General features: G+C 72.6%; 54 protein-coding genes and 2 pseudogenes (1 of these 56 cut by a window edge). 35 read left to right on the forward strand and 21 right to left on the reverse strand.

The features are described from left to right. Nucleotides 1-173, reverse strand: a pseudogene (locus K4B79_RS07155) (L-rhamnose isomerase); the annotation flags it as partial. A 237-nt stretch (nt 174-410) separates the two neighbouring features. Here K4B79_RS07155 and K4B79_RS07160 point away from each other — a divergent pair. The 11 genes from K4B79_RS07160 (at nt 411) to K4B79_RS07210 (ending at nt 11633) form a co-directional block, all read left to right on the forward strand. Continuing rightward, on the forward strand, nt 411-1928 hold the full coding sequence (locus tag K4B79_RS07160; protein ID WP_232025447.1) for a sugar ABC transporter ATP-binding protein: 1518 nt from the start codon (nt 411-413) through the stop codon (nt 1926-1928). Further along, entirely contained in the window at nt 1925-2965 is a 1041-nt protein-coding gene (locus tag K4B79_RS07165) for an ABC transporter permease (RefSeq protein ID WP_232025448.1), read from the forward strand. Before K4B79_RS07160 ends, K4B79_RS07165 begins: the two co-directional genes overlap by 4 nt. Continuing rightward, nucleotides 2958-3965 (forward strand): ABC transporter permease, encoded by a 1008-nt coding sequence (locus K4B79_RS07170; protein ID WP_232025449.1) that lies wholly within the window; start codon nt 2958-2960, stop codon nt 3963-3965. The genes K4B79_RS07165 and K4B79_RS07170 overlap by 8 nt, the downstream gene beginning before the upstream one ends. 13 nt (nt 3966-3978) lie before the next feature. Then, nucleotides 3979-5061: a rhamnose ABC transporter substrate-binding protein gene (rhaS, locus tag K4B79_RS07175; protein ID WP_232025450.1), complete on the forward strand. Its 1083-nt coding sequence runs from the start codon at nt 3979-3981 to the stop codon at nt 5059-5061. A gap of 37 nt (nt 5062-5098) precedes the next feature. Next, nucleotides 5099-5419 (forward strand): L-rhamnose mutarotase, encoded by a 321-nt coding sequence (locus K4B79_RS07180; protein ID WP_232025451.1) that lies wholly within the window; start codon nt 5099-5101, stop codon nt 5417-5419. A 65-nt stretch (nt 5420-5484) separates the two neighbouring features. Then, nucleotides 5485-6909 (forward strand): BNR repeat-containing protein, encoded by a 1425-nt coding sequence (locus K4B79_RS07185; RefSeq protein ID WP_232025452.1) that lies wholly within the window; start codon nt 5485-5487, stop codon nt 6907-6909. Nucleotides 6910-6988: 79 nt separating this feature from the next. Then, nucleotides 6989-8014: a LacI family DNA-binding transcriptional regulator gene (locus K4B79_RS07190; protein ID WP_232025453.1), complete on the forward strand. Its 1026-nt coding sequence runs from the start codon at nt 6989-6991 to the stop codon at nt 8012-8014. Nucleotides 8015-8115: 101 nt separating this feature from the next. Continuing rightward, on the forward strand, nt 8116-9417 hold the full coding sequence (locus K4B79_RS07195) for an alpha/beta fold hydrolase (protein WP_232025454.1): 1302 nt from the start codon (nt 8116-8118) through the stop codon (nt 9415-9417). Between the two features lie 41 nt (nt 9418-9458). Then, nucleotides 9459-10202 (forward strand): PIG-L deacetylase family protein, encoded by a 744-nt coding sequence (locus K4B79_RS07200; RefSeq protein WP_232025455.1) that lies wholly within the window; start codon nt 9459-9461, stop codon nt 10200-10202. A 29-nt stretch (nt 10203-10231) separates the two neighbouring features. Further along, a complete protein-coding gene (gene sigJ / locus K4B79_RS07205; RefSeq protein WP_232025456.1) occupies nt 10232-11122 on the forward strand; it encodes an RNA polymerase sigma factor SigJ in 891 nt (296 codons plus the stop codon). Between the two features lie 10 nt (nt 11123-11132). Continuing rightward, a complete protein-coding gene (locus K4B79_RS07210; protein ID WP_232025457.1) occupies nt 11133-11633 on the forward strand; it encodes a GNAT family N-acetyltransferase in 501 nt (166 codons plus the stop codon). A gap of 13 nt (nt 11634-11646) precedes the next feature. Here K4B79_RS07210 and K4B79_RS07215 read toward each other — a convergent pair whose 3' ends face one another. Further along, complete coding sequence (locus K4B79_RS07215; RefSeq protein WP_232025458.1) at nt 11647-11847, reverse strand: DUF5999 family protein; 201 nt, start codon at nt 11845-11847, stop codon at nt 11647-11649. A 179-nt stretch (nt 11848-12026) separates the two neighbouring features. Here K4B79_RS07215 and K4B79_RS07220 point away from each other — a divergent pair, with 179 nt between their 5' ends. Further along, the gene (locus K4B79_RS07220) at nt 12027-12857 is read left to right on the forward strand and encodes a pentapeptide repeat-containing protein (protein WP_232025459.1); all 831 of its coding nucleotides are present in this window, start codon (nt 12027-12029) and stop codon (nt 12855-12857) included. Here the strand turns inward: K4B79_RS07220 and K4B79_RS07225 are convergent. After that, entirely contained in the window at nt 12819-14336 is a 1518-nt protein-coding gene (locus K4B79_RS07225) for a cytochrome P450 (RefSeq protein ID WP_232025460.1), read from the reverse strand. The genes K4B79_RS07220 and K4B79_RS07225 overlap by 39 nt on opposite strands. A 106-nt stretch (nt 14337-14442) precedes the next feature. On the opposite strand from K4B79_RS07225, the gene K4B79_RS07230 reads away from it, so the two are divergent. Next, nucleotides 14443-15051: a TetR/AcrR family transcriptional regulator gene (locus K4B79_RS07230; protein ID WP_232025461.1), complete on the forward strand. Its 609-nt coding sequence runs from the start codon at nt 14443-14445 to the stop codon at nt 15049-15051. Between the two features lie 150 nt (nt 15052-15201). Beyond that, nucleotides 15202-15930, forward strand: a complete 729-nt coding sequence (locus K4B79_RS07235) for a DUF2470 domain-containing protein (protein ID WP_232025462.1) — start codon at nt 15202-15204, stop codon at nt 15928-15930. Here the strand turns inward: K4B79_RS07235 and K4B79_RS07240 are convergent. The 3 genes from K4B79_RS07240 to K4B79_RS07250 all read right to left on the reverse strand — a co-directional run bounded on the left by K4B79_RS07240 (nt 15898) and on the right by K4B79_RS07250 (nt 19574). Then, nucleotides 15898-17124: a lactonase family protein gene (locus K4B79_RS07240; RefSeq protein WP_232026212.1), complete on the reverse strand. Its 1227-nt coding sequence runs from the start codon at nt 17122-17124 to the stop codon at nt 15898-15900. The genes K4B79_RS07235 and K4B79_RS07240 overlap by 33 nt on opposite strands. Before the next feature lie 110 nt (nt 17125-17234). Next, nucleotides 17235-18266 (reverse strand): hypothetical protein, encoded by a 1032-nt coding sequence (locus tag K4B79_RS07245; RefSeq protein ID WP_232025463.1) that lies wholly within the window; start codon nt 18264-18266, stop codon nt 17235-17237. 60 nt (nt 18267-18326) lie between these two features. Beyond that, entirely contained in the window at nt 18327-19574 is a 1248-nt protein-coding gene (locus tag K4B79_RS07250; RefSeq protein ID WP_232025464.1) for an aromatic acid exporter family protein, read from the reverse strand. A 175-nt stretch (nt 19575-19749) separates the two neighbouring features. On the opposite strand from K4B79_RS07250, the gene K4B79_RS07255 reads away from it, so the two are divergent. Beyond that, nucleotides 19750-21123: an erythromycin esterase family protein gene (locus K4B79_RS07255; protein ID WP_232025465.1), complete on the forward strand. Its 1374-nt coding sequence runs from the start codon at nt 19750-19752 to the stop codon at nt 21121-21123. Here K4B79_RS07255 and K4B79_RS07260 read toward each other — a convergent pair. After that, entirely contained in the window at nt 21120-24047 is a 2928-nt protein-coding gene (locus K4B79_RS07260; RefSeq protein ID WP_232025466.1) for an nSTAND1 domain-containing NTPase, read from the reverse strand. The two genes, K4B79_RS07255 and K4B79_RS07260, sit on opposite strands and share 4 nt — an antisense overlap. 156 nt (nt 24048-24203) lie before the next feature. Between K4B79_RS07260 and K4B79_RS07265 the strand changes: the two genes are divergently transcribed. Further along, nucleotides 24204-25232 carry a LysR family transcriptional regulator gene (locus K4B79_RS07265; protein ID WP_232025467.1) on the forward strand — a complete coding sequence of 343 codons (1029 nt, stop codon included), beginning with the start codon at nt 24204-24206 and terminating at the stop codon, nt 25230-25232. On the opposite strand, the gene K4B79_RS07270 is transcribed toward K4B79_RS07265, so the two are convergent. The 3 genes from K4B79_RS07270 to K4B79_RS07280 all read right to left on the reverse strand — a co-directional run bounded on the left by K4B79_RS07270 (nt 25233) and on the right by K4B79_RS07280 (nt 27660). Further along, nucleotides 25233-26687, reverse strand: coding sequence for a M1 family metallopeptidase (locus K4B79_RS07270; RefSeq protein WP_232025468.1), 1455 nt, complete (start codon nt 26685-26687; stop codon nt 25233-25235). It abuts the gene before it with no gap. A gap of 136 nt (nt 26688-26823) precedes the next feature. After that, nucleotides 26824-27033, reverse strand: a complete 210-nt coding sequence (locus K4B79_RS07275) for a hypothetical protein (protein ID WP_232025469.1) — start codon at nt 27031-27033, stop codon at nt 26824-26826. Nucleotides 27034-27162: 129 nt separating this feature from the next. Next, nucleotides 27163-27660: an FBP domain-containing protein gene (locus K4B79_RS07280; protein WP_232025470.1), complete on the reverse strand. Its 498-nt coding sequence runs from the start codon at nt 27658-27660 to the stop codon at nt 27163-27165. A 95-nt stretch (nt 27661-27755) separates the two neighbouring features. Between K4B79_RS07280 and K4B79_RS07285 the strand changes: the two genes are divergently transcribed. After that, on the forward strand, nt 27756-28718 hold the full coding sequence (locus tag K4B79_RS07285) for a DUF3626 domain-containing protein (RefSeq protein WP_232025471.1): 963 nt from the start codon (nt 27756-27758) through the stop codon (nt 28716-28718). Here the strand turns inward: K4B79_RS07285 and K4B79_RS07290 are convergent. Next, a pseudogene (locus K4B79_RS07290) lies at nt 28652-29244 on the reverse strand (PAS domain-containing protein). The gene K4B79_RS07285 and the pseudogene K4B79_RS07290 sit on opposite strands and share 67 nt — an antisense overlap. Before the next feature lie 188 nt (nt 29245-29432). Between K4B79_RS07290 and K4B79_RS07295 the strand changes: the two are divergent. From K4B79_RS07295 to K4B79_RS07310, 4 genes are all read left to right on the forward strand, one after another. After that, entirely contained in the window at nt 29433-32609 is a 3177-nt protein-coding gene (locus K4B79_RS07295; RefSeq protein ID WP_232025472.1) for a cytochrome P450, read from the forward strand. Nucleotides 32610-32686: 77 nt separating this feature from the next. Continuing rightward, complete coding sequence (locus tag K4B79_RS07300; RefSeq protein ID WP_232025473.1) at nt 32687-33685, forward strand: phosphotransferase family protein; 999 nt, start codon at nt 32687-32689, stop codon at nt 33683-33685. 54 nt (nt 33686-33739) lie between these two features. Next, nucleotides 33740-35089, forward strand: a complete 1350-nt coding sequence (locus K4B79_RS07305) for an ROK family protein (protein WP_232025474.1) — start codon at nt 33740-33742, stop codon at nt 35087-35089. Nucleotides 35090-35175: 86 nt separating this feature from the next. After that, nucleotides 35176-35472 carry a hypothetical protein gene (locus tag K4B79_RS07310; protein WP_232025475.1) on the forward strand — a complete coding sequence of 99 codons (297 nt, stop codon included), beginning with the start codon at nt 35176-35178 and terminating at the stop codon, nt 35470-35472. Between the two features lie 23 nt (nt 35473-35495). Here K4B79_RS07310 and K4B79_RS07315 read toward each other — a convergent pair whose 3' ends face one another. Next, a complete protein-coding gene (locus tag K4B79_RS07315; protein ID WP_232025476.1) occupies nt 35496-36524 on the reverse strand; it encodes an SDR family oxidoreductase in 1029 nt (342 codons plus the stop codon). 67 nt (nt 36525-36591) lie between these two features. Between K4B79_RS07315 and K4B79_RS07320 the strand changes: the two genes are divergently transcribed. Then, on the forward strand, nt 36592-37251 hold the full coding sequence (locus K4B79_RS07320; RefSeq protein ID WP_232025477.1) for a M15 family metallopeptidase: 660 nt from the start codon (nt 36592-36594) through the stop codon (nt 37249-37251). 53 nt (nt 37252-37304) lie between these two features. Here K4B79_RS07320 and K4B79_RS07325 read toward each other — a convergent pair whose 3' ends face one another. The 5 genes from K4B79_RS07325 to K4B79_RS07345 all read right to left on the reverse strand — a co-directional run bounded on the left by K4B79_RS07325 (nt 37305) and on the right by K4B79_RS07345 (nt 42354). Continuing rightward, nucleotides 37305-37994 carry a DUF6215 domain-containing protein gene (locus tag K4B79_RS07325; RefSeq protein ID WP_232025478.1) on the reverse strand — a complete coding sequence of 230 codons (690 nt, stop codon included), beginning with the start codon at nt 37992-37994 and terminating at the stop codon, nt 37305-37307. Nucleotides 37995-38080: 86 nt separating this feature from the next. After that, nucleotides 38081-39043 (reverse strand): SDR family NAD(P)-dependent oxidoreductase, encoded by a 963-nt coding sequence (locus tag K4B79_RS07330; protein ID WP_232025479.1) that lies wholly within the window; start codon nt 39041-39043, stop codon nt 38081-38083. A 296-nt stretch (nt 39044-39339) separates the two neighbouring features. Further along, on the reverse strand, nt 39340-40545 hold the full coding sequence (locus tag K4B79_RS07335) for an FUSC family protein (protein WP_232025480.1): 1206 nt from the start codon (nt 40543-40545) through the stop codon (nt 39340-39342). 59 nt (nt 40546-40604) lie between these two features. Then, on the reverse strand, nt 40605-41261 hold the full coding sequence (locus tag K4B79_RS07340) for an HAD family hydrolase (protein ID WP_232025481.1): 657 nt from the start codon (nt 41259-41261) through the stop codon (nt 40605-40607). Between the two features lie 55 nt (nt 41262-41316). Further along, nucleotides 41317-42354 carry a PHP domain-containing protein gene (locus K4B79_RS07345; protein ID WP_232025482.1) on the reverse strand — a complete coding sequence of 346 codons (1038 nt, stop codon included), beginning with the start codon at nt 42352-42354 and terminating at the stop codon, nt 41317-41319. A 126-nt stretch (nt 42355-42480) separates the two neighbouring features. On the opposite strand from K4B79_RS07345, the gene K4B79_RS07350 reads away from it, so the two are divergent. From K4B79_RS07350 to K4B79_RS07360, 3 genes are read left to right on the forward strand one after another with little or no spacing between them, the layout of a single operon-like run. Beyond that, on the forward strand, nt 42481-43290 hold the full coding sequence (locus tag K4B79_RS07350) for an SDR family oxidoreductase (RefSeq protein ID WP_232025483.1): 810 nt from the start codon (nt 42481-42483) through the stop codon (nt 43288-43290). Between the two features lie 38 nt (nt 43291-43328). Continuing rightward, nucleotides 43329-44345, forward strand: a complete 1017-nt coding sequence (locus K4B79_RS07355) for a DNA topoisomerase IB (RefSeq protein WP_232025484.1) — start codon at nt 43329-43331, stop codon at nt 44343-44345. A gap of 43 nt (nt 44346-44388) precedes the next feature. Then, a complete protein-coding gene (locus K4B79_RS07360) occupies nt 44389-44625 on the forward strand; it encodes a hypothetical protein (RefSeq protein ID WP_232025485.1) in 237 nt (78 codons plus the stop codon). Between the two features lie 110 nt (nt 44626-44735). Here K4B79_RS07360 and K4B79_RS07365 read toward each other — a convergent pair whose 3' ends face one another. Continuing rightward, the gene (locus K4B79_RS07365) at nt 44736-45410 is read right to left on the reverse strand and encodes a VanZ family protein (RefSeq protein WP_232025486.1); all 675 of its coding nucleotides are present in this window, start codon (nt 45408-45410) and stop codon (nt 44736-44738) included. Between the two features lie 223 nt (nt 45411-45633). Here K4B79_RS07365 and K4B79_RS07370 point away from each other — a divergent pair, with 223 nt between their 5' ends. From K4B79_RS07370 to K4B79_RS07395, 6 genes are read left to right on the forward strand one after another with little or no spacing between them, the layout of a single operon-like run. Next, a complete protein-coding gene (locus K4B79_RS07370; protein ID WP_232025487.1) occupies nt 45634-45828 on the forward strand; it encodes a hypothetical protein in 195 nt (64 codons plus the stop codon). Next, the gene (locus K4B79_RS07375; protein WP_232025488.1) at nt 45825-46277 is read left to right on the forward strand and encodes a monovalent cation/H+ antiporter complex subunit F; all 453 of its coding nucleotides are present in this window, start codon (nt 45825-45827) and stop codon (nt 46275-46277) included. Before K4B79_RS07370 ends, K4B79_RS07375 begins: the two co-directional genes overlap by 4 nt. Then, on the forward strand, nt 46270-46530 hold the full coding sequence (locus K4B79_RS07380; protein WP_232025489.1) for a hydrogenase subunit MbhD domain-containing protein: 261 nt from the start codon (nt 46270-46272) through the stop codon (nt 46528-46530). Before K4B79_RS07375 ends, K4B79_RS07380 begins: the two co-directional genes overlap by 8 nt. Next, complete coding sequence (gene mbhE, locus K4B79_RS07385; RefSeq protein WP_232025490.1) at nt 46527-47282, forward strand: hydrogen gas-evolving membrane-bound hydrogenase subunit E; 756 nt, start codon at nt 46527-46529, stop codon at nt 47280-47282. The genes K4B79_RS07380 and mbhE overlap by 4 nt, the downstream gene beginning before the upstream one ends. Next, a complete protein-coding gene (locus K4B79_RS07390; protein ID WP_232025491.1) occupies nt 47279-47638 on the forward strand; it encodes a sodium:proton antiporter in 360 nt (119 codons plus the stop codon). The genes mbhE and K4B79_RS07390 overlap by 4 nt, the downstream gene beginning before the upstream one ends. Further along, entirely contained in the window at nt 47638-49407 is a 1770-nt protein-coding gene (locus K4B79_RS07395) for a complex I subunit 5 family protein (RefSeq protein WP_232025492.1), read from the forward strand. Before K4B79_RS07390 ends, K4B79_RS07395 begins: the two co-directional genes overlap by 1 nt. On the opposite strand, the gene K4B79_RS07400 is transcribed toward K4B79_RS07395, so the two are convergent. After that, complete coding sequence (locus K4B79_RS07400) at nt 49408-50070, reverse strand: DUF4230 domain-containing protein (protein ID WP_232025493.1); 663 nt, start codon at nt 50068-50070, stop codon at nt 49408-49410. A gap of 144 nt (nt 50071-50214) precedes the next feature. Here K4B79_RS07400 and K4B79_RS07405 point away from each other — a divergent pair, with 144 nt between their 5' ends. The 3 genes from K4B79_RS07405 (at nt 50215) to tuf (ending at nt 53890) form a co-directional block, all read left to right on the forward strand. Beyond that, the gene (locus tag K4B79_RS07405) at nt 50215-51405 is read left to right on the forward strand and encodes a cytochrome P450 (protein ID WP_232025494.1); all 1191 of its coding nucleotides are present in this window, start codon (nt 50215-50217) and stop codon (nt 51403-51405) included. A gap of 282 nt (nt 51406-51687) precedes the next feature. Beyond that, nucleotides 51688-52641, forward strand: coding sequence for a ribose-phosphate diphosphokinase (locus K4B79_RS07410; protein WP_232025495.1), 954 nt, complete (start codon nt 51688-51690; stop codon nt 52639-52641). Nucleotides 52642-52696: 55 nt separating this feature from the next. Further along, entirely contained in the window at nt 52697-53890 is a 1194-nt protein-coding gene (gene tuf, locus K4B79_RS07415; RefSeq protein WP_232025496.1) for an elongation factor Tu, read from the forward strand. A gap of 29 nt (nt 53891-53919) precedes the next feature. Here the strand turns inward: tuf and K4B79_RS07420 are convergent, their stop codons facing one another. Together K4B79_RS07420 and K4B79_RS07425 are read right to left on the reverse strand one after the other, a co-directional pair. Then, nucleotides 53920-54300: an anti-sigma factor antagonist gene (locus tag K4B79_RS07420; RefSeq protein WP_232025497.1), complete on the reverse strand. Its 381-nt coding sequence runs from the start codon at nt 54298-54300 to the stop codon at nt 53920-53922. A gap of 211 nt (nt 54301-54511) precedes the next feature. Next, entirely contained in the window at nt 54512-54949 is a 438-nt protein-coding gene (locus tag K4B79_RS07425; RefSeq protein ID WP_232025498.1) for a MarR family winged helix-turn-helix transcriptional regulator, read from the reverse strand. 103 nt (nt 54950-55052) lie between these two features. On the opposite strand from K4B79_RS07425, the gene K4B79_RS07430 reads away from it, so the two are divergent. After that, on the forward strand, nt 55053-55738 hold the 5' end (the start) of the coding sequence (locus tag K4B79_RS07430; RefSeq protein WP_232025499.1) for an aldehyde dehydrogenase family protein. Its footprint extends 766 nt past the window's final position; the window shows 686 of its 1452 coding nt (coding positions 1-686); its start codon is at nt 55053-55055; its stop codon lies beyond the right edge, outside the window.

The following is a 55738-nucleotide window of genomic DNA, read 5'->3' on the forward strand; positions in this document are numbered from 1 at the left end:
ACGCCGGTGAACTCGTGCACTTTCGCCGCGTCGGCCAGTTTCTCCCAGGGATCGCGGGGGACACCCGCCTGGGCGAACACCTTGAACCGCGTGCCCGAGTTCCCGTACGCCCACGACGGCGTCTCGACTGCCTGGGTCCGGAGAGCGGCTTTCACCGCGATGAGCTCGGTCACGTGGGGCTCCTCTGTGTGAATCGATTCAGTGCGCGAAGGTATGGCTCCCCCGAAGGGGTGTCAAGGGGTACGGCAGGCCCCGCTTCCTGTGCTCTGACCGTGACCTTTGGCTATCGAAACTTTTTCGAGGAGACCCATTGACGTGACATGTCCGACGCGCCTAACGTCCCGGCAACCAAGTTGAAACCTTTCACGACGCCGTGACGGTCTCCCGCAGGCGTCGTCGAGGAGCCCCTCATGACCCACCCGTCCGACGCGGGTCCGGCCCCGGTGTTGTCGCTCAAGGACGTCTCGAAGTCCTTCGGAGCGGTGCGCGCCCTGCGGGACGTGTCCCTGGAGCTGTTCCCCGGCGAGGTCCACGCCCTCGCCGGTGAGAACGGCGCGGGCAAGTCCACGCTCATCAAGACCCTTGCAGGGGTGCACCGACCCGATGCCGGTCAGGTGCTGCTCGACGGCGCGCCGGTCCAGTTCCACGGCCCCGGCGACGCCCGCGACGCCGGCATCGCCGTGATCTACCAGGAGCCCACGCTCTTTCCCGACCTGTCGATCGCCGAGAACATCTTCATGGGCCGCCAGCCGCGCCGCGCCCTCGGCCGGATCGACCACAAGGCCACCCATGGCGCGACGCTGGCGCTGATGCAGCGGCTCGGTGTCGAACTCGACCCGGACCGTCCGGCCCGTGGTCTGTCCATCGCCGACCAGCAGATCGTGGAGATCGCCAAGGCGCTCTCCTTCGACGCCCGCGTCCTGATCATGGACGAGCCGACCGCCGCCCTCACGGGCAGTGAGGTCGCCCGGCTCTTCGGTGTCGTCCGCGCCCTGCGCGAGCAGGGCGCCGCCGTGCTGTTCATCTCGCACCGTCTGGAGGAGATCTTCCAGATCTGCCGGCGGGTCACCACCCTGCGCGACGGCGCCTGGATCGCCAGCGAGCTCCTGGACGGCATGACCGAGGACGACCTCGTCCGCCGCATGGTCGGCCGCGATCTGGAGGAGCTGTACCCGAAGCAGGACGTCAGGCCGGGGGAGGTCGCCCTCAGCGTGCGGCGGCTGACCCGGGAGGGTGTCTTCACCGACGTCTCCTTCGATGTGCGGCACGGCGAGATCGTGGGCCTCGCGGGGCTCGTCGGCGCCGGCCGCACCGAGGTCGCCCGGGCCGTCTTCGGCATCGACCGCTGGGACGCGGGTGAGGTCGAGGTGCAGGGCCGGAAGCTGACCAACGGCGCCCCGTCCACCGCGATGGCCGCCGGACTCGCCCTCGTACCGGAGGACCGGCGCGCACAGGGCCTGGTGATGGACATGTCCATCGAGCGCAACATCGGCCTCACCGGTCTGCGTACGACCGTGAAGGCGGGCCTGATGGACCGCGGCGCCGAGCGCAGCCGCTCCCTCGACTGGGCGGTCAGGCTCCAGGTGAAGTACGCCCGGATCGCCGACACCGTCAACACGCTCTCCGGCGGCAACCAGCAGAAGGTCGTCCTGGCCAAGTGGCTCGCCACCGGCCCCAAGGTGCTGATCGTCGACGAGCCGACCCGGGGCATCGACGTCGGCACGAAGGCCGAAGTGCACCGGCTGCTCAGCCAGTTGGCCGCCGACGGGGTGGCCGTCCTGATGATCTCCTCCGACCTGCCCGAGATCCTCGGCATGGCCGACCGCGTGCTGGTGATGCACGAGGGCCGCCTGACCGCCGAGATCCCGCGCTCCGACGCCACCGAGGAATCCGTGATGGCCGCAGCCACCGGGAGGGCCGCCGCATGACGGTCCTCACCCCGAACGAGACCCCCGTCGCCGAGGTGCCCAAGTCCAGCGGCACCCGGCTGGTCGACCGCGTCTTCAAGATGCGCGAACTGGCCATCCTGCTGGTCTTCCTGGTGATGATCGGCATCACCCAGGCGGGCAACAGCGAGTTCCTGTCCGAACAGGGCATCAAGGACCTGCTGCTGAACGCGACCATCCTGGTCCTGGTGGCCACCGGCCAGTCGCTGGTGGTGATCACGAGGAACGTCGACCTGTCGGTCGGCTCCACCCTCGGCATCAGCGCCTTCGCCGCCGGCGTCTACCTCCAGGGCGGCGGCAACCCAGTCGTGGCCGTGATCCTCGCGGTCCTGCTCGGCATCGGCTTCGGCCTGCTCAACGGACTCCTCGTCAGCCTCGGCCAGGTGCCGGCCCTGGTGGTCACGCTCGGCACGCTCTACATCATCCGCGGCATCGACTCCATCTGGGTCGGCTCCCGGCAGATCACCGCGGCCGATCTCCCCGGCGGATTCGTGGACTTCGGCTCCGGCGGCATCTCGGCCGTGCCGTACCTGGCGCTGATCGCCCTCGTCGTCCTGGTGGCGACCGCCTATTACCTCAAGCACTTCGGCAGCGGCCGCGAACTGTACGCCCTGGGCTCCAACCCCGAGGCCGCCCGGCTCGCCGGCATCCCGGTCCGCAAGCGGATCCTCGCCGCGTACACCTTCTGCGGAGCCCTCGCCGGCCTCGCGGGCGCCATGTACCTGGCCCGCTTCGGCAACGTCGACTCCAGCACCGGCAACGGCTACGAACTCACCGTCGTCAGCGCGGTCGTGGTCGGCGGCGTGGTCTTCACCGGCGGCTCCGGCAGCGTCTACGGCGCCGCCCTCGGCGCGCTGCTGCTGACCTCCATCAACAGCGTGCTGCCCGCCCTCGGCGTCAGCTCCGTGTGGGTGCTCGCCATCAACGGCATCCTGCTCATCCTCGCCATCGCCGTGGACCGTGTGGTCGCGCTGCGGGTGGCGTCGGCCCTGAAGAAGAGGAACGCTCGCCATGCCTGAGTCCCTCAGTCGCGCGATCCGCTGGGACACGGTCGTCGGCGCCCTCCTGATCGTCCTGCTGCTGTTCTCCTTCACCTTCGTGGACGGCTTCAGCAACTCCCTGAACCTGTCGTTCCTGATCGGCAGCACCCTGCCCATCGCGCTGATCGCGCTGCCGATGACCCTCCTGGTCGTCTCCGGCGAGATCGACCTGTCGGTGGCCTCCACGGCCGGACTGTCCGGCTCGGTGATGGGCTACCTGTGGAACCAGGGCATGTCGATCGAGACGATCATCCCGATCTGCCTGCTGCTCGGTGTGGTCTGCGGCCTGATCAACGGTCTGCTCGTCACCCGGCTCGGCCTGCCCTCCCTCGCCGTCACCATCGGCACCCTCGCCGCCTACCGGGGCATCGCGCAGATCGTGCTCGGCTCCGACGCGGTGACCGACTTCCCCACCCAGTACCTGGACTTCGCCTCCGGCCGCATCGGGGACACCTTCATCCCGCAGGCGTTCCTGCCCTTCCTGGTGCTGCTCGCGATCGCCGTGGTCGCCCTGCACGCCACGCCGTTCGGGCGGTCGCTGTTCGCGATAGGCGCCAGCGAGGAGGCCGCGCGCTTCGCCGGCATCCGCGTCAAGCGGCAGAAGCTCATCCTGTTCACGGTGACCGGCCTGATGGCCTCCCTCACCGGCATCTTCTGGGCACTGCACTTCGCCAGCGCCCGCTACGACAACGCCACCGGCCTCGAACTGTCCGTCGTGGCGGCGGTGTTGCTCGGCGGTATCGACTTCGACGGCGGCAAGGGCACGCTCGGCGGCGCGATCGCGGGAGTCTTCCTGCTCGGCGCGCTGCAGAACGTGATGAGCCTCCTGAACGTCTCCGCCCAGTCCCAGATCGTCGTCACCGGCGTTCTGCTCGTCGTCTCCGTGCTCGGCCCCCGGGTCGCACGGCAGATCTCCGTCGCGAGGGCGGGCCGCAGAGCCGCCTCGACTCCGACCTCGTCCCTCAGCTCACCCTCGTAAAGGAATCACCGTCATGCGCAAGTCGACCCTCCGCCGTACCTGTGTGGCGCTCGCCGCCGTCACCTCCCTCTCCCTGGCCGCCACCGCCTGCGGCGGCACCACCAAGAAGGACGTCGAGAACGAGAGCACCGGCTCCGCGGCCTCGGCCGGCAAGGCCGACCCGAACGCGGCCACCAAGAAGGGCCTGACCGTCGGCTTCCTGCCCAAGCAGGTCAACAACCCCTACTTCACCTCCGCCGACAAGGGCGGCGAGGCGGCCCTGAAGGAGCTGGGCTCGAAGTACAAGGAGGTCGGCCCCTCCAGCGCCACCGACACCTCCGGCCAGGTCTCCTACGTCAACACGCTCACCCAGCAGCAGGTCGACGCCATGGCCGTCTCCGCGCAGGACCCGGGCGCCCTGTGCACCGCGCTCAAGCAGGCCATGAAGAACGACATCAAGGTCGTCACCTACGACTCCGACACCAAGCCCGACTGCCGCAACGCCTTCGTCTCGCAGGCCTCCGCCGAGGACCTGGGCCGCACCGAGGTGCAGTTGCTCGCCGAGCAGATCGGCTACAAGGGCGAGATCGCGATCCTGTCCGCCGCGCAGACCGCGACGAACCAGAACGTCTGGATCGACTTCATGAAGGACGAGCTGAAGGACCCCAAGTACAAGGACATCAAGCTCGTCAAGGTCGCCTACGGCAACGACGACGCCCAGCAGTCCTTCCAGCAGACCCAGGGCCTGCTCCAGGAGTACCCGAACCTGAAGGGGATCATCTCCCCGACCACCGTCGGCATCAAGGCGGCCGCCCAGTACCTGTCGGGCTCCAAGTACAAGGGCAAGGTCAAGCTGACCGGCCTCGGCACCCCGAACGACATGCGCAAGTACGTCAAGAACGGCACGGTCGAGGCGTTCGAGCTGTGGGACCCGGCGAAGCTCGGCGCGCTGGCCGCGCAGGCCGCCGTGGCGCTGGTCTCGGGCCAGATCACCGGCAAGGAGGGCGAGACCTTCAAGGCCGGCGGCACCACGTACACCATCGGCAAGGACGGCGTGATCAGCCTCGGCAAGCCGACCGTGTTCGACGCGAAGAACATCGACCAGTTCAACTTCTGATCCCCCTTCTGATCCCCCAGTGAAGGAGCGGTACTTCATGCAGCGCGTCTGCTTCCTGCTCAAGGTCCGTCAGGACAAGCTCGCCGAGTACCGCGAACGCCACGCGGCCGTGTGGCCGGAGATGCTCGAAGCACTCTCGGCCACCGGCTGGCACAACTACTCGCTCTTCCTGCGCGACGACGGCCTGCTCGTCGGCTACCTGGAGACCGAGGACTTCGAGGCCGCCAAGGCCGGCATGGAAGCCACCGAGGTCAACGCCCGCTGGCAGAAGGAGATGGGCCCGTTCTTCGAGGCGCTGGACGGCGCCCGCCCCGACGAGGCCATGAAACCGCTCACCGAAGTGTTCCACCTCGCCTGACCGCCTCCCAGACCGCCTGACCGCCCCCGTCATCTCGCCTGACATCCCCATCAGGAGCCGCATCCATGAAAAGACGTACGCTGCTGGGCGCCGCCCTCGCCGGTGCCGTGGTGACCCCCGCCCTCGCCGCCGGGACCGCGCGGGCCGCCGATCCCGGACCCTCGGTCACCCGTACCGGCACCACCACGCTCGACAGCCAGGCGATCTTCTTCGTGTCCTACGACGGTCTGGTCAACAACAACTCGTTCCAGAAGAACGGCCTGCTGACCTACAAGGGCTATCAGTACGCCGCCTGGTACACCGCCGACCGCAACGCCGTCGTCGGCCGCCGCGTCCTCGGTGCGAGCACCTGGTCGACGGTCAAGGTCGGCCACACGCTGCGCTACAACGACTCCCACAACGTCATATCGATGGGCGTCTCCAAGGTGGACGGCCGCCTCCACCTCAACATGGACTCCCACAGCGACGGCTTCACCTACGTCAAGTCCGTCGCCGGGCTCATGGACAACCCCGCAGGCCTGAGCTGGACCACCAGCCGCTTCGGCGCACCCCAGTCCACCCTGGACGGACTCGCGCTCACCTCGCAGTTCACCTACCCGCAGTTCGTCTCCACCCCCGACGGCAGGCTCCAGCTCAGCTACCGCGTCGCCGTCTCCGGCAACGGCCGCAACGCGCTCGCCGAGTACGACGGCACGAAGTGGACCAACCTCGGCGAGTGGTCCAGCTCCACCGGCACCTACACCAGCGAGCACGGCTCCTCCACGGCCCGCAACATGTACCTGCACGGCATCGACTACGACGTCAACGGCCGCCTGCACTCCCTGTTCACCTGGCGCGAGCAGAACGGCGCCGTGATGTGCAACGGCGGCGGCATCTCCAACCACGACACCGGCTACGTCTACTCCGACGACCGCGGCCGCACCTGGCGCAACAACGTCGGCACCGTCGTCGGCACCACCGGCGCCTCCGACAAGGTGGCCGTCACCGACGGCGGCCTGGTCGTCGACCCGCTCAACGCCGACCACTCCCTGATGAACCAGGAGAGCCAGGCCACCGACTCCGCGGGGCGCCCGCACGCGATCATCAGCTATGTGCCCGGCCGCTTCGGTCAGTGCACCACCAACTACGTCGCCGACCGCACCGCCAACGGCCGCGCCTTCCACGTCCGCAAGAACGCCGCGGGCACCTGGCAGAAGACCGAGATCCCGGTCCCGCTCAACTCCAGCCAACGCACCAAGCTGGTCCTGGACAAGTACAACAACGCCTACGCGATCTTCCCCTTCGGCCGGATCGCCGGCGCCTCCGCGGCCTCCGGGTACACCGACTGGAAGATCCTCTTCGACGGCAGCGGCCTCAACGCCTTCGGCGAGGTCGTCATCGACGAGATGCGGGTCAGGGACGGCAACGTCCTGTCGTTCATGTACCAGGAGAAGTCCAGCGGTACGACCCCCTCAGCCCTCCATGTCGTCGACTTCGCCCTGCCCGCCTGACCGGTGCGGATACGCGACGGCATGACGGTAATGTGAAGGCCTTCCGGCTGCTTTCCGCCCTCCTGGAGGTCCCTGTCTGATGGCCCAGTCCGTGGGTATCAAGGACGTCGCCCGTGCCGCCGGGGTCTCCGTCGGCACGGTGTCGAACGTCATCAACCGCCCGGACACGGTCGCCACCGAGACCCGGGCGCGGGTGCTGTCCGCGATAGACCGGCTCGGCTACGTCCGCAGCGAGTCCGCGCGTCAGCTGCGCGCGGGCCGCAGCCGGATCATGGGGCTGCTCGTCCTCGACATGGGCAACCCCTTCTTCGTCGACGTCGCGCGCGGTGCCGAGCGGGCCGCGCGCGAGGCCGGACTCGGCGTGATGGTCTGCAACAGCGCCCAGAACCCGGGCGAGGAGGCCGACTACCTCTCGCTCTTCGCCGAGCAGCGGGTGCGCGGTGTGCTGCTGACCCCGGCCGACGCCACCGGACGCAACATCGACACGTTCCGGCGCCACGGCATCCCCTTCGTCCTCGTCGACCGGGTCGCCGAGGGCACCACCGAGTGCTCCGTCTCCGTCGACGACGTGGCCGGCGGCGCGCTCGCCGTGCGCCATCTCGTCGACGCCGGGCACCGCTCCATCGCCTACGTCAGCGGCCCGCCCGGACTCAACCAGGTCCGCGACCGCCGTACCGGCGCCCTGAACGCGCTCGCCGAGGCCGGGCTCGGCCCGGAGCACCTGCGCGAACTGCCCACCGAGCGGCTGGACGTGGCCGCGGGACGGGACGCCGGCGCCCGGCTGCTCGGCCTCGCCGACCGCCCGACCGCCGTGTTCTGCGCCAACGACCTGCTCGCCCTCGGTGTCCTCCAGGCCATGTACGCGGCCGGCGTCACGGTCCCCGACGACCTGGCGATCGTCGGCTACGACGACATCGAGTTCGCCGCCGCCGCGGCCGTCCCGCTCACCTCGGTCCGCCAGCCCGCCGTCACCATGGGCGCCCTGGCCGCGGAACTGCTCCTGGAGGAGACCGAGGCCGAGACGACCGGGCTCCGCCACGAGCACCGGCGGGTCGTGCTCCAGCCCGAACTGGTGGTGCGCCGCTCCAGCCTGTCGGCGCGCTGAGCGCCGGTTCAGCAGCGGCGCGTGATCCCCGGGCTCGGCCGGTGGCCGGGCATGTGGTCCACTGGGACGCGGCCAGCCGTCCGTCCGCACCGGGAGCCCCGTTGACCGTCAGCTACCGCCAGCCCGGCGTCGTCCTCACCGACCGCCGCTTCACCGTGCCGCTCGACCACGACGACCCGGCGGGGGAGTCGATCGAGCTCTACGCCCGCGAGGTCGTCGCGAGCGACACGGCGCACCAGGACCTGCCGTGGCTGCTGTACCTCCAGGGTGGGCCGGGCTTCGGGGCGAATCGTTTCGTCGGCCGGCAGGCCTGGCTCGACCGGGCCCTGAAGGAGTTCCGCGTCCTGCTCCTGGACCAGCGCGGCACCGGCCACTCCACGCCCGCCAACCGCCAGACGCTCCCGCTGCGCGGCGGCCCCGCCGCCCAGGCCGACTACCTCACCCGCTTCCGCGCCGACTCGATCGTCCGCGACTGCGAGGCGATCCGCCCGCAGGTCACCGGCGGCGCCCCCTGGACGGTCCTGGGCCAGAGCTTCGGCGGCTTCTGCGCGGTGCACTACCTGTCCACCGCCCCCGAAGGCCTGCGCGCCGCCCTGATCACCGGCGGTCTGCCCGCCCTCGACGCCCACGCCGACGACGTCTACCGGGCCGCCTTCCCCCGCATCGAGCGCAAGGTCGCCGCGCACTACGCCCGCTACCCGCAGGACGTCGAGCGTGCCCGGCGGATCGCCGAGCACCTGCTGCGGCACGAGCCCCTGCTGCCCAACGGCTACCGGCTCACCGCCGAGGCCTTCCAGTCCCTCGGCATCCTCCTCGGCGGCAGCGAGGGCAGCCACCGCCTGCACTTCCTCCTCGAACACGCCTTCGTCCGCACCCCGCAGGGCCCGGCCCTCGCCGACGCCTTCCAGGAAGAGGTGCAAGGCCTCCTGTCGTACGCGGGCCACCCGCTGTACGCCCTCGTCCACGAGGCGATCTACGGCCAGGACGCCCGCCCCACCGCCTGGTCGGCCGAACGCGTCCGCGCCGAGTTCCCGCGCTTCGACGCCGCCAAGGCCCTCGCGGGCGACGAACCGCTGCTGTTCACCGGCGAGTCGATCCACCCCTGGATGTTCGACTGCGACCCGGCACTGCGCCCGCTGCGCGAGACCGCCGACCTGCTCGCCGCCCGCACCGACTGGCGACCCCTGTACGACCGCGCCCGCCTCGCCGCCAACGAGGTCCCGGTGGCGGCGGCCGTCTACCACGACGACATGTACGTCGACGCGGGTCACTCCCTGGAGACCGCCCGCGCCATCCGCGGCCTGCGCACCTGGGTCACCGACGAGTTCGAGCACGACGGGGTCCGCGCGAGCGGCCCCCGGGTACTGGACCGGCTGCTGGCACTGACCCGCGACGAGGCATGAACCCACGGCGGACCGTCGAGGGGCCGGGCTAGTCTGCGGCCATGACCGAGCCGCGGACCACTTCCCTCGCACCCATGCCCGACGACTGGCGGCGCGCCCTGGCCGTCGTGGCCCACCCCGACGACCTCGAGTACGGCTGCTCGGCGGCGATCGCGGCCTGGACCGACGCCGGGCGCGAGGTCGCCTATGTGCTCGCCACCCGCGGCGAGGCCGGCATCGACACGCTGGCGCCGGACAAGTGCGGCCCGTTGCGCGAACGCGAGCAGCGGGCCAGTGCGGCGGTGGTCGGCGTGTCGGCCGTGGAGTTCCTCGACCACGGCGACGGCGTGATCGAGTACGGCACCGCGCTGCGCCGGGACATCGCCGCCGCGATCCGCCGCCACCGCCCCGAGCTGGTGATCACCCTCAACCACCGGGACACCTGGGGCGGCGTCGCCTGGAACACCCCCGACCACGTGGCGGTGGGGCGCGCCACCCTGGACGCCGCCGGGGACGCGGGCAACCGCTGGATCTTCCCCGACCTGGCCGAGCGGGGCCTGGAGCCCTGGGACGGTGTGCGCTGGGTCGCCGTCGCCGGCTCCAGCACACCCACCCATGCCGTGGACGCCCGCCCGGGCCTGGAGCGTGCGGTGCGGTCCCTGCTCGAACACCGCACGTACATCGAGGCGTTGACCGACGAGGACCCCGAGGCCTACGCACGGGGATTCCTGACGAGCACCGCGACCGCGACCGGGGAGCGGTTCGGCGGTACGCCGGCGGTCGCGTTCGAGGTCTTCGCCCGCTAGCATCCACACCTTTTCCGCAGGGGGACGGCATGAACGAGACAGACCTGCTCGCGCACCGCTTCGAGGAGCACCGCGGCCATCTGCGGGCGGTGGCGTACCGCATGCTCGGCTCGACCGCCGAGGCGGAGGACGCCGTCCAGGAAGCCTGGCTGAAGCTGAGCCGCACCGACGTGGCGGAGATCAGGAACCTGGGCGCCTGGCTGACCACCGTGACGGGCCGGCTCTGCCTGGACATGCTGCGCTCGCGCACCACCCGCCGTGAGGACCCCCTGGACGACACCTTCGTCCCGGACCCGGTGATCCGGCCCCTGACGTCGATCGACACGGAGGAGGAGGTCCTCCACGCCGACTCGGTGGGCCTCGCCCTGCTGGTGGTCCTGGAGACGCTGGAGCCCGCCGAGCGGCTCGCGTTCGTGCTGCACGACATGTTCGCGGTGCCGTTCGACGACCTCGCGCCGATCGTGGACCGCAGTGCGGCCGCGACCCGCCAACTGGCCAGCCGCGCCCGGCGCCGCGTCCAGGGAGCCACCCCGTCCTGCGAGCCCGACCCCGGCAGGCGGCGGGAGGTCCTCGACGCCTTCCTCGCCGCCAGCCGGGCGGGGGACTTCGAGGCGCTGGTCTCCGTGCTCCACCCGGACGTCGTGCTGCGCGCCGACTCCGGGAAGCTGGTGGGCGCCGCCGCGTCGAAGGGGCTGCGCGGCGCTCAGGCGGTCGCCGAACAGGCCATGCTGTTCCGGGAGTTCGCGCCGTACGCGCGGATGGTGCTCGTCAACGGCGAGCCCGGCTTCGTCAACGTCGTCGACGGGCGGATCCAGTCCGTCATGGGCGTCACCGTCGCCGACGGCAGGATCGCCGAGATGTACATCCTGGCCGACCCCGAGCGGCTCGCCGCCCTGGACCTGCCGGAGGGTGTCGGGTGATGCTGACCCCGTGACCGATCACCGCGTGTGCACCGTCGTCCGCCGCCCGGGCCGGGCCGCTGCCGCCCAGGCCGGAACGGCCGGGTTGCTGGCGGCCTACCATCTGCGGACCCAGGCGGAGAAGGGCGAGGCCGTCGCCGGTGTGGACGAGCTGCCCGACCGCTACCGGGCGGAGATCCTGGACCCGGGGACGGCGTTCGCCGACGACGTGCTGCTGCTGGCGTTGAGCGGGGACACCGCGGTGGGCTGCCTGGTCGTGACCGCCCCCGACGAGGGAGGCTGCGAGGTCAAGCGGCTCTGGGTGGACCCGGCGTTCCGGGGGAGGGGCCTGGCGGCCGGCCTGGTGCGGGAGGCGCTCGCGCAGGCTGCCGAACTCGGCGTCGGCGTGGTGCGGTTGTCGGTGTGGAAGTGGCGGACGGACGCGATCGCCCTGTACGAGCGGCTCGGATTCACCGTCACCGAGTCGTGGGACGAGCGGGACCGGCTGCTCTGCATGGAACGCGTGCCGTGAGGGGCAGGGCCGCTCAGGCGGCCACCACCAGTGCGGCCGGGCTGCGGTGCGGGCTCACGACCCGGCCGTCGGGGAGGAGTTCGCCGGTGTCGTCGAAGACGATGGTGCCGTTGCACAGCCGGCTCCAGCCCTGTTCGGGATGGGCCGACACGATCACGGCACTGCGGTGCTGAGGGCTGTCGGCGGTGGGGCACGGCGGCTGATGGCTGCACATGGTCTGGCTCCTCGGTCCGGTCGGGACTCCTGCCTCGTTCGGCTCCATGTCTCTGTGGTAGCCGAGCTTGTTTTCCGTTGTGTGTGGAGACCCCCACACGGACGGAAACTCATCGGTGAGTTTCCCGCTCCGGAGCCGGCGATCCGTGGCCATGACCTGTCGGTCAGTAGGCTGGTGGGATGCGAGACCACACGATCGACCGCTCCGACCTGCGCGGCGACTGCGGGCAGTGCTTCGGCCTGTGCTGCGTCGCGCTGCCCTTCGCCGCCTCCACGGACTTCGCGATCGACAAGGAGGCCGGACGGCCCTGCCCCAACCTCCGGGGCGACCACCGCTGCGGCATCCACGCCGAACTCCGGGACAAGGGCTTCAGCGGCTGCACGGTCTACGACTGCTTCGGCGCCGGGCAGAAGGTCTCGCAGATCACCTTCGGCGGCCGGGACTGGCGCACCGGCGGGCGCGAGCACGCCCGGCGGATGATGGAGGTCTTCCCGGTCGTCCGCCAACTCCACGAACTGCTCCGGTACCTCACCGAGGCCCTGGCCCTCCCGGCGGCCCGCCCGGTCCACCCCGAGCTGCGCCGGGCCCTGGACGAGACCGAGGCGCTGACCCGGCGGAGCCCGGAGGAGATCGGCGCCTTGGACGTCGGGGCGCACCGGCAGCGGATCAACGCACTGCTGCTGAGGACCAGCGAGCTGGCCCGGGCGCGGATACCCGGCAAGAAGAAGAACCGGCGCGGCGCCGACCTGATGGGCGCCCGGCTGAAGGGGGCCGACCTCAGGGGCGCCAGTCTGCGGGGCGCCCTTCTCGTCGCCGCCGACCTCACCGGCGCCGATCTGCGCGGCGCGGACCTCATCGGCGCCGATCTGCGGGACGCGGACCTGACGGACGCGGACCTGACCGACGCCCTCTTCCTCACCCAGCCCCAGCTGAACGCGGCCAGGGGCGGCCCGGGCACCCGGCTGCCCGGGTCAGTCGGCCACCCGGCGCACTGGACAGCGCGGCTGTGACCCGGGCGCCTCGGCGGCGGCCGGGGACGGGACCGTCACGGGCACCGGCCGCCGCTCCAGCCCCAGCCGCAGCCCCGCCGGCATCAGCGTGAGCCGCTCGGTCACCCGCAGCCGGTAGGCCGGGTCGGGCCGCAGCTCGTAGCGGCGCAGCAGCAGACCGAGGACCAAGGTGGCCTCGTGCAGCGCGAACTGCCGCCCGATGCAGGCCCGCGCCCCGGTCCCGAACGGCTTGTAGGTGTGCGCGGGGCGGGACCGTACGGCCTTCGCCTCGAAGCGGTCCGGGTCGAACCGCTCGGCATCGGCGCCCCACACAGCCGGATCGCGGTGCAGCATCGGCAGCAGGATCAGCGTCCAGGCTCCCCGGCGCATCGGATGGACCCCGGCCAGCACGGTGTCCTCGATGGCCTCCCGGGCGTAGGCCGGCGCGGTCGGCCACAGCCGCAGCGACTCGTCGAGCACCCGGCGCACGTACCGCAGCTTGGCCACCTGGTCGTAGCCGGGCTCGGCCGTGTCCGCCCAGACCTGGTCCACCTCGGCGCGGGCACGGGCGGCGACGTCCGGGTGGCGGGCGAGGTAGTGCAGGGCGAAGGAGAGCGCGCCCGAGGTGGTCTCGTGGCCCGCGACCAGGAAGGTGATCACCTGGCGCCGGACGTTCTCCGCGGACAGCCGCTCGCCGGTCCGCGGGTGGGAGGTCTCCAGCATCCGGTCCAGCAGGTCACCGCCCCCGTCGGCGCCGGACTCCCGCCGGGTGCGGACCAGGTCGTCGACCGTGCGGTTGAGGTGGGCGATGTCGGCCTCGTTGCGGCGGGCGGCCTCGCGCAGCAGCCGCGGGAAGGGCACGCTGTTGAGCCGCTGCGCGTAGGTGAGCGTGCCCACCATCGCGGTGACGAAGGGGTGCGGCCGGGTGCGTTCGAAGGAGCCGAAGTCGTGCCCGAAGCCGGTGCGCGCGATCGTCTCCAGGGTCAGCTTGGTCATGTCGCCGGGCACGTCCACCGTCCGGCCCGCCGCCTGCTCCCGGTCCCAGTGGTCGGTGAGCCGACCGGCCACCGCCAGCATCATCGCGTGGTAGCCCTGCATGGCCTCCCGGTTGAAGCCGGGGGCCAGGACGTCGTGCGCCAGCTGCCAGTTGGGCTCGTGGTTGTACGCCGTGAACAGGCCGTCCCCGGCGACCGGCCGCAGATTGGCCACCCCGAGCCCGACGTGTTTGGCGAACCGTGTCTCGTCCGCCAGGTCGGCCACCAGATCGGCGCCCCAGGTGAAGACGAACTCCCGGCCGAAGGCCTTGCGCCGGAAGATCGGGCCCAGTCGCCGGGCGTGCCGGACGGTGTCCTGGAGCGGCGAGTGCCGGTCGACACCGAGCACGTCACCGAGCAGGGGGACGCGGCGAGGCGGATGCGGAATGCGCCGCAGCTCCGGCCAGCCCAGTTCGGCTCCGCGGAATCCCCTCGGCAGCCCGGTCCCCGGGGTCGTCTCCGCCATCACGTCAACTCCCTTGGTGCTGTGGCAGATCGAGCTCGTTGTACGTGGGTTCAACAGTGCTCCAGTCTCGTCCCGCTGTTGAACCGACGTCAAGTAAAGTGCGCGTATGGCTGCCAACCGGGGCGGGCGCACGCGCCGTCGGCTCAGTACCGAGGAGCGCAGGGAGCAACTGCTGTCGGTGGGCGCGCGACTGTTCTCGGAGAGCCCCTACGACGAGGTGTGGATCGAGCGGGTCGCCGAGATCGCCGGTGTCTCGCGCGGGCTGCTCTACCACTACTTCCCGACCAAGCGGGACTTCTTCGCGGCGGTGGTCGAGCGCGAGAGCGCACGGATGCTCCGGATGACGGCGGCCGTTCCCGGCATCCCGGTGCGCGAACAACTCGGTGCCGGTCTCGACACGTTCCTGGAGTACGTCCAGGCGCACGCGCACGGCTATCGCGCCTTCCACCGGGCCGACGCGGCGGGCGACCAGGTGGTACGCAGGGTCTACCAGCGGGCGCTGGCCGCCCAGGAGCGGCAGATCCTCGCCGCGGTGGCCGCCGATCCCGAGTGGGGTCCGTCGGTGGAGACCCGTCCCGACCTGCGGCTCGCCGTGCGCGGCTGGCTCGCCTTCGTCACCGCCGTCTGCCTGGAATGGCTGCGGGGCTCGCCCCTCTCGCGCGAGCAGGTGCGTGACCTGTGCGCCCGGGCGCTGCTGGGGGTCATCGCTCCCTGAGAAGGGCGCGGACAGGTGGGGGAGGCGCCCGCGAGGGGAGCGCGCCCCGGCGGCCGATGTTCCGTTCCCGCCGTTCCATGGTCACGGCATGGTTGGCTTCGCACCGGATCTTCGATAAGTTAGGCAAGGCTTACCTTAGGAGGTTCTGGGATGGGTGACAGCCAAAGCTGGGCAGCCGCGCCTTCCGCGGCGGAACGGGCCCGATCGGTGCTCGCCGCCGCGTGGTCCTGCGCGGTGACCGCGGAGGGCGGCCGCGAGGAGTTCGTCGGTGCGCACTCCGTGACCGACGACGGCCGGGTGCTCCTGCACGTACCCGAGGAGAGCACCCTGCTCGCCGCCGCCGTCTGCGCTCCCCGCGGCGAGCCGTCCGCCGTCGTGGAGTTCGCCGACGTCGCGCCCGTCCCCGTACGCAGCCGCATCCGGGCCCGGCTGTGGATGGCCGGCTGGTTCACCCCGGACGAGGAGGGACACCTGGTGTTCCGGCCCACCCGGGTGGTGCTGCGCGAGCCGTCCGGCGCGGTCGTCGTCGGCCTCGACGACTTCGCCGCCGCCACGCCCGACCCGCTGGCCACGGCCGAGGCCGGCCTGCTCACGCACCTGGCCGACTGCCACGCCGACGCGGTCGAGCGGCTCACCCGCCTCGTCGACTCCGACAGCCTGCACGGCGCGGTCCGCGTCCAGCCGCTCTGCGTCGACCGGCACGGGCTCACACTGCGCATCGAGCGCGCCCGGGCCCACGGCGACGTACGTCTGGCCTTCCACCGCCCCGCCGACGACGTCGGTCAGCTCACCGAGCGCATGCACGTCCTGCTCACCCAGGCCAGTGCCGCGTCCTGCCCGCGGGCACTACAGCGGCAGCGCACAGACGGCGACCGGTGACGCGAACGGCTCGCCCGCCGGCCGCAGTTCGCCGCCGGCCCGGTCGACGTGGAAGACGGTGACCGAGCTCGAGTTCTGGTTCGACACGAACAGCAGTCTTCCGTCGGGGGAGAACGCGGTGTGCCGCGGCCAGTCGCCCTCCACCGGCACGGTGTCCAGGAGCCGGACCCGGGCGCCCTTCGCCTCGACGGCGTACCGCGTCAGGCTGTTGTGCCCGCGGTTGGCGAAGTAGACGTACGCGCCGTCGGCGGTCACCAGGATCTCCGACGGATAGCTGGTGACGTCACCCGTGCCGGTCGGCTGCGGGTCGCCGATCGTGAGACGGCCGGTGGCCGGATCGTAGGCACACACCGTGATCGTGTTGTCGAGCTCGTTGGCCAGGTAGGCGTACCGGCCGCCCGGGTGGAAGGCCAGATGGCGCGGTCCCGCGCCCGGCTTCGCCGACGCCCGGGAGACCTCGGTGAGCGTGCCCTTCGCCTGGTCGAGACGGTAGGTGTAGACGGTGTCCGTGCCCAGGTCGACGGCGAGCACATGGGCGCCGTCGGGGCTGGTGACGATCTGGTGCGCGTGCGGACCGTCCTGGCGCTGGGAGTCCGGGCCGGGCGGCGGGCTGGAGTGCGTGACCACGTCGGTGTGCTCCCCGAGCGCGCCCGAGGCGGCGATGGGGTGCACGGCCACACTGCCGGAGGTGTAGTTGGCGCTCAGCAGCCACCGCCCGCCCGGGTGCACGGAGAGGTGACAGGGCCCGGCGCCTCCTGAACCGCGGGTACCGAGCACGCGCCGGTCGGCGAGCCGTACCGCGGTCACGCCGCCGTCCTCCTGCTCGTTGACGGCGTACAGCGTCCGGCCGTCCGGGTGCAGGGCGAGGAACGAGGGGTTGTCGGTCTCCGCCAGCAGTCCGCGGTCGGTGACACGGCCGGTGGCGGCGTCGTAGGCGGCGAGGCCGATGCCCTCGCCGCCGCCCTCGGCGGAGGTGTAGGTGCCGAGGTAGAGAGGGTGCGCCCCGGAGGGCTCCCGGCTCTCGGTCTGCGGGTGCTCGTTCGGCGCGGGGGCCGTCGCCGACGCCGAGCCCGCCGACGGTGTCGACGCCCCGGTCGGTGTCGACGCGTCGTCGCATGCCGGGAGCGCGGCCGCGGCGGCCGTCCCGGTGAGCGCGCCGACGAACCGGCGCCTGCTCCAGCCACCTGTGCCCATGTCGCCCCTCAAGTCGTCACTCGTCGCGTTCGCGAAGGCCACCTTGGCGTGGATCACCCGGGGCGTGCAAGGGCGGCACCGCGCGTTGCGTGACGTGCAACGCTCCGGGGTTACCAGTCGCCGTCCTCCACCGGCTTGCCCGGTGCGTCCTTGAGCGGCTTCACCTGCTGCGGCGCGGGCTCCTGCCAGGGCTCGTGGTCGTCGCCGATCCAGTCGCCGACCGGCTTGACGCCCTCGAGGGTGTCCGTGGGCGCCAGATCCTCCGCGTCCTGGTCGTAGTAGTCGAACCAGGGGAGTCCCGCCCGGGTGTAGGCCGCGCGGTCCACCGGCGAGGGCGGGGGAGCCTCGCCGGTGATGCGGCGCCACTCCGGAGGCGTCACCAGGTGGACGAAGACCCGGCCGGCGGGCTCGTCCGACCAGTCCTTCAGGGGACGGTCGTCCTGGTAGACCTCCTGGCGCATCGAGCCGCCGACACCGAGCCCCATAGCGGCGGCCTTCCGGGGTGCGGCCGCCCGGGCCGCGGGCGCCGACGCCGCCATCGGCATCGCGGCCCCGTAACCGGCGGCCTGCGGGAAGGCCCTGGTGCGCTCCGCCCGGCGCCGCTCCTCCTCCTGCCACCGGGCCAGCTCCCGCGCGTTCAGCGGGAACGTCTGCAACTGGACGCCGCCCCAGGTCTCCTCACCCGTGACCTGGCCCTCCACCGTCGCGCCGAGGCCCAGGGGCACGGCCACGAACTGGCGGACCGTGCCCTTCCCGGAGTTGATGCCGTCCAGCCACGGCTGACGCGGCAGCACCAGGTAGTTCTGCGGATCGCGGGAGAGCCGGTCGCTCCACGGCCGGCCCGAGACCGCGCACACCTTGCCCACCCCGACCTGGAGCGCGGCCGGCTCGGTCGTCCCGGCGAAGCTCAGCCACATCGCCTCGCGCAGATACACCGGCAGCATCACCCCGCCGCGCGCCCGCCACGCCTCGGGGACCCGGTCGCCGTAGTCGGAGACCCTGCGCACCGGGAACTCGCCGAGCCCCGGCGGCAGCGGATGCGTGCCCGTCTCGGGCAGGCGCAGGGTGCGGACGAACCGGACGGCCACCCCGCCCGGCAACCGCAGTGTGTTCCCGTCGATCCGCACACCGGCGTCGGTCATCGGTACGCCCCCTTCATCCCGGTCCCGGAGGCGGGCTGCCCTCAGGTGCCTTCGTCACCTTCAACGTCGGCCGGCGTCCGCACGGTTCCGCCGCAGCGGCTCGGGAACCCTCAGGCTCTCCCGCAACCGGGTCAGGCGAGGCATCCGCTCACGCTGCTCGCGCGCGGTACGGTCCAGTTCCTCCAGCAGCCGCTGCGAGCGGTGCTCGGTGTCGAGCTCGTCCAGGATGCGGTTGACCTCCGTCAGCACGGCACCCTGCAACTGCCACTGGCGCGCGTCGCGCTGGACCTCCTCCAGAAGCAACTGGGCCAGCTTGTCGCGGGTCGCCGCGGCCTGCCGCAGCTCCGCGGTCAGCCGGGCCTCGGCCGCGTCGGCGTTCTCGCTCACATGCGTGGTGACCAGCACCGCGAAACTGACGATCGCGTCGGCGATCTCCGACAGCAGCCGCTCCACGACGGCCCCGGTCCCCGCGGCGAACAACGGCTCCGCGTCGCGCTGCTTGGCCAGGTCGGTGAAGGTCCGCGCCAGCACCCGCAGCACCACCGTGCAGATCTCCAGCGTGTCCAGTCCGGTCCGCAGCACCACCCGGTGCAGCAGGCCCTCGCGGACCCGGGGATTGAGCCGCAGACTGTCCTCGGCCTGCCGCAGGGCCGCGTCCACCTCGACGATGTCGTGGTCGAGCCGGCGCGCCTCGTGCAGACGCTCGGTCGCGTGCTCGACGGGCGTGCGCCCCGCCGCCTCCTCGCCCATGTTCAGCATCAGCTGCCGGACCCGGCGGGCCAGCCCCTCGATGGACTCCCCGGCCTCGCCCACCCACACCGGAGGGGCGAGCAGCAGATTGCAGCCCAGGCCGACCACCGCGCCGATCAGCGTCTCCAGGATCCGCGCCCACGCCGTGTCCCCGACCGTGGTGACGCCGAGCACGAGCATCGCGCTGATCGCCACCTCGGGCACGAACTCGTCGACCCGCACCAGATGCCCCACGGCCAGCGACGCCACGATCAGCAGCGCCAGGCTCCACCAGGTCAGCCCCACCAGCAGACTGAACGCGATGGCGACGAGGACACCCGCGACCACCGAGTTCACCCGGCGGATCCCGGTGGTGAGCGTGGAGTAGAGGGTGACCTGCACGACCAGCAGCGCGGTCAGCGGGGCCGTGAGCGGTGCCGCCTCGGGGCTGAGCCGCAGCGCGATGACATACGCCACCGTCGCCGCGGCGGTGGACCGCAGCGCCTGCACGACCACCGGGTCCCGGTGCCGCTTCACCAATCCCAGGAGGGACGCCGTCCCCTCACGTACCTGTCGCATCGTCGGGCTGTCCCCTTCCACGGTTGGGCCGACGGTACTCATTGCGGACCGCAACTGTCCGCAAACAAGTGCGGATCGTTATTCCGGATCCTCCACCGGACCTGCGGAAAACCCCACCGCACGACGGTGGACGGCCGGATGGCCACCGACGGCCCCGGAACGAAAGCCTCGGACCATGACATGGCAACGGACCGGACCCACCCTGACCCTGCTCGTCACCCTGGGCGTCGCCCTCCCGGCCGGCATCCCGGCCGTGGCGGCCACGACCGCGTCGCCGGCGACGACCACGGCCTCCACCGCGTCGCCCCGGGACGTCGTGGCGGCACTCGAGCGCGCCGCCCACCCGCTGCGCACCGTCGAACCGGGCGGCGACACCGGCGATCTGCGCCCCCTCGCCCGCATGATCGGTGACGCCCGGGTGGTCGGCCTGGGCGAGGCCACCCACAGCTCCCACGACTTCTTCGCCCTCAAGGACCGCGTCTTCCGCCACCTCGTCGCCGAGAAGGGCTTCCGCACCTTCGCCCTGGAAGCCCCCTGGAGCACGGGCCTGCGCCTCAACGCGTACGTGCTGCACGGGAAGGGCGACCCCCGGCGCATCATGCGCGAGGAGTTCCAGCGCGACTACCAGTGGTGGAACAACACCGACTATCTGCGGCTCGTGGAGTGGATGCGGGCGTACAACGTCCGCCACCCCGACGACCCCGTCCGGTTCATGGGCGACGACATCGCCTGGTCCGGGCCGGAGTTGTACGACGCGGTCAGCGACCACGTGGCCGCCACGGACCCCGGGGCGAGCGCCCGCCTCGCCGAGCTGTACCGCGGGCTGCGGCCCACCGTGGCGACCGGGCCGTACATCGAGCAGTACCTGACCAGGCCGTACGCCGAGCGCATGGAGATGGCCGCCCGCACCAGCCGCGCGCTGGAGCTGGTGCGAGGTCTGCCCGCCGGCGCCGACCGCGAGGCCCACGACCGGGCCGTCCAGAACGCCACCGTGATCGACCAGACCGCCCACCAGTACGCCTGGGACCTGGAGAACCCCGCGCAGGCCGCCGAGGCCATGCGCTACCGGGACCGGGCCATGGCCGCCAACGTGGTCTGGTGGCACCGGCACACCGGGACCAAGGTGCTGCTCGCGGCGCACAACAACCACGTCGGCTATGTGCCGGACGACCCCGCCCAGTACCCGAAGGTGCAGGGCGCGTACCTGCGCGACAGCCTCGGCGGCGGCTACCTGAACATCGGTCTGACGTTTCACCAGGGCTCGTTCAACGCCACCGGCTTCGACGACGACATCGTCCGCCGCTGGACCCTCGGACCACTCGGCCCGGACAGCAACGAGCACACCCTGGACCGCGTCCGCCACCGCGACTACGTCGTCGACCTGCGCACCGCCGCCCCACCGGCCCGCGACTGGCTGCGCCAGGCCCGCCCCACCCGCAGCATCGGCACCGCCTACCCCGAGCCCCCGGACGACATCGCACTCGCCCGCAGCCACGACGCACTGATCCACCTGCACACCGTCGAGGCGGCCCGGCTACGGGACCGCTAGGACCTCTCGCACGGCGGGCTGTAGGGGATACCGGGCAGCCAGCGGTGCCACTCCGCACGAGTGATCACCGGGCGGGCGCGGGCGCAGGCACTGCGTCCGGCGTGGGCCGTGTCGGTCTGCCAGATCTGCGCCGTGTGGTCCGAACTGCCCGTGGCGAGCAGGGCATCGCCCGGTGCCGGCCGGAAGGCCACCGCGTTGACCGCACCCAGATGGCCGGTCAGTTCCGAGCGCAGGGCCGGGGCGCCGGTCGCCGGTACGTCCCACAACCGGGCGGTGCGATCCGTGCTGCCGGACGCGAGCAGCCGTCCGTCGGGGCTGAACGCCACCGAGGACACCACGTCCGTATGGCCGGTGAGCACGGTGCTCGTGCGCAGGCGGCGCGGGCCGGAGAGGGGCCACAGACGGACCGTACGGTCGTCGCTGCCGGAGGCGAGGGTCCGCCCGTCGGGACTGAAGGCCAGGGCGTCGACGAAGTCGCGGTGGCCGGTCAGCACGGCGAGCGGCCGGGGGCGGCGCGGGCTCGTCACGTCCCACAGGCGGACGGTGCGGTCGTCACTGCCGGAGGCCAGCGTCCGCCCGTCCGGGCTGAAGGCGATCGGCTTGACGTTGAGCCGGTGCCCGCGCAGCACCACGGGTCCGCTCGCGGCGGACGTCAGGTCCCACAGCCGTACGGTGTGGTCGTAGCTGCCCGAGGCCAGGGTGCGGCCGTCCGGGCTGAAGGCGACGGAGAACACGATGTCGCGGTGGCCGGTCAGAACCCGCGGCCGGGCGAGGCGGTGCGGGCCCCCCACGTCCCACAGCCGTACGGTCCGGTCGCGCCCGCCGGTGGCCAGACGGCGCCCGTCCGGACTGAACGCCACGGCGGTCATGATGTCGGAGCCGCCCCGGAACGCACCCGCGGCGACCGGACGGAAGGGATCGCTCACGTCCCACAGCCGCACGGTGTAGTCGTAACCGGCCGTGGCGAGCATCCGTCCGTCCGGGCTGAACGCCAGGGCGCTCACCGCCTGCCGGTGGCCCGGCAACGAGGCCGCCGTGACACCGAGCAGCGCGTCCCGGGTGGTGGCGCTCGGGCTGAGGCGGTCCGCGGCCACGCCGAGCTGCGCCGCCAGCGCCGGCCGGTCCTGCCGCAGGGCGACCGCGTCCACCGCGACCTCCCGGGCCAGCACCTTGTTCCGCTCCCGCGTCAGCTCGTCCCGCGCGCGCAGCGCCAGCACCGCCGCGGTGACGGCCACGGCCAGTAGCACCGCGAGAAGCGCGGTCAGCCGGCGCATCTGCCGGGCGCGCCGCCGCCCCCGGGCCGACTCGGCACGTTCGGCGGCGACACTGGCGTCGAGGAAGGAGCGCTCCTCGCCCGACAGCACCGCGTCGTCGACCTCCCGGGCCAGCGCCAGCCGGGCGCCACGGAACAGCGCGTCGGGATCCCTGCCGAGCGACTCCCACGTCCGGGCGGCCTCGGTCAGCTGACGCAGGACACGCAGCCGCTCCCGGTCCTCGGTGAGCCAGCCGTGCAGTCGGGGCCAGCAGCGGATCAACGCCTCGTGCGTCAGCTCCACCCTGTCCTGGTCCAGCGTCAACAGCCGGGCGCGGGCAGCCCCTTCCAGTACGGCACCGACGTCCTCGCCCGTGGCGGGGCCCCGCCCGGCGTCCTCGACCGGTGAGGTCCGCGCCCCCAGACGGGCCAGCTCGTCCAGCGGCACCCGGCGTCGGGTGTCCTCGGTGCCCTCGCCGAGTGCCGTCAGCCGCACGAACACCTGCCGTGCCAGCTCCTGCCGCTCGGCGCCCAGCTCCGCGTAGAACTCCTCCGCGGTACGCGCCAGCGCGCCCTCCAGACCGCCCGTGGCCCGGTACGCGTCCAGCGTCAGCGCGTTGCCGCGCCGGCGCCGCCAGGTCTCCCGCAGCGCGTGGGACAGCAGCGGCAGCACACCGGCCCGGCCGAGGGCCTGGGTGGCGAGCGTCGTCAGGAGGGAGCCTTCCACCGTCAGCCCGGCGCGTACGGCGGGTTGGACGACCGCCCGCCGCAGATCCTCCAGACCCATCGGCCCGACCGGAATCTGCGCGTCGCGCATCGCCTCCACCAGGCCGGCGTGGTGGGTGCAGTGCGTGTAGAAGTCGGCCCGCACGCCGAGCACCACACGGCAGCGGTGGCCGTCGATGCGCGCGGCCGTGAGCAGCGCCGTGATGAAGTGGTCGCGTTCCGCCGGGGCGCAGTGGGTGAAGAGCTCCTCGAACTGGTCCACGACGAGTACGACTTCACTGTCCGCCGCGTCCGACCGGGCGCCGATCTGCCGGGCCACCCGCCCCAGGTTCGCGGGGTCGTCCAGCAGCTCCCGGTACACGCGTCCCGGCGTGAGGCTGGCCGCGGCGGACAGCCGTACCGCGCACTCCTCCATGGGCCGGGCGCCCGGAGTGAACACCACGGGTGTCGCGCTCGCCGGCAGCCGGGGGACCAGACCCGCGCGCAACAGCGACGACTTGCCCGAACCCGAGGCCCCGACCACCAGGAGCAGGCGTTGCCCGCGCAGCCGCCGCACCAGTTCCTCCACGAGCCCCTCGCGGCCGAAGAACCACTCGGCGTCGCTCGCCTGGTAGGCCGAGAGGCCCACATAGGGGGCCGGGCCGTCGGAACCGTCCGCGGCCGGCGCCTCCGTGGCCGCGCCCAGCTCGGCGGCCAGCGCGTGCCAGGCCCGCTCCCAGTGCGCCGCGTCCCCGTCGCAGGCCCGCACGTACGCCATGGTCACGGCCAGCGTGGGCAGCGCCTTGCCCGAGGCCGCGCCGGACAGCGTCGAGACCGAGTAGTGCGCCCGCTCGGCCAGTTGCCGGTAGGTCGGAGAGCCGGCCTCGGCCCGCAGCCGTCGTAACTCCGCGGCGAACGTGAGAATCCGCGCGTCTCCCGCCCTGAGCGGACGCTCTCCCCGAGGCATCGCGGCGGCCTCCCCCGATGTACAGACCGGAACCGGTGTCCGGAGCGAGCCCCCATTGTTCGGTATCCGTTTGTTCGGAACCACTTGGCCGATTCCGAACAACGACCGCCGTGTACATCTGGGCCCCGGTGGGAGCGGTGAGACGGGGGAAAGCGGATGGAGCTGCGTGATGTGGAGACGTTCCTGGAGGTCGCCCGGGTCCTGCACTTCGGGCGGGCAGCGGAGCGTCTGCACGTGACCCAGGGACGGGTCAGCCAGATCGTCAAGGGGCTGGAACGCGAGGTGGGCGGCGCCCTCTTCGAGCGCAGCAGCCGACGGGTGCGTCTGACCCCGCTGGGCGAACGGTTCCGCGTCGGCGCCGCGGACGGCTACGACCGGCTGACGGTCACGCTGCGGGAGTGCCGTGCCGTGGCCCGGCAGGTCGGCGACCGGCTGCGGATCGGCTACCAGTGGACCATGGGCGGGCAGCTCACCGACCGGCTGGTGTCGGCCTTCACCGGCTCCCACCCGCACTGCGAGGTGGTCGTCAGCAGCCTGGTCTTCCGGGCCGGCGGGAACCTGGTGCCGCTCGCGGGAGGAAGCGACGTCGATCTGGTGCTGCGCTGGTCGCCGGGCGGGGACGGCACCGCGGTCGAGGCTCCCGGCCTGGTCGTCGGCCCGCTGCTCGCGTCGGTCCCGCGCGGGGTGCTGGTGCCGGCGGCCCATCCGCTGGCCCGGCGCCGGGCGATCGTCCTGGACGACCTCCTTCCCTACGAGTTGCTACGGCTGCCGGACACGCTGGGCGCTCCTCTGCAGGAGCGGTGGACGCCCACCCGCACCAGCTCGGGCCGGCTGCTGCGGCACACCGACGAGGACATGAGCCGGCTGATGGGCAACGAGCACCTGCCCGTGGAGGACGTCCTCGCGCTGGTGGCACGAGGACGCGGGCTGCACCTGACGATCACGGGCCTCCTCGACCGGGTCCCCTTCCCCGGTCTGGTTGTCGTCCCCGTGCGGGACATGCCACCGATGGTGGTGGTCCCGGTCTGGCAGGCGGCCCGCGAGAACGCGACCATCCGCGCCTTCGTGGAGTCGGCCGTCCGCACGACCGAGGCGGACCGGGCCGTGCTCACGCGGGAGACGGCTCCTGTGGCGACTCCCGTGACGACTTCTGTCGCGGCCTCTGTGAGGGAGGGCGCCCGCTAGTCAGGCGACCGGGGTCGCCACCCAGTCGGGGTGGTTCGGCATCGGCGGTGTCGTGGGGCCGTACAGCCAGGGGCGCAGGAAGGACCCCAGGTCCTGCCCCGAGACCGCGGACGCCAGGTCGACGAAGTCCTGGGTGCTCGCGGTCTTTCCGCGATACTGCGTGACCCAGGCCCGGTCGATCTTCCGGAAGGTCTCGTCACCGACCTTCTCGCGCAGCGCGTAGAGCACGAGGGCCGAGCCGTCGTAGCGCATCCGCTTGAACAGGTTGGGTTCGGTGGGCTCGGCCGGGGCGCCGAAGTCGCGGCGCCACACGTTGTGGTTCGTGTACGCCGTCTTCATGGCGGCCTCGAAACTGTCCCCGCCGTGCTCCTCGGAGTACAGGCGCTCGTAGAAGCGGGCGTGTCCCTCGCTGAGCCACAGGTCCGACCAGGTGCGCAGGGCGACGCTGTCACCGAACCACTGGTGGACCAGTTCGTGGACGAGCGTGCGCTCGGCGTCCACCCGGGTGCCGAGCAGGTCGGCCTTGGGGACCAGCGAGAGGGTCTGCGTCTCCAGGGCGACCCCGAGGTCGGTGTCCCCGACCAGCACGCCGTACCGCTTGAACGGGTAGGCGCCGAGGCGCTGTTCGAGCCAGCGTAAGTGCTGCGGGGTGAGATCGAGGTACTCGTCGGTCCCGTCGACGAGCTCGTCGGGTACGAAGTCGCGGAGCGGGACGCCGTTGGTGGTCGGCCGGTCGACGGCGGTGAGCCGGCCGACGGCCATCTGCACCAGCTGGGTGGAGACCGGCTGTTCGGAGTCGTACGTCCAGCGCTCCCGGCCGTCGCCGAGCGGTTCCCGCGAGACGAGCCTGCCGTTCGCCACCGCGGTCAGTCCCGCGGGTGCGGTGACACGGAAGGTGACGGGCGCGCGCTGACTCGGGTGGTCGTTCGCCGGGAAGACCATCTTGGCGCCGTTGGGCTGCGGGTACAGCACGGTGCCGCTGGGCGTGGGGATCCAGCCGTAGTCCTCGATGGCGTCGTCACGGTGGCGTATCTGGGTGGGGTCGGCGGTGTAGGTGACCGTGACGGTGAACGCGCTCTTGCGGGGCAGCGGCAGCCAGGGCGTGACGACCAACTCGTCGCCCTCGCGCACCGCTTCGGCCGGGGTGCCGTCGACGGTGACCTCGTGCAGGGTGTTGCCCGCGAAGTCCAGGTTGAACCGGGACAGCTCCGTCGTGGCGGTGGCCTGGATGGTGGCCTTCGCCTCGAACGGCGTCCTCGGCGCCTGCCAGTCGAAGTCGAGGTGGTAGCGGTTCACCGTGTAGCCGCCGTTGCCGTCGAGGGGGAAGAGCGGGTCGCCGAGCCCGGGAGCACCGGGGACGGGGACCGAGTCCCGGCTCGCGGCCGGGGCGGCGTCGGCCACGGGTGCGGTGAGGGCGGCGGTCACGGCGATCGCGGCGGCGAGGGCCAGCCTCACGCCACGACGGGGTCTTGCGTCCGGGCTCATCGAGAACCTTCCGGCTGAAGGGCGGAGGTGCGGAGGTGCGGGGGCGCGGAGGCGCCCCACGGGAGAGATGAGTGGGGCGCCTCGGGGTGATGACGTGACGGTGGGTCTAGTTGGGTTCCCAGTTGCCGTTGGTGGTCAGGGCGCCCGGGGTGGAGGACACCTGGAACCCGTCCGGGGCGGTCGAGGCGCTCTGGGGACAGCCGCCCCCGCACTGCGGCGTCAGTTCACCGGCCTGGGCCGTGGCGACCGGCCCGGCGAGGAGCATCGCGGCGACGCCCCCCGCGGTCAGCAGTCCCGCGTCCGGCGAGGGGTCCACTTCATGTCGTTTCCCTTCTGTTCCCATCGTTCTGTTCCCGCTGTCGGAACTCTGCACGGCGGGCCGGGACCCGATCAATGACCCATCGCTCATGCGGCGATTAGCCGTCCTAATGCGATCACTGTGCGATCACTGGCCGTACAACTTCCCCAGGAAGGCGGCCAGGTTGTCCCTCGTGCGGGAGATCTGCTCCTCCAAGGTCAGGCTCTCCTCGAAGCGGGATCCGGAGTCCGGGATCTTCCTGCCGCGGAGGTAGAGGGAGCAGGCGAGGTCGGTGCACATGTACAGGCCCACCGAGTTGCCCTCGCGGCCGGCCGCGCCCGCCTTGCGGGCGGTCATCAGGGAGACACCGCCGCCCCGGTGGGTGGTCAGACAGAGGGAGCACATGCTGCGGTGCAGGAAGCCGCGCTGTGAGGACGGGAAGCGCAGGGTGACACCGACCAGTCGCCCGTCCCGTTCGGCCACCAGGTAACTGCGGTCGGGCGCTCCGGGATCTCGCCAGCCGAGGAAGTCCAGGTCGTCCCAGGGGCGTTCGGCGAGATCCCGGGGAACGGCCAGGCGCTTGGCCTCCCCTTTGGAGCAGTTGATAAAAGAGTTGCGGATGTCCTGCTCGGTGAGTGACCTCATGGGGGGAGCCTTCTGGGGGTCGGTGGATCATTTCTCTGAAACCTAGAAGCCCTAGGTTCATGGCTAGGGTAGGCAGGCACGGTGAAGGGAAGCCAGTGGATTTCCGGGATGTCGGTTCGGCGAGGGCGCGGACCGCGCTGCGTCATGTGGCGGGTCTCTCCGCGGGTCCGGCCGTCGCGCACGACCTGCGCGTCACACTCAACTTCCACCCGGACCGGCTGGTGCGGGGCCTGCCCATCCTCGACGCCCTGGCACAGGACGGCGCCTACCACTCGCAGTTCGTCACCGGGACCAGCAACGGCGGGCTCACCGCCCACCCCGGCGGCGACCGCTGGCGCTGGGAGACCCGGATCTTCGGCGGCGCCTACGACGACGCGGACGCCCGTGACCGGCCCGTGTACGGCGCGTTGGACTTCCGCCGCCAGATCGTCGGCGCCGCCCCGCGGTTCGGCTCCTCCCATTTCCGCCTGACCGCCGCCACGCTGACCCGTGCCACCTTCTGCTATCCCGACAGCGCGGCCGAGCCGGCCGACTTCGGCGTCGCCGCCGGGATGTCCCTGATCGCGCTGGCCGAGGCGGACGAGCAGGACGCCCTCAACGACTACATCGAGGCCCAGGTGCACGCCGGTGTCGTCCTCGCCCGGGACGTGGAGGCCCTCGTCCTCGACGCCTGCTACCGCGGTACGCCCGTGGAGGCGGCCGCCCGCCGGCTGCCCTGCCCGGTGGAGTGGCACCCCGGCTACCGCCTCACGGTCGCCGGGCTGTACCGGCACGCCGACTACCGCGGACCGGAGTACGCCGACCTGGGCGCCCGGATCGCCGAGGACGGCCTGATCGACCCCCGGATCATCGGCGACGCCGCCCGCACGGGACGGTACGAGCTCCAGGACCTGAAGATGGTGTGGCACACCCTGGCCCGCTTCGGCGCGCCGGCGGGAGCGGGCACGGCCCGCCGCCGGGACCCCGCCTGCTCCTCCGCCGTGGATCCCGCCTACTCCTCCGCCGTAGAGGCCGGCGCCGGTGGCCACGCCCCGGAGGCCAGCACCCCCAGCGCGTAGGCGCGCGCGACCAGTTCCGTACGGTTCGCCGCGCCCCAGCGCGCGGACAGGCGCCGCAGGTGGTAGGTGACGCCGTCCGTGGTGAGCCCGGTCTCGCGGGCGGCCCGCGCCGTGGTGGCGCCGCCGGCGAGCAGGGCCAGGATCCGGGCCTCGACCGGCGCGACCCGCACGGCCTCGGACGCGTCCGGCTCGCGCTCGTCCAGGACCCGCAGCATCACCAGCAGCGCGGGCGTCTCCTCGACGTGTCGCTCACCGGATCGGCCGTCAGCTCCCCGTACCTCCGCGCACCGCCGAGCCCCTCCCAGGTCACCGACACCTGGTAGCGCGACCGGTGCCGCAGCCGCAGCGCCTGGGCGATCCGCTCCACCTGACCGGCCTCCCGCGGGCGGAACAGCTCCAGCACCTCACGCCCGCGCAGCCGCCCCGGCGTGGTCCCGCACTCCGTGGCCATCGCCGGATTGGCCAGCAGGACGGCGCCGTACACATCGCAGACCGCGACCGGCACCGAGACCCGGTCGAAGAGCATCAGGGCACGGTTGCGCCACACCACGGCCTCCGGATCGGTCGAGTCCACCAGCACCTCCTGCCGTTCGACGCAAGGGCCACACACGTACGTGCACTACACAATCATGTAGTCCGGCGTCGCGGACGGCCGGATGGCGTGGACCAATCTGGTCCCAGTACTCCCGTACGGCGAAAGGCAGTTGTCGCGCCATGCCCCCCACCGCGCAGACCACCCCGGACCTCCCGGACCTCCCCGACGTCCCGGTTGTCGACATCTCCGACACCGGACCCGGTCGCACGCCCCTCCAGCAGGCCATGGGGCTGATGCGCGAGCACGGCCCCCTGCTGGTGCGCCGGCTGCACGGGCGGGACGTCACCTTCGTCGCGGACCTGGACCTCGTCACCGAGCTGGCCGACGAGACCCGGTTCGCCAAGGCCGTCGGACCCGCGCTGGAGAACGTCCGGGAGTTCGCCGCCGACGGGCTGTTCACCGCCTATAACGAGGAACCGAACTGGGCCAAGGCCCACGACATCCTGATGCCCGCCTTCGCGCTGGGCTCGATGCGGACCTACGACCCGGTGATGCTGGAGGTGGCGCGCCGGCTGATCGGCTCCTGGGACCGGGCCGCCCGCGCCGGAACGCCGGTGAACATTCCCGACGACATGACCCGGATGACGCTCGACACCATCGGCCTCGCCGGATTCGGCTACGACTTCGGCTCCTTCGACCGGGACGAGCCGCACCCCTTCGTCGAGGCGATGGTGCGCTGTCTGGAATGGGCCATGACCCGCCTGGCCCGCACCCCCGGCGGTGACTACACGGCCGAGGACGAGGCGTTCCGCACCGACGCCGCCTACCTCGCGCGGGTCGTCGACGACGTGATCGACGCCCGCCGGGCCTCCGGCGAGACCGGTGGCGACGACCTCCTGGGCCTCATGCTCTCCGCCACGCATCCGGCCGACGGCACCACCCTGGACGCCACCAACATCCGCAACCAGGTGATCACCTTCCTGATCGCCGGGCACGAGACGACCTCCGGCGCGATGTCGTTCGCGATGTACTACCTGGCCAAGCACCCGGCCGTGCTCCAGCTCGTGCGGCGCGAGGTGGACGAGCTGTGGGGCGACACCGCCGACCCGGAGCCGACGTTCGACGAGGTCGGCCGGCTCACCTACACCCGGCAGGTGCTCAACGAGGCGCTCAGGCTGTGGCCGACCGCCGCCGCGTTCAGCCGGCAGGCCCGCGAGGACACCCTGCTCGGCGGCCGGATCCCGCTGCGCGCCGGACAGGCTCTCACCGTCATCGCGCCGATGCTCCACCGGCAGCCCGTCTGGGGCGACAACCCCGAGCTGTTCGACCCCTCCCGCTTCACACCCGAGGCCGAGGCGGCCCGCTCCCCGCACGCCTTCAAGCCCTTCGGTACGGGTGAACGCGCCTGCATCGGGCGGCAGTTCGCGCTGCACGAGGCGACCATGCTGCTCGCGCTCCTGGTCCACCGCTACCGGCTGCACGACCACGCCGACTACCGCCTCACCGTCAAGGAGGCGCTCACCCTCAAGCCCGACGGCTTCACCCTCACCCTGACCCCGCGCACCGGCGCCGACCGGGCCCACCCGCCCCTGCCGGGCGCCGCGCCCCGCACCGAGGCCGCCACGACCCCCGACGCCGCTCTCCCCGCCCGGGTCCGCCCCGGCACCCGCGCCCTGTTCCTGCACGGCAGCAACTACGGCACCTGCCGCGAGTTCGCCGCCCGGCTCGCCGACGAGGCCGCCGCCGTGGGCTGCGAGACCGAGGTCGCCCCGCTGGACGCGTACGCGGGCGGCCTCCCCACCGACCGCCCGGTCGTCATCTCCGCCGCCTCCTACAACGGCCAACCCACCGACGACGCACGGCGGTTCGCGGCCTGGTTGGACGAGGCGACCGACGCCACCGACGTCACCTACGCCGTCCTCGGCATCGGCGACCGCAACTGGGCCGCCACCTACCAGCACGTCCCCACCCGCGTCGACGAGCGCCTCGCCGAACTCGGCGCCACCCGCCTGCTGGACCGCGCCGCCGGCGACGCCTCCGGCGACCTCACCGGCACCGTCCGCGCCTTCACGGCCGGCCTGCGCACCGCGCTGCTCACGGCCCACGGCGACCCGGACGCCGCCCCCTCGGTGCCCGAACCGGAGACCGCCTACGAGGTCCGGACCCTGACCGGAGGCCCGCTGGACGCCCTCGCCGAGCGGCACGACCTGGTCCCCATGACCGTCACCGAGGCCCACGACCTCACCGCTCCCGGCCATCCCCGCCGCAAGCGGTTCGTACGGCTCGCCCTGCCGGCCGGCACCACCTACCGCACCGCCGACCACGTCACCGTGCTCCCGACCCACGACAAGGCCCTCGTCGAGCGGGCCGCCGCGGCCCTCGGCGTCGACCTGGACGCCCTCCTGGACATCAGGCCCACCCGCCCGCGCCGCGACGGACTCGCCGTGGACCGGCCCTTGACGGCGCGTCAACTGCTCACGCACCACGTCGAGTTGCAGCACCGGCCGACCCGGGAGCAGCGGTCCGTCCTGGCCGCCGCCAACCCCTGCCCGCCCGAGCGCGCCCACCTGGCCGCCCTCGGCGACGACGACCCGCGCACCCTGGTGGAGCTCTTCGAGGCGTACCCCGCCCTGCGCGGTGCCCTCGACTGGCCGGCGCTGCTCGACCTCCTGACGCCCCTGCGCCCCCGGCACTACTCGGTGTCCTCGTCCCCGGCCACCGACCCCGGGCACGTCGACCTGATGGTCTCGCTGCTGGAGGCGCCCGCACGCTCGGGCCACGGAACCTACCGGGGTACCGGCTCCGGACACCTCGCCGACGTCCAGCCCGGGGACACCGTCCTGGCCCGCGTCCAGCCCTGCCGGGACGCCTTTCGCATCGACCACTCCCGGCCGGTCGTCATGATCGCCGCCGGTACCGGCCTGGCGCCCTTCCGCGGCGCCGTCGCCGACCGCCTCGCCGCACTGGCCCGGGGCGAGCAACTGCCGCCCGCCCTGTGCTACTTCGGCTGCGACGCCCCGGACGCCGACTTCCTGCACGCCGAGGAACTGCGCGCCGCGGAGGCCGCCGGGGCGGTCCGCCTGCGCCCCGCCTTCAGCGCCGCACCGCAGGGCGCGGTGCGGTTCGTGCAGCACCGCGTAGCCGCCGAGGCCGCGGAGGTGGGGGAGCTGCTGGACGCGGGCGCCCGGGTGTACGTCTGCGGCGACGGTTCCCGGATGGCCCCCGGTGTGCGGGAGGCGTTCCGTACCCTGTACCGGGACCGCACGCCCGGCGCCGACGAGGCGGCCGCCGCGCGCTGGCTCGACGGGCTGGTGCGGGACGGCCGGTACGTCGAGGACGTGTACGCGGCCGGCTGACGAGCCGGACGAAGAGCGCCGAGAGCGACGACGGCTACGACGGCTACGACGGCTACGAAGGGGAGAGTGGACCAGCGATGGACTCCTGGGAGCGCGCCCGGCTCGTGCTGGACGGGGCCCACCTGCCCCCGGAGCGTCTCGCCCGCCTCCGCCCGCTGACCGGCGGCACGTACAACACCGTGGAGGAACTCCTCCTCACCGACGGCAGCCGCTACGTCCTGAAGGTCGCCCCCGACCCGTCCGTCCCCGGGATGCGGCACGAGAAGCGGCTCCTGGTCGCCGAGGCGGAGTTCTACCGCGCGGCGGCCGAGGCCGGCGTACCGGCACCGCGCACCGTCGCCCTCGGCGAGGAGCCCGCCGTAGCGCATCTGCTGATGACGGCCTGTCCCGGCGAGCCGTGGGACGGGTCCGTCACGGATGCCGAACGGGCCCCGCTGCGCACCGAGTTGGGTCGCCAGGTGGCGCGGCTGCACCGGATCACCGGGGCCGCCTTCGGCTATCCCTCCGGTGCTCTCGGTCCGCTCGCCGCCGACTGGCGGACCGCCTTCGCCGGCATGATCGACGCGGTCCTGGACGACGTCCGCGACTACCGGGCCCGGCTGCCGCGTCCCGTCGAGGAGGTGGCCCGCACGCTCAGGGCCGGCTTCCCCGCGCTCGACGCGGTCACCACACCCCACCTGGTCCACTTCGACCTGTGGGACGGGAACATCCTCCTGGACCGCCGGGTGGGTGAGGAGCCCTGTATCGGCGGGCTCATCGACGGCGAGCGGATGTTCTGGGGCGACCCCCTCGCCGACTTCGTATCCCTGGCGCTGCTGGGGGACATCGAGCAGGACACGGCGTTCCTCGCGGGCTACCGGGAGGCCGGCGGCCGGGCGGACTTCGACGCCCCGGCGCGCCTCCGCCTCGCCCTCTACCGCGCCTACCTCTACCTGATCATGCTCACCGAGGGAGTGCCGCGGGCTTTCGACGCGGGCCGTTGGCGCTGGCTGGAGGAGGCGGTCGCCCCGGAACTCCTGGCCGCCCTGGACGAGATCGAGGATCTCGCCCCCAGGCTCGGGCCCGTCGGCCCTTGAATCACCCCGGCCTTTCCTCATAGTGTGAATTAAGGGTTCGAGGAAGGGGTTCGTATGGCGGGGCGGAACGGGCGCACGGTACGCGACCTCAGACGGGCCAACCGCACGGCCGTACTGCAACGGCTCTACTTCGACGGCCCCCTCAGCCGCTTCGAACTCGGCCCGGTGACCGGGCTCAGCTCCGGCTCGATCAGCAACGTCGTCGCGGACCTGGTCGCCGACGGCCTGCTGGAGGAGGCCGGCAGCGTCGAGTCCGACGGCGGACGCCCGCGCACCCTGCTGCGGGTCGCCCCCGGTAGCGGACACATGATCGGCGTGGACGTCGGCGAGACCCGGGTGCGCATCGAGCTGTTCGACCTCACCCTCACCGAACTCGCCCGCGCGGAACGCCCGTTGACCGACCAGGGCTACGAGGTCGAGGTCATCGTCGGGCACATCCGCGAGGGCATCGCCGAGGTGCTGGCGCAGGTCGGCCTCGCCCCCGAGCGGCTCCTCGGCGTCGGCATCGGCGTCCCCGGCATCGTGGAACACACCCCCGAGCGCGGCGCCGTCGTCCACGGGCAGACCATCGGCTGGGACGCCGTCCCGCTGGAGGAACTGCTCCGCGCCGGATCCCCCCTCCCGCACGACGTGCGGTACTTCATCGACAACGGTGCCCAGACCCTCGGCCAGGCCGAGATGTGGTTCGGCGGCGGACGCGGTGCCCGCAACGCCGTCGTGGTCCTCTTCGGCTCCGGCGTCGGCGCCTGCCTGGTCACCCCCGAGGTGGAGCACGGCCGGGCGGTGGAGTGGGGGCATCTGACGGTACGGGTGCGGGGGCGCCGGTGCCGCTGCGGCGCGCTCGGCTGCCTTGAGGCGTACGCCGGCGCCGAGTCCCTGCTGCAACGCTGGCGCGAAGAGGGCGGACGGCCCCCGGAGGAGGCCGACGAGGAGACCGCGCTGACCGCGATGCTGGCGGCGGCCTACCCGGCGGAGGGCACGGCGGCAGAGGGCGCGGAGGCAGAAGGCGCGGCGGCCGGGGGCACCGCGGCCGAGGGCACCGCGGCCGACCCGGTCGCCCTGGCCGTGCTGGAGGAGACGGCCGAGTACCTGGGTGCCGGCCTGTCCGACCTGATCAACCTCTTCCAGCCCGAGCGCATCCTCATCGGCGGCTGGGCCGGGCTCCAGCTCGGCGCGCGGTTCCTGCCCGCCGTACGGCGCCACGCGATGTCGTACGCCCTGCGGCACCCGGCGCAGAAGGTGACCGTCGAACTCGGCCGGCTCGGGCCCGACGCGGTGACCGTGGGCGCCGCCATCCTGCCGCTCGCCGACTTCTTCGGGCGCGGCGGCCGACGCCCCGAGCCCGCGCCCGAGGGGCCCGCGCCCGCCTGGCGCACCGCCCTGGAGGAGCGGGCGCCGCACTGACGTTTCGCCGGACCCCGCGGAGGTACTCGCCGCACTTGGCTCGCAGCTGAGCCTCGTACCAGGTGACCAGGTGAAAGGAGCACGTCGTGGCCGCCCACCGCAGCGAAGGACCCGGCGAGAACGGTGCGCCCATCCCGCGCGACCTGCCGGACCAGCAGGCGCACGACGGCGAGGACCCCTGGGAGGTCGGCGCCGGCCGGGGGCAGGGCGACACGGTCGACACCACCGAGGCCGCGGACGCCGAAGCCGAAGGGGCCGAAGGGGCCGAGGACTCCGGCGCGGACGTGCCCGACACGGACGAGTCGGGGACGGGCAGGCGCGGCGCGCCACGCTCGGGCGCGGTGCACGCGGAACACCCGGTGCCGGACGAGTCGTCGGCCTGAGCGCCGACGCCGACGGCTCCCCGTCAGCCCACCTTGCGGCCCTTCAGCGGTTCCGTCCGTGCCCCCGCCCCCTGCTGCATGCCCTGGAGGAACTCCTCCAGCACCTCGGTCGCGGTGTGCTCCGGGCGCCAGCGGAGTTCCGTGCGGGCGCGGGTGCAGTCCATCAGGGGGAGCCGGAGGACCGCGTCGAACAGGTGCGGGGAGGCGGGCAGCAGGTGCAGGCCCCAGGCGGCGGCGATCGCCGAGCGGGCCGCGGCGCGCGGCAGCCGTACCGGGCGGGCGCCGAGCATCTCGCCGAGCAGCTCCGCGTCGACCGGCGGCTCGCCCGCCAGGTTGAAGGCGCCGCGCACGTCCGAGCGCAGCGCGAGCCGGTAGGCGTCGGCCGCGTCGTCGGTGTGCAGTGCCTGCACCCGCAGACCCGGGATGTCGGGCAGGAACGGCAGCAGCTCCGGGCGCGCCAGCGGGCCCGGAAGGAAGCGGCCGCCGAAGATCCTGCGCTGCTCGCTCGCCGACTCCCGCTTGAAGAGGAAGGCCGGCCGCATCCGCACCACCCGCACGCTCGGACGGTCCCGCTCGAACGTGTCCAGGGCACGCTCCAGATAGGCCTTCTCCCGGCAGTACGCCGCGTCCGGCCAGCCGTGCGTCGGCCACGACTCGTCCACCGCGTGCCCCTTGGGCCCGGGGGAGTACGCGCCGACGGACGACGCGTGCACCAGCGTCGGCACCCCGGCCGCGGCCACCGCGTCGAACACCCGCATGGAGCCGAGGACGTTCGTGCGCCAGGTGGTCGCCGGATCGTGCGTGGGCTGGAACGCCCAGGCCAGATGGACCACCGCGGCGGCCCCCTCGAACTCCTTGACCAGATCGGCCTGGTCGGACGCCAGGTCGACGGCCGACCACTCGGTCTTCGGCGGCGACCAGTCGGGGATCCGGCGGGCCAGGCCCCGCACGGACCCGACCTCCGGGTCCTCGCTCAGGAGGCGCACCAGGCTGGTGCCCACGTTGCCGGTGGCACCCGTGACGACGATCCTGCTGCCCGTTGAAGTGCTCACCTTCGGCTCCTTACGGACGCTGGGCCTGCGGAGACGCCCGAGTACCCGGGTGGGAGATGATCACTCCATGAGTGAGATCATCCTGATGTGCGACGCCCGGGTCGCCGCGGTGGCCGTCGAGGAGTGCGGTGAGCCGCTCGTGGACGTGAGCGGGTCCCTGCTCGTCGACGACCGCAAGCACAAGGACTCTCTCGGAGCGGAGATCCACCTCCGGCGGGGCGTCCTGGACCGGCTGCTGCGGGCGCAGTCCCTGCTGCCCGACGGGCTGCGGCTGCTGTTCGTCGAGGGGTACCGGCCGCCGGCCCTTCAGCGGCGGTACTTCGAGCGGTACGCCGACGGGTTGCGGGCCGCGCATCCGGACTGGGACGCGGATCGGATCCGCAGCGCGGCCAGTCGGTACGTGTCGCCGCCGGAGATCGCCCCGCACACGGCCGGGGCCGCCGTCGACCTGACGCTCGCCGACGCGGACGGGCGTGAACTCGATCTCGGTACGGCCATGAACGCCAGTCCCGAGGAGAGCGAGGGGGCCTGTTACACCGACGCGGCCGGCATCTCCGAGGAGGCCAGGGCCAACCGGGCGGTGCTGGGCAGGGCGCTGGGCGCGGCCGGGCTCGTCAACTACCCCACGGAGTGGTGGCATTGGTCGTACGGGGACCGGTACTGGGCGCTGGCGACGGGTGCGGGCGCCGCCCTGTACGGGCCCAGGGAACCGGACTTGGACGCCTGAGAGTTCGGCGCCTGTCTGTCGTCGGCGCCTGTCCGTCGGCGGCAGAGGGACCGTCAGGTTCCGTCCCAGCCCGGGATCGTGGGCAGGACCTGTTCCGCCACGCGGAGCAGGGTCTCGTCGGCGGGGGGCATGCCGTCCTCGCGGAAGACGGTGAGCTCGTAGGAGCCGCCGCGGTCCTGGGCGGTCTGGGCTATGACGAGGCTGCGGGCGGGGACGCCGGGGCCGCTCTCGGAGCCGTCGCCGCCGAGGTTGAAGCGGAGGGCGATGGTCTGGGTGGTGTAGAGGACGGCGGGGCGGCCCAGGACGGTTCGGGGCTCCGCCGTCCGCCCCAGGTACGCGCCCTCCTCGGCGACGGCGAGACCGTCGTAGGTCGCCGAGAGCTTCACGGTGTAGGTCTCGAACGTGACCTCACCCGAGGGAGTGGCGGTCCTGGTGCCGTCGCCGGAGGTGAAGTAGCTGTCGCTGCCGCCCGCGGTCCTCGCCCGCTCCGTCGGCGTCCCCAGGAGGGTCGCCAGGTCGGGTCGGTTCAGGGCCGTGCAGAGCTGGTCCCCCGAGACGTTGCCGGCGGGCAGGGCCCCGGCGGTGCTCGACGGTGAGCAGGTGGCCGGCTCGTCGGCCGGGTGCGTCTCCCGGGGGTCGAACGCCCACAGGGCCGCCCCCATGCCCCCGATGAGCACCACCGCCGTGATGGCCTGGGCCGCCGTGTTCGGTCTCTTCTCGGACACGGCGAAGTCGTCGCCCATGTTTCCCCACCCCCGGTGAACGCGCCCCCTGCGCCGGGGCAGCGTAACCGGTGATCGTTCGGCGGGGAAGCGGTAGCCGTGGGGCGTCAGGCCGCGAAGGCGTTCACGCCCGTCAGCTCGGCCGACACCTCCCACAGGCGGGCCGCCTGTTCGGGATCGACGGCCCAGTCCTTGACGCCGGAGCGGTCGTCGTCGGCCGTGGCGGGCTCGGCAATGTCGCAGTCCTCCAGGTAGACGCCGCCCATGGCGGCGAGCTGCGGCGAGGTGGCGGCCCACACCTGGGTGGCGGCGCCCTGCTCGGGGGTCTTGAAGAGCTCGGGGGTGAGCAGCGCGCCGTTCTCGTCGATCCAGCCGCGCTCGATCATCTCCGCCTGGGACAGGTGCCGCTGGAGCGGGGTCATGATGCCGCCCGGGTGCAGGGAGAACGCGCGGACGCCGGCGTCGCGGGCGAGCCGGTCGAGGTGGACGGCGAACAGGACGTTCGCGGTCTTGGCCTGGCCGTAGGCCTGCCACTTGTCGTAGTCCCGGGCCCAGTGGAGGTCGTCCCAGCGGATGCCGGAGAAGTGGTGGCCGCGCGAGGAGACGGAGACGACCCGGGCGCCGCCGGGTGCGATGGCCGGCCACAGACGGTTGACCAGGGCGAAGTGGCCGAGGTGGTTGGTGGCGAACTGGGCCTCCCAGCCGGGACCCACGCGGGTCTCCGGGCAGGCCATGATCCCCGCGTTGTCAATCATCAGGTCGACCGTGCGGCCCGAGGCGAGGAAGCGCTCGGCGAAGGCCCGCACGCTCTCCAGGTCGCCGAGGTCGAGCTCGTCCACCTCGACGCCGTCGAGACCCGACAGGGCTTCCCGCGCGACGGCGGGGCGGCGGGCCGGAACGACGACGCGGGCGCCGGCCCCGGTCAACGACCGCGTGGTCTCCAGGCCGAGTCCCGAGTAGCCGCCGGTGACGATCGCGAGCCGTCCGGTCAGGTCGATACCGGCGAGGACCTCGTCGGCGGTGCTCGTCGCACCGAATCCGGATCCGATCTTGTGCTGTGCAGTGCTCATGCCCGGAACGCTACGAATTGGAGTGCTCTCGAAGTCAAACGCCGTCGAGGGCGGCGCAGCCCCCGAACAGAGGAAAGCCCCGACCGGACGGGGGAATCGCGGTCGGGGCGGTCAAGGTGTGGGTGCGGATGGCGGTCGCCTCTCGGCGAAAGGCTCCACAGGGCTTCAGCCGGACGATCGTCCCTGTGGGCAAAAGGTGAGGCCCGGGGACACTGTCCCATCCACACCCACGGCTTGTTCAACGGGCAACCACCCTGAGGTGTTCCCCGGTCCGTCCCGTTCTGGGGTGAGCCGCGTCACCCCGTCCGGTCGTCCGGGACGGTCTCGCTCCACAGGTTCTCGGCCTGCAACAACAAGGTGCCCAGGACGGTCGCGCGGGCGGCGGCGTGCGCGGCCTGTTCCCGCAGCCCTTCCTGCAGACGCTCGTGCTCCGCCCACATGGCGTCCTTGACCCGGTCGGCCGTCCTGCCGTCCGGCCCCGCCCCGTCGGAGGCGTCGAGCAGACGACCGCTCTCCGCACGGCACGCGTCCCCGATGAGCTCCAGCAGCCGGGCGCAGGAGCGCAGCGCCGGGCCGTCGGGCGGGGCGGGCGTGCGGTCCTCGTCGGCCGCCACGGCGAGGGTTCTGGTCAGCGCGCCGATGTGCCCGGTGACCCGGCCCCAGCGCTCGTCCTCGCTCTCCGGCGGCAGGGACTTCGGAGCTCTGCGGACGGCGAGCAGCGGCCCGGACGCCAGCCGCAGGCTCTCCCTGCTCCAGCCGCGCGCCGACCTGAGGGCCTCCAGCCGCCGTTCCAGCCGCGCCGAGTCGTGCGACCAGCCGGCCGCGACCTGGGCGTCCCACTCGGTGTCCCGCAGATCGCCGGCGATCGTGTGCAGCAGGTCGCCCGCTTCCCGGGCCAGCGCCGAGAGGTTCTCCCGTACGTCGCGCAGGTGCACCGGCGGCAGGATCAGCGCGTTGACGGCGACACCGATGACGGCGCCCAGTGCCGCCTGTCCGACGCGGTGGCCGACCGCCGACGCCGAGACGCTGCCCGAGGCGAGGGTGAACACCGCGGTCGTCGCCCCGTAGATGCCCTGGTCACCGAAGCGGGACCAGTTCGCGAGCAGCATCAGCACCGGCATGGACAGCGCCAGCGCGCCCAGCGTGTCGTCGGTGAGCACCTGGGCCGCCGACGCCAGCAGCGTGCCGGCGCAGATCGCCGTCCACTGCTGCGCGGCCTGCCGCAGCGAGCTGTACACGGTGGCCTGCACCAGCACCAGCGCCACCCACGGTGCCATCAGGGCCATCGGGTCGCCCAGCCAGACGCTCGCCACGGACCAGGCCAGCAGGGCCGCCGCGGCCGCCTTCAGCGACTGCACGACCAGATCCCGCTCCCGCCCCGGCCCCCGCCAGGCGGCCCGGGCGGCGCGGCCCACGGAGCCCGCCTCCCGGCGCAGCGCGTCGACGGCACGGGAGAGGGGGCGGAGGCCGCGGGGTCGTACCGCATCTGTCACACGGGTCATGGGCAGTGGGTATCCGCCCTGGTCGACTCGTCACGCGACGGTGTCGGCCGCCACCCGGGTCAGGCCAGCGGGCTCTTCGCCAGCGACGCCAGCAGATCCGCCGGGTCGGCGTAGATCGCCGTCGCGCCCGCCTCCTCCAGGTCGGTGCGGGGGATGCCGCCGCACAGGACGCCCACGCAGCGGACGCCGGCGCGGCTGCCCGCGCGCATGTCCCAGACCGTGTCGCCGACGAAGACGGCGTGCTCGGCGGAGACACCGGCGAGTTCGAGGGCGTGTTCGACCGGTTCGGGGGCGGGCTTGCCCTCGGAGACGTCGTCGGCGCTCGCGGTGTCGGCGATCGCGTCGTCCGCGTCGATGGCGCGGCGCAGCGCGGAGAGTTCGGCGCCACCCGCCGAGGTGGCGAGGACGACGGTCCAGCCGTCGCGGTGCAGGCGCCGCAGCAGCCGGCCGGCGTCCGGCAGGGCGGGCAGCCGGTCGAAGTACTGCCCGTACAGGGCCTTGTGGGCGGCGCTCAGTTCCTCGTCCCGGCTCCGGTCCCGGCCGTCGCCCAGGAGGTGCGCGATCAGGTCGGTGGAGCCGAGCCCGACCGCCCGGTGGACGGCGTGCATGGGCACCCGGTGCCCGGCCTGCCGGAAGGCCTCCCACCAGGTCGCCACGTGAAGGTGGTTGGTGTCGACGAGGGTCCCGTCGACGTCGAACACCGCGGCCCGTCCCATGCGCCCGTTCCCTTCGCTGCCTGCGCCCGTCACTGCGTACCGCCCGGGTACCACGTCAGCCGCCCGCCACTCGGTCCGGAGTGCGCCCCTCGCGGGTCCAGGCCAGCAGTTCGTCGGCGGACCACGTGGTGACCACCCGCTCCGCGGGCACCCCGCACTCCTCGGCCCGCTCGCACCCGTGGATCTGCCAGTCCAGCTGGCCGGGCGCGTGCGCGTCGGTGTCGATCGAGAACAGCACGCCCGCCTCGACGGCCCGGCGCAGCAGCCGCCGCGGCGGGTCGAGCCGCTCGGGCCGGCTGTTGATCTCCACGGCCGTCCCGGACGCGGCGCACGCGGCGAACACCGCCTCCGCGTCGAACTCCGACTCCGGCCGTCCCCGTCCCGTCACCAGCCGCCCGGTGCAGTGCCCGAGCACGTCGGCGTGCGGATCGCGGACGGCGGCCACCATGCGCCGGGTCATCGAGCGGGCGTCCATCCGCAACTTGGAGTGCACGGACACCACCACGACGTCCAGCCGCTCCAACAGCTCCGGCTCCTGGTCCAGGGAGCCGTCGTCGAGGATGTCGCACTCGATGCCGGTCAGCAGCCGGAACGGCGCCCAGGTCTCGTTGAGCTCCGCCACCACGTCCAGCTGCCGCCGCAGCCGCTCAGGCGACAGACCGCGCGCCACCGTCAGGCGCGGCGAGTGGTCGGTGAGCACGGCCCACTCGTGGCCGAGCTCCGCCGCGGCCCGGCCCATCGCCTCGACGGGGCTGCCGCCGTCGGACCAGTCGGAGTGCAGATGGCAGTCCCCGCGCAGCAACGCCCGCAGCGTCGAGCCGCCCCCGGTGAGCGGTGCGTCGGCCTCGCCCTGGAGCTTCTCCAGATAGCCCGGCACCCGGTCCTCCAGGGCCTCGCGCACCGCCTGTGCCGTCTTGGGGCCGACCCCCTTGAGGTCCTCCAGCGTCCCGGCCCGCGCACGGTCGCGGATCTCGCCCTCGGGGAGTTCCGACAGCACCCGGGCCGCCGTACGGAAGGCGCGCACGCGGTACGTCGGCGCGCGGGACCGCTCCAGCAGGAAGGCGATCCGGTCCAGAGCCTCGACGGGGTCCATCGCCACCTCCACCTCCAGAGTTCCCCAGCTCCCCGGGGGCCGCACGGCGTGCGCGCGGTTTGTCCGGTACGCGACCGGGTACTGCGATGCCTCATCACCTCGACCGCGTCCACGAGGAGGCCTGCCATGTCCGCACCCGCCGTAGAGCGCAGCAAGGTGGCCGTGATCACCGGCGCCGACTCCGGCATCGGGAAGGCGACCGCCGTCCGGCTGGCCCGGGCCGGGATGGACGTCGGCATCACCTGGCACAGCGACCTCAAGGGCGCCGAGGAGACCGCCGAGGAGGTGCGCGCCCACGGGCAGCGGGCCGCCGTGGCACAGATGGACCTCACCCGGCTGCCCACCGCCGCCGGCACCGTCGACGAACTGTGCGACCGCCTGGGCCGCCTCGACGTCCTGGTCAACAACGCCGGTACGGGCACCATGACGCCCTTCCTCGACCTGGAGCTCGACACCGTCCGCGAGGTCCTGGAGGTCGACCTCGTCGGCCCCTTCCTGTGCGGGCAGCGCGCCGCCCGGCACATGATCCGGCAGGGCCACGGGGGCCGGATCGTCAACGTGACCTCCGTCCACGAGCACCAGCCCAGGGTCGGCGCCGCCCCCTACTGCGCGGCCAAGGGCGGCCTGGGCCTGCTCACCCAGGTCATGGCCCTGGAGCTCGCCGAACACGGCATCACCGTCAACGCGGTCGCGCCCGGCGAGATCGCCACGCCCATGACCGGCCAGGAGGACACCGACCCGCACACCGAGGACCGCCCCGGCGTCCCGCTCGGCCGCCCCGGCGACGCCCGCGAGGTCGCCGCCGTGATCGCCTTCCTGGCCGGCCCCGACGCCTCCTACGTCACCGGCGCCTCCTGGAGCGTGGACGGCGGCATGCTCCGCATGGGCCCGCAGGCCGGCTCCCACCTGGGCGACGACGAGTGGCGGCGCCCCTGAACCGGCCCGGCCGGCCCGGGTGACGCGCGGCGACAGCCATGAGACTGCGCACCAGCTCCTGCGACGGCCCCGGCTTCACCCGGGTCCGCCACGGTCGCGGCTTCCGGTACCGGGACGTCGACGGCGAGCCGCTGACCGACCCGGAGCAACTGGCCCGGATCCGCGCCCTGGTCATCCCGCCCGCCTGGCGCGAGGTGTGGATCTGCCCGTGGCCCAACGGCCACCTCCAGGCCGTGGGCACCGACGACGCCGGGCGGCGCCAGTACCTGTACCACGAGCGGTTCCGCGCCCAGCAGGAGCAGGCCAAGCACGAGCACGTGCGCGAGGTGGCCCGCGCCCTGCCCGAGCTGCGCGCCCGGGTCGCCGTCGACCTCGCCGGACGCGGACTGAGCCGGGCCCGGGTGACGGCCTGCGCGGTACGCCTGCTCGACCTCGGCTTCTTCCGCGTCGGCAGTGACCGGCACACCCGTACGAACGAGACCTACGGCCTGACGACCATGCTCCGCGACCACGTCACCTGCGGCCGCGACGAGATCACCTTCAGCTACCCGGCCAAGGGCGGCACCGAGATCGTCCGGGCCCTCGTCGACGAGCAGGCCCTGGCCGTCGTACGACGACTGCTGCGGCGCCCGCGCGGCGGGGAGCGGCTGCTGGCGTACTGGGAGCGGGGCGCGTGGCACGACCTGCGCGGCGGTGACCTGAACGAGGCGCTGCGCCGCCTGTCCGGGACCGACATCACCGCCAAGGACTTCCGCACCTGGCACGCCACCGTCCTGGCCGCCGTGGCACTCGCCGTCACCACCCGGGACGCCCGGGCCACCCCCGCCGCCCGGCGCCGGCAGGAGAGCCGGGCCGTGCGCGAGGTCAGCCACTACCTGGGCAACACCCCCGCGGTCTGCCGTGCCTCCTACATCGACCCCCGTGTCTTCGAACTGTTCGAACATGGCAGGACCGTCGCCCCCGAGCTCACCCGGCTCGGTGAGCACGGGGAGTTCGGGCGCCCGGCCACCCAGGGGGCCGTCGAGGCGGCCGTGCTCGATCTGCTGGGCGGGTGACCTACGCCTCTCCCTTCCGCGGGTTGCGCTCTACGCTCTATCCATGACCGAAATCGCGAGCCCGCACATCGCCCACCCGCGGATCCAGGTGCTCGGGGTACAGCCGGGCACGCCGCCCTTCCGGATCGTCGAGATCGACGGTCAGGTCGTCGGCGAGGCGAAGACCGTCACCGACGTCCTGGAGGCCGCCGCGGCCTTCGGCATCACGGTCCACGACCTGGACGACCCCGAGGTGGTCCGCTGGGTGGGCGGCGACAAGTTCACCTGGCACCGGCACTGAGGGGTGGCCGCCGCCCGAGGACGGGAGCGAGGATGAGCCGGTGACCCCGCCTCCGTTCGACGTGGGCGCCTTCCTGCGGCTGACGCCCGCCTCGCTCACCGCGGCCGGCCTCAGCTGTGCACCGCCCGGCTGAGCCGCCGCCCCAGCAGCAGGTAGCCGATCAGGGCGCCGGTCGTGTTGAGGATGACGTCGTCCACGTCGAAGGCACGGCCGTCGACCAGCGCGCCCTGCGCGAACTCCACCATCAGCATGACGATCGCGGTCAACAGCAGCACCCGCAGGACCCCCCGGGTGCGCGGCGCGAGCACCGGGACCAGGATGCCGAACGGGATGCCCAGGACAAGGTTCCCGCCGATCTGCCGGACCGCGTCCCGTAGCTCGGGCTGGTCCAGGTAGGCACGCAGCGAGCTGCCGGGGCGCATGTTGGTGTGGGTCAGCGGCGCCGACGCGGGGGAGGGCTCCAGCGTCAGCCGGGCCAGCACGACCGCGAACGCCACCATGAACGCGAAGGCGAACAGCATCGCCAGCAGCCGGAGGAGGAACGGCAGGGGACGCCGCCCGCCCCGGGCCGGCCGCCCGCCCCGCTCGGCCCTGCCGGACCTGGGCCTCGCCCCGGCCCCGGCCTTCCCGGGGTTCGGCCGCGCCTTGCCGTCGGCCTTTCCGGACTCGGGCGGCACCTTGCCCTCGGCCTTGCCCGACCGGGGGCGCGTCTTGCTCCGGTCGGGTGCCTCGGACCTGGGAGTGCGCAGGCGAAACGCGGAACGCGGAAAGGCTGCACGGGCCATTCGGTCCTCCAGTCTTCAACTTCCCTGCGACATAAGGCGATTACCCGGGAAACGGCCGAGAATGCCGTGGCGCCGCGTGACATCGGCCCGCCCCCGCCCGCGTTTCCCTTCCCGCGGTGGGGGCACTCCGGGCGGAGACCCGCGCGCGCCGCCACCACCCCCGCGCGGGGCGGTGTTTGGATGGCGCCACTCATGAGCCCGCACGTGAGCAGGGAGGTGGCGCATGACCCCGCGAGCAGCCATGCGTACGACACTCCGCGCCGCGGCCGAGTTCCTGGCCTGGTGGACCGGGCTCGCCGTGCTGTGGCTGATCCTCATCAGCGCCGTGGGCCCCCTGGAACTGGCGGTCGGCGCGACCGTCGCCGCCCTGGGGGCACTCGCCGCCCGCGCCGCCCGGCGGGCGGTGACCGGACGGTGAACGGCTGGATCCTCGCCGCGACCGTCGCCCTGGGCGCGGGTGCGGGAGCCACCCTGTGGGGCGTCGCCACCGGCCCGCTGCGCCGCCGGGTCGTCGCCCAGAACCTCTCCACCGCCCTGGCCTGCCTCGTCCTGCTGCTGCTCGCGCAGGGCTACGACCGTCCCTCCTACGTCGATCTCGCCCTGGTCCTCGCCCTGCTGGGCCCCGTCGGCACCCTGGTCTTCGCCCGGCTGCTCGCCGACGACCTCGCCGAGGATCCGCCGCGCGCCTGGGGACCCACCTACCTGGTCGTGGGCGCCGGCGCGGCCGTCGTGACGGCACTGTGCGTGGCCACCGGTCCCAGCCGCGCGTCGGCCAAGCTCCTGGTCGTCGGAGCGCTGCTGATCGGCGGGAACGTCGTCGCCTCCCGCGCGCTGTCCGGCGGGTTCTCAGGGCTGCGCCGTGGCTGACGCGGTGATCATCGTCGCGCTGCTGCTGGTCGCCGCGGCCGCGACCACGGCGGTCCTGGTCCGCGACCCGGTACGCCAGGCCCTGGTCCTGGCCGTCCTCGGCGTGCTCCTCGCGGTGCTGTTCACGACGCTCCAGGCACCCGACGTCGGCCTGTCGCAGTTGGCGGTGGGCTCCGCGCTCACCCCGCTGTTGCTGCTGCTGACGGTGCGCAAGGTCAGGCGGCGCGGGCGGAAGGAGGGCCCACGTCGGTGAACCGGCGCATCCGGCTGTGGCTCGTGGCCGTGGCGGGGACCGCACTGGCCGCCCTGCTCGTCGCCGCCTGCCTGGACCTTCCGGACTTCGGCGGGGACCGCCACCCCTACGGCGACCGGGCCGTGGACGCGTCCCTCGCCCGGCACACCGCCAACACCGTCGCCTCCGTCAACTTCGACCAGCGGGCCTTCGACACCCTCGGCGAGCTGACCGTCCTCTTCGCGGCCGTCGTGGGCTGCGTGGTCCTGCTCCGCCAGACCCGCGACGAACACCGCGCCCGGCCCGAACCCGAGCCCGTGGCCCGCCCGGTCCGCCGCTACGCCCTCGCCGTGCTGCCGGTCGCCCTGCTCACCGGCCTGTACGTGATCGCCCACGGGCAGCTCAGCCCGGGCGGCGGCTTCCAGGGCGGAGTCGTCGCCGCGACCGCCCTGCACCTGCTCTACCTGGGCGCCGACTACCGCGCCCTGGAACGCGTCCGACCGCTCGGCCTGTACGAGGCCGGTGACGCGGTCGCCGTCTCCGCGTACCTCGTCACCGGCCTCGCCGGCCTGATCGGCGCCACCGCGTTCCTCGCCAACACGCTGCTGCCGTACGGCACGTTCAACACGCTGTCCTCCGGCGGCACCGTGCCCCTGCTCAACGCGGCCGTCGGCATGGAGGTCGCCTGCGCGGTCGTCGTGCTGCTCGCCCGCTTCCTGGACCAGGCCGTCGAGATCGAGGACCCCACCGGGAAGGGGAGCGGAACACCATGACCGCCGTGACACACGTCCTGCCGTACCTGGTCGCCGTATGGATCTTCCTGATCGGCTGCTACGGCCTGGCCACCAGCCGGAACCTGATCCACGCGGTCGGCTGCCTCTCCGTCTGCCAGGCCGCCACCTACGTGCTGCTGCTGGCCGTCGGCTACCGCGACGGCGCCACCGCGCCGGTGTTCTCCGACGTGGAACCGGGATCGCGGCCCGTGGTCGACCCGGTGGTGCAGGCGCTGGCGCTGACCGATGTCGTGGTCGGCGCCACGGTCACCGCCCTGCTGCTCGCCCTCGTCGTGCAGGTCGCCAAGCGGCACGGCACCGTCGACCCCGACGAACTCTCCGAGCTGCGCGGCTGATGGACGACCTGCTGCCGCTCCTCGTCGCCCTGCCGCTGCTCGGGGCCGCCGTGCTGGTGGCCGGCGGCCGTCTCGTGCCCCGGCTGGTCGCCGAGTCCGTGGCCTGTGCCGTCTCGGCTGGCACGGCCGCGCTCGCGCTCGTGCTGCTCCTGAACTGCTCGCCGCCCATGGTCGAGTGGGCCGGCGGCTGGGTGCCCGTGAACGGACGGAGCGTCGGCATCGTCCTGGTCGGGGACGGCCCCGGGCTCGGCATGGCCGCGCTCGCCTCGCTGCTGACACTGGCCGCCCTGGCATACTCCTGGCGCTACTTCGACGAACCGCCGCGCGGCCACGCCGGGTCCTTCCCCGCGCTGGTGCTGCTCTTCCAGGCCGGCATGTGCGGGTTCGCGCTCGCGGGCGACCTGTTCAACGCGTTCGTGTGGTTCGAGCTGATGAGCGTCGTCGCCTACGCGCTCACCGGCCACCGGGTCGAGGAGGCCCGGGCCGTGCAGGGCGCGCTGACCTTCGCGGTCGTCAACTCGCTGGGCGCCTACTGCCTGCTGATGGGCATCGCGCTGCTGTACGCCCGGACCGGCGAGCTCGCCATGACGCAGATCGGGCGGGGCCTGGACCGCGCGGCCGGACCGGACGGGCCCGACGTGCTCGTGCTCGCCGCGTTCGTCCTCGTCCTGACCGGACTGCTGGTCAAGGCCGCCGCCGTCCCCTTCCATTTCTGGCTCCCCGACGCGCACGCCGTCGCCCCCACCCCCGTGTGCATGGTGCTGTCCGGGGTCATGGTCGAACTCGGCGCCTACGGTGTGTGGCGGGTGTACGGCACCGTGTTCGCCGGGCCGGGCGGGATCCCGGCCGCCGACTTCGAACGGGCGCTGACGGTGCTCGGCGCGCTGACCGCGGCGGTCGGCGCGATCCTGTGCTGGTACCAGCGGCACCTCAAACGACTGCTGGCCTACTCCACGGTCGCCCACATGGGTCTCTTCCTCCTCGGCATCGGCGTCCTGAAGCCCGAGGCCGACGACGGGATCGCCCTGTACCTGCTCGGCCACGCCGGAGTGAAGGCCGCCCTGTTCGCCTGCGCGGGCATCCTCCTGGACCGCTACGGCAGCGTCGACGAGCACGCGCTGCGCGGGCGGGCCCGCGAACTGCGCGGTGTCGCCGTGCTGTTCACCCTCGGCGCCCTGGGGCTGGCCGGGCTGCCGCCCTTCGGGACGGCGCTCGGCAAGTCGATCACGGAGGAGGCGGTGGGCGGTCCGCTGACCGTGCTGTACGTCCTCGCCACGGCCGTCACCGCCGGGGCGGTGCTGCGGGTCGCCGCCCGGGTCTTCCTCGGCCTCGGCCCGCCGCCCGAGAACGGCGACGCCTATGAGACGACCGGCTCCGGCGAGCGGCCCGAGACCCGTCACCGGCTGGGCCGGATCCCCGACTCCATGAAGGCGGTCCCCGCGGTGCTGCTCGCCGGAGTCCTGGCCGTCGGAGTGGGACCCGGCTTCGCCGACGTGGTCGCCCACGCCGTGAACGAAGCCGGGTCCGGCGGCGTCCTCGTCGCCTCCGTGCACTGGACCCCGGCAGGGATCCTGCTCGGCCTGGCCTCGACCGCGCTGGCCGTGGGCCTCGCGGCCGTGGCCGTCACCCGCCCGAAACTGCTCGCACCGGCCTGGGCGCTGCCGCTGCGGCGCCTGCAGTCCGGCCACGTCGGGGACTACGTGGCCTGGCTGCTGGTGGGCGCCGCCGTGCTCGGCGCCCTGGCGCTGCCGGGTGTCCTCGGCTCCTGATCAGGTGCCGTACTTGACGTTCACCACCTTGAAGCCGAGGGAGCGCAGCAGCCCTTCGAGCATGTTCGTGGTGTTGATCTCGGCGCGTTTGGTCAGTTCGCTCTCCTTCGCCGCCTCGCCGATGTGCCGCACCGCCAGCTTCTGGACGGCCTGTTCGCCGTTGGGGTTGTCGGAGAACAGGTCGGTCAGGCGGTCCAGGAGACCGCGCTGCTTGGAGACCGCGTAGGAGCGGTCGACGTCCAGGGAGGCCTTGCCGAGCTGCGCGTGCGGCAGCAGCAGCGTGGCCGACGTACGGTCGCCGTTGACCGTCACGTCGTTCTTGCCGACCTTGCCGAGGTCGACGTAGGCGTCGACGGAACCCGCCCCGATGTACAGGGTGCGGGAGCCGCGGATCGCGTCGGGCAGGTACTTGGTGTCCTTCTCCAGGTCCACCACGACCTGGAAATTGCCGGAGGCGGCGTCGTAACGGCTGATGTCCTGGATGGACTGGAGCAGTGCGGGGCCGGAACGGTCGTGTGTCTCCGTGCCGAACAGGTCCTTCAGACCGGGCAGCACACTCAGCCGGATCCCGGCGAAGAACACGACGAGCACCAGTACCACGGCACTCACCGCCTTCGCCCAGCCGGGCATGCGCCTGGACATGCGCCTGATGGGAGTCGTCATGCGACGGCCCTCCTTCCTACCCGTTCGAATGCCCCCACAAGAGCCTTGCCAGACCGCCTCGTTGGCCGATCCGTACCGCTGACGGGAGCAGGCGGGGCGCACTAGCGTGGACCACCCGCACTTCCGGCGCGTCTGGAGACCCGGATGAGCACCGACAGCACCGCACGCCCCCTGTGCCCCATGCACCACGTCGCCTTCCCCGAGTCCGGCCCGCCCCGGCCCGGCACCCTCGCCACCGGCACTCCGGTCTGGCTGGTGACCCGGTACGCCGAGGTGCGCCAGGTCCTCATGGACCCCCGCTTCGACCGGCGCTCCCTGAAGGCCGACGACGCGCCGCCGCTGCTCGTCGTACCGAACCTGCTGGACACCCCGGAGGGCCTGCTCAACCAGGACGGTCCCGCCCATCAACGGCTGCGCGGCACCGTCCAGCGGGCGTTCACCCCACGCGCGATCGCCCGCTGGCGGCCCTGGGTGGCCTCCGTGGTGGAGTCCCTGCTCGACGACCTGGCGCGGCGGCCGCGACCGGCCGACATCATCGAGGGGTTCACCCGCCCCCTGCCGGTCTCGGTGATCTCCCGGCTGATGGGGCTCGACCACGCGGACTGGGACCGCATCCGCGACTGGGCCGACCACGCCCTGTCCGGCGGGGCGCACACCGCGGACGAGGTCGGCAGGGCGATGCTGGAGTTCGGGGTGTTCTGCGCCGACCTCGTCGCCGAGCGGCGCAAGGACCCCGGCGACGACCTGGTCAGCGGGCTGGTGGCGGCGGGCGACGGCCTCGGCATCGACGAACGGCAGCTGATCGTCCTGGTCCTGGGCCTGGTGGTGGCCGGGCACGAGACCACCATGACCGCCCTCGGCAACATCGTCGTCCACCTCCTCACCGACGGGCGGGACGCCTGGCCGCGGCTCGCCGAGGACGAGGAGACCGCGGCCACCGCCGTCGAGAACCTGCTGCGCACGGTCCCGCTCAGCGAGGGCCGGGTGCTGCCCGGCCTGATCCGCCGCGCCGTCGAGGACGTCGAACTCGGCGGCGTGAGCATCCCGGCGGGCGCGGTCGTCGCCGTCCAGACCAACTCCGCCAACCGGGACCCTGAGGTCTTCCCGTCCGGCCCCGCCGACCTGTTCACACCTCCGAGCGCGCCGACCGTGGTCTTCGGCGCCGGCCCGCACCACTGCCTGGGCGCCTGGCTCGCCCGCCTGGAACTGGGCCTCGCCCTGCACCGCCTGGCCGTCCGCTTCCCGGACCTCAAGGCCGAGTTCACCCCCGGGACCATCGAGTGGCGGGAGGGCCAGATGACCCGCAGCCCGCGCCGGCTGCCCGTGTCGTGGTGATGACAACCGGACCTGGTGCGGCTTGAGTTCACGGTCACCGGAAGGACGTGACCACCACACTCCCTCTCCGTGCGTGAGCCCGGGCAGCCGCAGCTCGACCTCGCACACCCGCCGGGCCGCCAGTCACGGCCGCCAGGGCGTCCAGCGGCACCTCCGTCCAGGCCTGACGGGAGGTGGGACGAGCACCGCCGTCATGGCGCGCCCCCTCGGTCGGTCCGCAACCGGTTTTCGGGCCCGTAGCATGAGCCCCGGCAGCCGGAATGATCATGCGAGGAGCAGATCGTGCGAGACATCGCCGTGTTCAGCGGGAGTGCCCACCCCGAGCTGGCCCAGGAGGTCTGCGCGCATCTGGAGGTGCCGCTCAGCCCCACCCGGGTCAGCCGGTTCGCCAACGACTGCCTGGAGGTGCAGCTCCAGGCGAACTGCCGGGAGCGGGACGTCTTCCTGATCCAGCCGCTGGTGAAGCCGGTCCAGGAGCACCTCGTGGAGCTGCTGCTGATGTGCGACGCGGCACGCGGGGCCTCGGCCGGACGGATCACCGTCGTCATGCCGCACTACTCCTACGCCCGCTCCGACAAGAAGGACGCGCCCCGTATCTCCCTGGGCGGGCGGCTGGTCGCGGACCTGATGGTGGCGGCCGGCACGAGCCGGGTGCTGGCCATGACCCTGCACTCGCCCCAGGTCCACGGCTTCTTCTCGGTGCCGGTCGACCACCTGCACGCGCTGCGCGAACTCGCCGCGCACTTCCGGCAGTACGACCTCTCGCGCACCACGGTCGTCTCGCCCGACCTCGGCAACGCCAAGGAGGCCGCCGCGTTCGCCCGCATGATCGGCGCCCAGGTGGCCGCGGGCGCCAAACAGCGGTTCGCGGACGACCGGGTCAACATCAACTCCGTCATCGGCGAGGTCACCGGACGGGACGTGATCGTGCTGGACGACGAGATCGCCAAGGGCTCCACCGTCCTGGAGCTCCTCGACCGGCTGCGCGAGCTGGGGCCGCGCTCGATCCGGGTCGCCTGCACGCACGGACTGTTCGCCGCCGGGGCCCTGAAGCGGATCGGCGAGCAGCCGGACGTCCTGGAGATCGTGTGCACCAACACCGTGCCCGTGCCCGAGGAGGAGCGCACCGACAAGCTGCGGATCCTGACCGTCGCCCCGGCGCTCGCCGAGGCGGTACGCCGGATCCACAACGGTGAGTCCGTCAGCGCCCTGTTCGACGCGCCGCGAACCGAATAGACAGGAAGGAGCACACCACGGCTCGGCATCACCCGGATGCTCAGGAGGGCTCGCAGTGGCCAAGGCGAAGTTCGAGCGGACCAAGCCGCACGTGAACATCGGGACCATCGGTCACATCGACCACGGCAAGACGACGCTCACGGCGGCCATCACGAAGGTGCTGCACGACCGGTTTCCCGACCTGAACCCGTACACGCCCTTCGACCAGATCGACAAGGCGCCCGAGGAGCGGCAGCGGGGGATCACCATCTCGATCGCCCACGTCGAGTACCAGACGGAACGCCGGCACTACGCGCACGTGGACTGCCCCGGGCACGCGGACTACATCAAGAACATGATCACCGGTGCCGCCCAGATGGACGGCGCGATCCTGGTCGTGGCGGCCACCGACGGGCCGATGCCGCAGACCAAGGAGCACGTCCTGCTGGCCCGGCAGGTGGGCGTGCCGTACATCGTCGTCGCCCTCAACAAGACGGACATGGTCGACGACGAGGAGATCCTGGAACTCGTCGAGCTGGAGGTCCGCGAGCTGCTGAGCGAGTACGAGTTCCCCGGCGACGACCTGCCCGTCGTCAAGGTCTCGGCGCTGAAGGCCCTGGAGGGCGACGCGGAGTGGACCGAGTCGGTGCTGCGCCTCCTGGACGCGGTGGACGAGTCGGTCCCGGAGCCGGTGCGGGACGTCGACCGGCCGTTCCTGATGCCGATCGAGGACGTCTTCACGATCACCGGACGCGGCACGGTCGTCACCGGCCGGATCGAGCGCGGCACGCTGCACGTCAACAAGGAGGTCGAGGTCATCGGCATCCACGAGACGAAGACCCGGACGACCGTGACCGGCATCGAGATGTTCCGCAAGTTCCTCGACGAGGGCCGGGCGGGCGAGAACGTCGGACTGCTGCTGCGCGGGGTGAAGCGGGACGAGGTCGAACGCGGCCAGGTGGTGATCCAGCCCGGCTCGGTCACCCCGCACAAGGTGTTCGAGGCGCGGGCCTACATCCTGTCCAAGGACGAGGGCGGCCGGCACACGCCGTTCTTCGACAATTACCGCCCCCAGTTCTACTTCCGCACGACCGATGTGACGGGCGTGGTCACCCTGCCCAAGGGCACCGAGATGGTCATGCCGGGCGACAACACCACCATGAACGTCGAGCTGATCCAGCCCGTCGCCATGGAGGAGGGGCTGAAGTTCGCCATCCGCGAGGGCGGGCGGACGGTCGGCGCCGGCCAGGTCACCAGGATCCTCGCGTAGGACGGCTCACCCGGACGGCACGGCGCGGGTCACACCGTGCCGGACGTGGTCTCGGACGGGTCGAGGGCCGCGTCCAGCGTCGGCATCGGCGGCAGCAGCCGGGCCAGGCCGGTCACCCGCAGGACGCGCAGGGTGAGCGGGTGCGTGCAGACCAGGGACAGCCGTCCGCCCCGGTCGAGCACCCGGCCGCGGGCGCGGTAGAGCAGGCGCAGTCCCGAGCAGTCGAAGAACTCCACACGGCTGAGGTCGATCACCAGGCGCGCGTCCGGCCGCCCCGTGACCCGGTCGAGGTAGGGGAGGATCTCCATGGCCGCGGCGATGTCGATCTCCCCGCGGAACTCCAGGACGGTGTGGCCCCGGTCCTCGCGGACGCGCAGATGCCGGGTGAACGGTGTCGGTTCCTGCTGCACTGCGACATCGCCTCCTACCGGCTCCGCCAGCGACAGGGGGTGCAGGTCACCGGGGTCCGGGGTGACGGCGTCCTGCGAGCGTAGACGCCTACCCGTGCCCCGAGTACATGCAAAACCGTTCCCCGCCCTGCAAGTTACCCTCGATGGAGTGAATTTGAGCATGTTCGATTGACATATGTCTGTGAATTTCACCTGAGAACTCGCGGCGGTTTTACGACAGGGCCTGCCAGGCCTTGGTCAGCGCCTGCCGCAGCTGCTCGGCCTGGTGTGCCGTGAGGTCGCGCACCATGCGCTCCTCCAGCTCCCGTACCGGCCCCGCGTGCTCCGCGAGCAGCTCACGGCCCGCGTCCGACAGCAGGATCAGCAGCTCCCGGCGGTTGCGGGGATTGCGCTCCCGGCGGATGAGTCCGCGGTTCTCCAGGGACCGGACGAGATCGGCGATCGACTGGGCCGTGACGAACGAGTCGCGCGCCAGCTGGGCGGCCGACAGCCCGTCGTGCCGCTCCAGGACCGTGAGCGCGGTGTACTGCAGCGCCGTGATCCCGGACGGTCTGACCAGCTCGTCCAGGTGGGATCGCACGACCAGCTCCACCTGTTTCACCATGTAGAGGAGGGAAGGGGTCGTCTTGGTTTCCTGGGCGTCGAGCATGGGTTCAGGCTAGAGCATTGACAGGAAACCTGTCTGTAAAGAGACTGCGAACCAACAGGAATCCTGTTGGTTGAAATCTTGGCGACGATGCTGAGGAGCGGTGATGACCACCATCGAGATCGAACCCGGACGGCTGTTCATCGGGGGCCAGTGGCGCGAGGCCGCCGACGGAGCGCGCACCGAGGTGGTCGACCCGTCCCGGGGCGTGGTCGTCACCACCGTCGCCGAGGCGGGCGCCGCCGACGTGGACGCCGCCGTCCGCGCCGCCCGCGAGGCCTTCGACAGCGGCGCCTGGTCCGGACTGAGCGGCCGGGAGCGGGGCCGGATACTGCACCGCGTGGCCCAGCTGATCAGGGAGAACGCCGACGAGATCGCCCGGCTGGAGAGCCTGGACGTCGGCAAGCCGATCTCGCTGTGCCACGCCGTCGACGTCACGAACGCGGCCAACGACTACGAGTACTTCGCCGCCCTCGCCCACACCCTCGACGGCGCCGTCCGGGACACGCCCATGAACGCGCTCGCGTATACGAAGCGCGAGCCGCTCGGGGTGGTCGCCGCGATCACGCCCTTCAACTTCCCGCTGATCCTGGCCGGCTCCAAGATCGGCCCCGCACTCGCGGCCGGCAACACCGTCGTGCACAAGCCCGCCGACGAGACCCCCCTCAGCGCCCTCTACATGGCCCGGCTGCTGACCGAGGCGGGCGTCCCCGACGGTGTGGTCAACGTGGTCACCGGCACCGGACCGGTGGCCGGCGAGGCGCTGCTGCGCCACCACGGGGTCGACAAGGT

Source organism: Streptomyces lincolnensis (assembly GCF_021173675.1).
Taxonomy (GTDB): Bacteria; Actinomycetota; Actinomycetes; order Streptomycetales; family Streptomycetaceae; genus Streptomyces; species Streptomyces lincolnensis_B.

Excerpts from the sequence above, each read along its gene's own strand:
- K4B79_RS07425 (WP_232025498.1), bottom strand. The coding sequence starts at position 54,949 with ATGCTCGACGCCCAGGAAACCAAGACGACCCCTTCCCTCCTCTACATG.
- K4B79_RS07255 (WP_232025465.1), top strand. The coding sequence starts at position 19,750 with ATGACATGGCAACGGACCGGACCCACCCTGACCCTGCTCGTCACCCTG.
- K4B79_RS07190 (WP_232025453.1), top strand. The coding sequence starts at position 6,989 with ATGGCCCAGTCCGTGGGTATCAAGGACGTCGCCCGTGCCGCCGGGGTC.
- K4B79_RS07245 (WP_232025463.1), bottom strand. The coding sequence starts at position 18,266 with ATGACCGACGCCGGTGTGCGGATCGACGGGAACACACTGCGGTTGCCG.
- K4B79_RS07170 (WP_232025449.1), top strand. The coding sequence starts at position 2,958 with ATGCCTGAGTCCCTCAGTCGCGCGATCCGCTGGGACACGGTCGTCGGC.
- K4B79_RS07280 (WP_232025470.1), bottom strand. The coding sequence starts at position 27,660 with ATGAGGTCACTCACCGAGCAGGACATCCGCAACTCTTTTATCAACTGC.
- K4B79_RS07400 (WP_232025493.1), bottom strand. The coding sequence starts at position 50,070 with ATGACGACTCCCATCAGGCGCATGTCCAGGCGCATGCCCGGCTGGGCG.
- K4B79_RS07230 (WP_232025461.1), top strand. The coding sequence starts at position 14,443 with ATGGCTGCCAACCGGGGCGGGCGCACGCGCCGTCGGCTCAGTACCGAG.
- K4B79_RS07300 (WP_232025473.1), top strand. The coding sequence starts at position 32,687 with ATGGACTCCTGGGAGCGCGCCCGGCTCGTGCTGGACGGGGCCCACCTG.
- K4B79_RS07355 (WP_232025484.1), top strand. The coding sequence starts at position 43,329 with ATGAGACTGCGCACCAGCTCCTGCGACGGCCCCGGCTTCACCCGGGTC.
- K4B79_RS07220 (WP_232025459.1), top strand. The coding sequence starts at position 12,027 with ATGCGAGACCACACGATCGACCGCTCCGACCTGCGCGGCGACTGCGGG.
- K4B79_RS07330 (WP_232025479.1), bottom strand. The coding sequence starts at position 39,043 with ATGAGCACTGCACAGCACAAGATCGGATCCGGATTCGGTGCGACGAGC.
- K4B79_RS07365 (WP_232025486.1), bottom strand. The coding sequence starts at position 45,410 with ATGGCCCGTGCAGCCTTTCCGCGTTCCGCGTTTCGCCTGCGCACTCCC.
- K4B79_RS07325 (WP_232025478.1), bottom strand. The coding sequence starts at position 37,994 with ATGGGCGACGACTTCGCCGTGTCCGAGAAGAGACCGAACACGGCGGCC.
- K4B79_RS07395 (WP_232025492.1), top strand. The coding sequence starts at position 47,638 with ATGGACGACCTGCTGCCGCTCCTCGTCGCCCTGCCGCTGCTCGGGGCC.
- K4B79_RS07405 (WP_232025494.1), top strand. The coding sequence starts at position 50,215 with ATGAGCACCGACAGCACCGCACGCCCCCTGTGCCCCATGCACCACGTC.
- K4B79_RS07225 (WP_232025460.1), bottom strand. The coding sequence starts at position 14,336 with ATGGCGGAGACGACCCCGGGGACCGGGCTGCCGAGGGGATTCCGCGGA.
- K4B79_RS07305 (WP_232025474.1), top strand. The coding sequence starts at position 33,740 with ATGGCGGGGCGGAACGGGCGCACGGTACGCGACCTCAGACGGGCCAAC.
- K4B79_RS07340 (WP_232025481.1), bottom strand. The coding sequence starts at position 41,261 with ATGGGACGGGCCGCGGTGTTCGACGTCGACGGGACCCTCGTCGACACC.
- K4B79_RS07320 (WP_232025477.1), top strand. The coding sequence starts at position 36,592 with ATGAGTGAGATCATCCTGATGTGCGACGCCCGGGTCGCCGCGGTGGCC.
- K4B79_RS07235 (WP_232025462.1), top strand. The coding sequence starts at position 15,202 with ATGGGTGACAGCCAAAGCTGGGCAGCCGCGCCTTCCGCGGCGGAACGG.
- K4B79_RS07250 (WP_232025464.1), bottom strand. The coding sequence starts at position 19,574 with ATGCGACAGGTACGTGAGGGGACGGCGTCCCTCCTGGGATTGGTGAAG.
- K4B79_RS07180 (WP_232025451.1), top strand. The coding sequence starts at position 5,099 with ATGCAGCGCGTCTGCTTCCTGCTCAAGGTCCGTCAGGACAAGCTCGCC.
- K4B79_RS07165 (WP_232025448.1), top strand. The coding sequence starts at position 1,925 with ATGACGGTCCTCACCCCGAACGAGACCCCCGTCGCCGAGGTGCCCAAG.
- K4B79_RS07390 (WP_232025491.1), top strand. The coding sequence starts at position 47,279 with ATGACCGCCGTGACACACGTCCTGCCGTACCTGGTCGCCGTATGGATC.
- K4B79_RS07160 (WP_232025447.1), top strand. The coding sequence starts at position 411 with ATGACCCACCCGTCCGACGCGGGTCCGGCCCCGGTGTTGTCGCTCAAG.
- K4B79_RS07335 (WP_232025480.1), bottom strand. The coding sequence starts at position 40,545 with ATGACCCGTGTGACAGATGCGGTACGACCCCGCGGCCTCCGCCCCCTC.
- K4B79_RS07240 (WP_232026212.1), bottom strand. The coding sequence starts at position 17,124 with ATGGGCACAGGTGGCTGGAGCAGGCGCCGGTTCGTCGGCGCGCTCACC.
- K4B79_RS07260 (WP_232025466.1), bottom strand. The coding sequence starts at position 24,047 with ATGCCTCGGGGAGAGCGTCCGCTCAGGGCGGGAGACGCGCGGATTCTC.
- K4B79_RS07265 (WP_232025467.1), top strand. The coding sequence starts at position 24,204 with ATGGAGCTGCGTGATGTGGAGACGTTCCTGGAGGTCGCCCGGGTCCTG.
- K4B79_RS07350 (WP_232025483.1), top strand. The coding sequence starts at position 42,481 with ATGTCCGCACCCGCCGTAGAGCGCAGCAAGGTGGCCGTGATCACCGGC.
- K4B79_RS07370 (WP_232025487.1), top strand. The coding sequence starts at position 45,634 with ATGACCCCGCGAGCAGCCATGCGTACGACACTCCGCGCCGCGGCCGAG.
- rhaS (WP_232025450.1), top strand. The coding sequence starts at position 3,979 with ATGCGCAAGTCGACCCTCCGCCGTACCTGTGTGGCGCTCGCCGCCGTC.
- K4B79_RS07200 (WP_232025455.1), top strand. The coding sequence starts at position 9,459 with ATGACCGAGCCGCGGACCACTTCCCTCGCACCCATGCCCGACGACTGG.
- K4B79_RS07185 (WP_232025452.1), top strand. The coding sequence starts at position 5,485 with ATGAAAAGACGTACGCTGCTGGGCGCCGCCCTCGCCGGTGCCGTGGTG.
- sigJ (WP_232025456.1), top strand. The coding sequence starts at position 10,232 with ATGAACGAGACAGACCTGCTCGCGCACCGCTTCGAGGAGCACCGCGGC.
- K4B79_RS07360 (WP_232025485.1), top strand. The coding sequence starts at position 44,389 with ATGACCGAAATCGCGAGCCCGCACATCGCCCACCCGCGGATCCAGGTG.
- K4B79_RS07215 (WP_232025458.1), bottom strand. The coding sequence starts at position 11,847 with ATGTGCAGCCATCAGCCGCCGTGCCCCACCGCCGACAGCCCTCAGCAC.
- K4B79_RS07345 (WP_232025482.1), bottom strand. The coding sequence starts at position 42,354 with ATGGACCCCGTCGAGGCTCTGGACCGGATCGCCTTCCTGCTGGAGCGG.
- K4B79_RS07295 (WP_232025472.1), top strand. The coding sequence starts at position 29,433 with ATGCCCCCCACCGCGCAGACCACCCCGGACCTCCCGGACCTCCCCGAC.